The organism is Halorubellus litoreus (assembly GCF_037081675.1).
GTDB classification, from domain to species: Archaea; Halobacteriota; Halobacteria; order Halobacteriales; family Natrialbaceae; genus Halorubellus; species Halorubellus litoreus.
Window position 1 is genome coordinate 286,785 of the sequence record NZ_JAZAQL010000002.1, and the last position, 54,539, is coordinate 341,323.

Annotated in this window: 54 protein-coding genes and 1 pseudogene (2 of these 55 cut by a window edge); 19 read left to right on the forward strand and 36 right to left on the reverse strand. The window is 66.1% G+C overall.

From position 1 onward, the window contains the following. Positions 1-814, reverse strand: the 5' portion of a protein-coding gene (locus VYJ16_RS08675) for an eIF2B alpha/beta/delta subunit family protein (protein ID WP_336349915.1). It extends 38 nt beyond the left edge of the window; only the first 814 of its 852 coding nucleotides appear in the window; its start codon is at positions 812-814; the stop codon falls past the left edge of the window. A 113-nt stretch (positions 815-927) separates the two neighbouring features. Then, positions 928-2,262: an MFS transporter gene (locus tag VYJ16_RS08680; RefSeq protein ID WP_336349916.1), complete on the reverse strand. Its 1,335-nt coding sequence runs from the start codon at positions 2,260-2,262 to the stop codon at positions 928-930. 40 nt (positions 2,263-2,302) lie between these two features. On the opposite strand from VYJ16_RS08680, the gene VYJ16_RS08685 reads away from it, so the two are divergent. After that, positions 2,303-2,680 carry a DUF7969 family protein gene (locus VYJ16_RS08685; RefSeq protein ID WP_336349917.1) on the forward strand — a complete coding sequence of 126 codons (378 nt, stop codon included), beginning with the start codon at positions 2,303-2,305 and terminating at the stop codon, positions 2,678-2,680. A gap of 33 nt (positions 2,681-2,713) precedes the next feature. Here VYJ16_RS08685 and VYJ16_RS08690 read toward each other — a convergent pair whose 3' ends face one another. Beyond that, the gene (locus VYJ16_RS08690) at positions 2,714-3,220 is read right to left on the reverse strand and encodes a hypothetical protein (RefSeq protein WP_336349918.1); all 507 of its coding nucleotides are present in this window, start codon (positions 3,218-3,220) and stop codon (positions 2,714-2,716) included. A 151-nt stretch (positions 3,221-3,371) separates the two neighbouring features. Between VYJ16_RS08690 and VYJ16_RS08695 the strand changes: the two genes are divergently transcribed. Together VYJ16_RS08695 and VYJ16_RS08700 are read left to right on the forward strand one after the other, a co-directional pair. After that, complete coding sequence (locus VYJ16_RS08695; RefSeq protein ID WP_336349919.1) at positions 3,372-3,590, forward strand: hypothetical protein; 219 nt, start codon at positions 3,372-3,374, stop codon at positions 3,588-3,590. A gap of 134 nt (positions 3,591-3,724) precedes the next feature. Next, a complete protein-coding gene (locus VYJ16_RS08700) occupies positions 3,725-4,393 on the forward strand; it encodes a hypothetical protein (RefSeq protein WP_336349920.1) in 669 nt (222 codons plus the stop codon). Positions 4,394-4,418: 25 nt separating this feature from the next. On the opposite strand, the gene VYJ16_RS08705 is transcribed toward VYJ16_RS08700, so the two are convergent. After that, a complete protein-coding gene (locus VYJ16_RS08705; protein WP_336349921.1) occupies positions 4,419-5,246 on the reverse strand; it encodes an undecaprenyl-diphosphate phosphatase in 828 nt (275 codons plus the stop codon). Positions 5,247-5,336: 90 nt separating this feature from the next. Between VYJ16_RS08705 and VYJ16_RS08710 the strand changes: the two genes are divergently transcribed. Further along, entirely contained in the window at positions 5,337-5,756 is a 420-nt protein-coding gene (locus VYJ16_RS08710) for a JAB/MPN domain protein-containing protein (protein WP_336349922.1), read from the forward strand. Here VYJ16_RS08710 and VYJ16_RS08715 read toward each other — a convergent pair. Next, complete coding sequence (locus tag VYJ16_RS08715) at positions 5,753-7,600, reverse strand: carbamoyltransferase family protein (protein WP_336349923.1); 1,848 nt, start codon at positions 7,598-7,600, stop codon at positions 5,753-5,755. The two genes, VYJ16_RS08710 and VYJ16_RS08715, sit on opposite strands and share 4 nt — an antisense overlap. Positions 7,601-7,605: 5 nt before the next feature. After that, complete coding sequence (locus VYJ16_RS08720) at positions 7,606-8,712, reverse strand: hypothetical protein (RefSeq protein ID WP_336349924.1); 1,107 nt, start codon at positions 8,710-8,712, stop codon at positions 7,606-7,608. Positions 8,713-8,892: 180 nt separating this feature from the next. Here VYJ16_RS08720 and VYJ16_RS08725 point away from each other — a divergent pair, with 180 nt between their 5' ends. Then, positions 8,893-9,252, forward strand: coding sequence for an ArsR/SmtB family transcription factor (locus VYJ16_RS08725; RefSeq protein ID WP_336349925.1), 360 nt, complete (start codon positions 8,893-8,895; stop codon positions 9,250-9,252). Further along, positions 9,252-9,572, forward strand: coding sequence for a DUF7521 family protein (locus VYJ16_RS08730; protein ID WP_336349926.1), 321 nt, complete (start codon positions 9,252-9,254; stop codon positions 9,570-9,572). Before VYJ16_RS08725 ends, VYJ16_RS08730 begins: the two co-directional genes overlap by 1 nt. Before the next feature lie 56 nt (positions 9,573-9,628). Here VYJ16_RS08730 and glmS read toward each other — a convergent pair whose 3' ends face one another. The 4 genes from glmS to aglF all read right to left on the reverse strand — a co-directional run bounded on the left by glmS (position 9,629) and on the right by aglF (position 15,019). Next, complete coding sequence (glmS, locus tag VYJ16_RS08735) at positions 9,629-11,665, reverse strand: glutamine--fructose-6-phosphate transaminase (isomerizing) (RefSeq protein ID WP_336349927.1); 2,037 nt, start codon at positions 11,663-11,665, stop codon at positions 9,629-9,631. Positions 11,666-11,668: 3 nt separating this feature from the next. Next, positions 11,669-12,826 (reverse strand): sugar phosphate nucleotidyltransferase, encoded by a 1,158-nt coding sequence (locus VYJ16_RS08740; protein WP_336349928.1) that lies wholly within the window; start codon positions 12,824-12,826, stop codon positions 11,669-11,671. Further along, the gene (glmU, locus tag VYJ16_RS08745) at positions 12,823-14,034 is read right to left on the reverse strand and encodes a bifunctional sugar-1-phosphate nucleotidylyltransferase/acetyltransferase (RefSeq protein ID WP_336349929.1); all 1,212 of its coding nucleotides are present in this window, start codon (positions 14,032-14,034) and stop codon (positions 12,823-12,825) included. The genes VYJ16_RS08740 and glmU overlap by 4 nt, the downstream gene beginning before the upstream one ends. 232 nt (positions 14,035-14,266) lie before the next feature. Beyond that, positions 14,267-15,019: a UTP--glucose-1-phosphate uridylyltransferase AglF gene (aglF, locus tag VYJ16_RS08750; RefSeq protein WP_336349930.1), complete on the reverse strand. Its 753-nt coding sequence runs from the start codon at positions 15,017-15,019 to the stop codon at positions 14,267-14,269. Positions 15,020-15,134: 115 nt separating this feature from the next. Between aglF and aglM the strand changes: the two genes are divergently transcribed. Continuing rightward, on the forward strand, positions 15,135-16,460 hold the full coding sequence (aglM, locus tag VYJ16_RS08755; RefSeq protein ID WP_336349931.1) for a UDP-glucose 6-dehydrogenase AglM: 1,326 nt from the start codon (positions 15,135-15,137) through the stop codon (positions 16,458-16,460). A 43-nt stretch (positions 16,461-16,503) separates the two neighbouring features. Here the strand turns inward: aglM and VYJ16_RS08760 are convergent, their stop codons facing one another. Beyond that, positions 16,504-18,555: a glycoside hydrolase family 97 protein gene (locus VYJ16_RS08760; RefSeq protein WP_336349932.1), complete on the reverse strand. Its 2,052-nt coding sequence runs from the start codon at positions 18,553-18,555 to the stop codon at positions 16,504-16,506. A 6-nt stretch (positions 18,556-18,561) separates the two neighbouring features. Between VYJ16_RS08760 and VYJ16_RS08765 the strand changes: the two genes are divergently transcribed. Beyond that, on the forward strand, positions 18,562-20,295 hold the full coding sequence (locus VYJ16_RS08765) for a hypothetical protein (RefSeq protein WP_336349933.1): 1,734 nt from the start codon (positions 18,562-18,564) through the stop codon (positions 20,293-20,295). 12 nt (positions 20,296-20,307) lie between these two features. Here the strand turns inward: VYJ16_RS08765 and VYJ16_RS08770 are convergent, their stop codons facing one another. Beyond that, positions 20,308-21,384: a glycosyltransferase family 4 protein gene (locus VYJ16_RS08770; RefSeq protein ID WP_336349934.1), complete on the reverse strand. Its 1,077-nt coding sequence runs from the start codon at positions 21,382-21,384 to the stop codon at positions 20,308-20,310. Positions 21,385-21,544: 160 nt separating this feature from the next. Here VYJ16_RS08770 and VYJ16_RS08775 point away from each other — a divergent pair, with 160 nt between their 5' ends. Then, a complete protein-coding gene (locus VYJ16_RS08775) occupies positions 21,545-22,741 on the forward strand; it encodes a sulfatase-like hydrolase/transferase (protein ID WP_336349935.1) in 1,197 nt (398 codons plus the stop codon). A gap of 51 nt (positions 22,742-22,792) precedes the next feature. On the opposite strand, the gene VYJ16_RS08780 is transcribed toward VYJ16_RS08775, so the two are convergent. The 3 genes from VYJ16_RS08780 to VYJ16_RS08790 all read right to left on the reverse strand — a co-directional run bounded on the left by VYJ16_RS08780 (position 22,793) and on the right by VYJ16_RS08790 (position 26,367). Beyond that, on the reverse strand, positions 22,793-24,214 hold the full coding sequence (locus tag VYJ16_RS08780; RefSeq protein ID WP_336349936.1) for a lipopolysaccharide biosynthesis protein: 1,422 nt from the start codon (positions 24,212-24,214) through the stop codon (positions 22,793-22,795). Between the two features lie 129 nt (positions 24,215-24,343). Beyond that, positions 24,344-25,360 carry an NAD-dependent epimerase/dehydratase family protein gene (locus tag VYJ16_RS08785; protein ID WP_336349937.1) on the reverse strand — a complete coding sequence of 339 codons (1,017 nt, stop codon included), beginning with the start codon at positions 25,358-25,360 and terminating at the stop codon, positions 24,344-24,346. Beyond that, entirely contained in the window at positions 25,357-26,367 is a 1,011-nt protein-coding gene (locus VYJ16_RS08790) for an NAD-dependent epimerase/dehydratase family protein (RefSeq protein ID WP_336349938.1), read from the reverse strand. Before VYJ16_RS08790 ends, VYJ16_RS08785 begins: the two co-directional genes overlap by 4 nt. A gap of 186 nt (positions 26,368-26,553) precedes the next feature. Between VYJ16_RS08790 and VYJ16_RS08795 the strand changes: the two genes are divergently transcribed. Next, complete coding sequence (locus tag VYJ16_RS08795; RefSeq protein WP_336349939.1) at positions 26,554-27,738, forward strand: glycosyltransferase family 4 protein; 1,185 nt, start codon at positions 26,554-26,556, stop codon at positions 27,736-27,738. A 1-nt stretch (position 27,739) separates the two neighbouring features. Here VYJ16_RS08795 and VYJ16_RS08800 read toward each other — a convergent pair whose 3' ends face one another. Together VYJ16_RS08800 and VYJ16_RS08805 are read right to left on the reverse strand one after the other, a co-directional pair. Continuing rightward, complete coding sequence (locus VYJ16_RS08800) at positions 27,740-28,570, reverse strand: XrtA system polysaccharide deacetylase (protein WP_336349940.1); 831 nt, start codon at positions 28,568-28,570, stop codon at positions 27,740-27,742. After that, a complete protein-coding gene (locus tag VYJ16_RS08805) occupies positions 28,567-29,337 on the reverse strand; it encodes a formyltransferase family protein (RefSeq protein WP_336349941.1) in 771 nt (256 codons plus the stop codon). Before VYJ16_RS08805 ends, VYJ16_RS08800 begins: the two co-directional genes overlap by 4 nt. 187 nt (positions 29,338-29,524) lie before the next feature. Here VYJ16_RS08805 and VYJ16_RS08810 point away from each other — a divergent pair, with 187 nt between their 5' ends. Then, positions 29,525-30,499 (forward strand): NAD-dependent epimerase/dehydratase family protein, encoded by a 975-nt coding sequence (locus tag VYJ16_RS08810; RefSeq protein WP_336349942.1) that lies wholly within the window; start codon positions 29,525-29,527, stop codon positions 30,497-30,499. Positions 30,500-30,519: 20 nt separating this feature from the next. Beyond that, complete coding sequence (locus tag VYJ16_RS08815) at positions 30,520-31,866, forward strand: nucleotide sugar dehydrogenase (protein ID WP_336349943.1); 1,347 nt, start codon at positions 30,520-30,522, stop codon at positions 31,864-31,866. Here the strand turns inward: VYJ16_RS08815 and VYJ16_RS08820 are convergent. From VYJ16_RS08820 to VYJ16_RS08835, 4 genes are all read right to left on the reverse strand, one after another. Continuing rightward, complete coding sequence (locus VYJ16_RS08820; protein ID WP_336349944.1) at positions 31,824-33,284, reverse strand: sugar transferase; 1,461 nt, start codon at positions 33,282-33,284, stop codon at positions 31,824-31,826. The genes VYJ16_RS08815 and VYJ16_RS08820 overlap by 43 nt on opposite strands. Positions 33,285-33,290: 6 nt before the next feature. Next, the gene (locus VYJ16_RS08825; RefSeq protein WP_336349945.1) at positions 33,291-36,362 is read right to left on the reverse strand and encodes an STT3 domain-containing protein; all 3,072 of its coding nucleotides are present in this window, start codon (positions 36,360-36,362) and stop codon (positions 33,291-33,293) included. Between the two features lie 89 nt (positions 36,363-36,451). After that, positions 36,452-37,375 (reverse strand): NAD-dependent epimerase/dehydratase family protein, encoded by a 924-nt coding sequence (locus VYJ16_RS08830; RefSeq protein WP_336349946.1) that lies wholly within the window; start codon positions 37,373-37,375, stop codon positions 36,452-36,454. Positions 37,376-37,489: 114 nt separating this feature from the next. Further along, complete coding sequence (locus tag VYJ16_RS08835) at positions 37,490-37,699, reverse strand: ribbon-helix-helix domain-containing protein (protein WP_336349947.1); 210 nt, start codon at positions 37,697-37,699, stop codon at positions 37,490-37,492. A gap of 120 nt (positions 37,700-37,819) precedes the next feature. Here VYJ16_RS08835 and VYJ16_RS08840 point away from each other — a divergent pair, with 120 nt between their 5' ends. Then, positions 37,820-38,146 (forward strand): DUF5789 family protein, encoded by a 327-nt coding sequence (locus VYJ16_RS08840; protein ID WP_336349948.1) that lies wholly within the window; start codon positions 37,820-37,822, stop codon positions 38,144-38,146. 26 nt (positions 38,147-38,172) lie between these two features. On the opposite strand, the gene aglJ is transcribed toward VYJ16_RS08840, so the two are convergent. Beyond that, positions 38,173-39,261 (reverse strand): S-layer glycoprotein N-glycosyltransferase AglJ, encoded by a 1,089-nt coding sequence (aglJ, locus tag VYJ16_RS08845; RefSeq protein WP_336349949.1) that lies wholly within the window; start codon positions 39,259-39,261, stop codon positions 38,173-38,175. A 245-nt stretch (positions 39,262-39,506) separates the two neighbouring features. On the opposite strand from aglJ, the gene VYJ16_RS08850 reads away from it, so the two are divergent. The 3 genes from VYJ16_RS08850 to VYJ16_RS08860 all read left to right on the forward strand — a co-directional run bounded on the left by VYJ16_RS08850 (position 39,507) and on the right by VYJ16_RS08860 (position 41,906). After that, entirely contained in the window at positions 39,507-40,661 is a 1,155-nt protein-coding gene (locus VYJ16_RS08850; protein ID WP_336349950.1) for a glycosyltransferase, read from the forward strand. A 168-nt stretch (positions 40,662-40,829) separates the two neighbouring features. Further along, on the forward strand, positions 40,830-41,078 hold the full coding sequence (locus VYJ16_RS08855; RefSeq protein ID WP_336349951.1) for a HalOD1 output domain-containing protein: 249 nt from the start codon (positions 40,830-40,832) through the stop codon (positions 41,076-41,078). An 87-nt stretch (positions 41,079-41,165) separates the two neighbouring features. Continuing rightward, positions 41,166-41,906 carry a VOC family protein gene (locus tag VYJ16_RS08860; protein WP_336349952.1) on the forward strand — a complete coding sequence of 247 codons (741 nt, stop codon included), beginning with the start codon at positions 41,166-41,168 and terminating at the stop codon, positions 41,904-41,906. 39 nt (positions 41,907-41,945) lie between these two features. Here VYJ16_RS08860 and VYJ16_RS08865 read toward each other — a convergent pair whose 3' ends face one another. The 3 genes from VYJ16_RS08865 to VYJ16_RS08875 all read right to left on the reverse strand — a co-directional run bounded on the left by VYJ16_RS08865 (position 41,946) and on the right by VYJ16_RS08875 (position 44,487). Further along, positions 41,946-43,160 (reverse strand): MFS transporter, encoded by a 1,215-nt coding sequence (locus VYJ16_RS08865; protein ID WP_336349953.1) that lies wholly within the window; start codon positions 43,158-43,160, stop codon positions 41,946-41,948. Positions 43,161-43,247: 87 nt separating this feature from the next. After that, positions 43,248-44,024 carry a hypothetical protein gene (locus VYJ16_RS08870; protein WP_336349954.1) on the reverse strand — a complete coding sequence of 259 codons (777 nt, stop codon included), beginning with the start codon at positions 44,022-44,024 and terminating at the stop codon, positions 43,248-43,250. Positions 44,025-44,187: 163 nt separating this feature from the next. Next, complete coding sequence (locus VYJ16_RS08875; protein WP_336349955.1) at positions 44,188-44,487, reverse strand: DUF5779 family protein; 300 nt, start codon at positions 44,485-44,487, stop codon at positions 44,188-44,190. Between the two features lie 152 nt (positions 44,488-44,639). Here VYJ16_RS08875 and VYJ16_RS08880 point away from each other — a divergent pair, with 152 nt between their 5' ends. Continuing rightward, on the forward strand, positions 44,640-45,095 hold the full coding sequence (locus VYJ16_RS08880) for a DUF7992 family protein (RefSeq protein ID WP_336349956.1): 456 nt from the start codon (positions 44,640-44,642) through the stop codon (positions 45,093-45,095). A gap of 7 nt (positions 45,096-45,102) precedes the next feature. Here VYJ16_RS08880 and VYJ16_RS08885 read toward each other — a convergent pair whose 3' ends face one another. The 6 genes from VYJ16_RS08885 to VYJ16_RS08910 all read right to left on the reverse strand — a co-directional run bounded on the left by VYJ16_RS08885 (position 45,103) and on the right by VYJ16_RS08910 (position 49,644). Next, entirely contained in the window at positions 45,103-45,249 is a 147-nt protein-coding gene (locus VYJ16_RS08885; protein WP_336349957.1) for a DUF7129 domain-containing putative zinc-binding protein, read from the reverse strand. A gap of 207 nt (positions 45,250-45,456) precedes the next feature. After that, the gene (locus VYJ16_RS08890) at positions 45,457-45,600 is read right to left on the reverse strand and encodes a DUF7129 domain-containing putative zinc-binding protein (RefSeq protein WP_336349958.1); all 144 of its coding nucleotides are present in this window, start codon (positions 45,598-45,600) and stop codon (positions 45,457-45,459) included. A gap of 173 nt (positions 45,601-45,773) precedes the next feature. Continuing rightward, positions 45,774-46,328, reverse strand: a complete 555-nt coding sequence (locus VYJ16_RS08895; protein WP_336349959.1) for a class I SAM-dependent methyltransferase — start codon at positions 46,326-46,328, stop codon at positions 45,774-45,776. Positions 46,329-46,464: 136 nt separating this feature from the next. Then, positions 46,465-47,472, reverse strand: a complete 1,008-nt coding sequence (locus tag VYJ16_RS08900; protein WP_336349960.1) for an LLM class flavin-dependent oxidoreductase — start codon at positions 47,470-47,472, stop codon at positions 46,465-46,467. A gap of 78 nt (positions 47,473-47,550) precedes the next feature. Further along, a complete protein-coding gene (locus VYJ16_RS08905) occupies positions 47,551-48,603 on the reverse strand; it encodes a DMT family transporter (RefSeq protein ID WP_336349961.1) in 1,053 nt (350 codons plus the stop codon). A 141-nt stretch (positions 48,604-48,744) separates the two neighbouring features. After that, positions 48,745-49,644, reverse strand: a complete 900-nt coding sequence (locus VYJ16_RS08910) for a DNA-3-methyladenine glycosylase family protein (protein ID WP_336349962.1) — start codon at positions 49,642-49,644, stop codon at positions 48,745-48,747. A 170-nt stretch (positions 49,645-49,814) separates the two neighbouring features. Here VYJ16_RS08910 and VYJ16_RS08915 point away from each other — a divergent pair, with 170 nt between their 5' ends. Beyond that, on the forward strand, positions 49,815-50,351 hold the full coding sequence (locus tag VYJ16_RS08915; protein ID WP_336349963.1) for a DUF555 domain-containing protein: 537 nt from the start codon (positions 49,815-49,817) through the stop codon (positions 50,349-50,351). Between the two features lie 173 nt (positions 50,352-50,524). On the opposite strand, the gene VYJ16_RS08920 is transcribed toward VYJ16_RS08915, so the two are convergent. Next, a complete protein-coding gene (locus tag VYJ16_RS08920; RefSeq protein WP_227134316.1) occupies positions 50,525-50,764 on the reverse strand; it encodes a UPF0058 family protein in 240 nt (79 codons plus the stop codon). A 370-nt stretch (positions 50,765-51,134) separates the two neighbouring features. Here VYJ16_RS08920 and VYJ16_RS08925 point away from each other — a divergent pair, with 370 nt between their 5' ends. Beyond that, the gene (locus VYJ16_RS08925; protein WP_336349964.1) at positions 51,135-51,539 is read left to right on the forward strand and encodes a translation initiation factor IF-2 subunit beta; all 405 of its coding nucleotides are present in this window, start codon (positions 51,135-51,137) and stop codon (positions 51,537-51,539) included. 59 nt (positions 51,540-51,598) lie between these two features. Here VYJ16_RS08925 and VYJ16_RS08930 read toward each other — a convergent pair whose 3' ends face one another. From VYJ16_RS08930 to VYJ16_RS08940, 4 genes and pseudogenes are all read right to left on the reverse strand, one after another. Beyond that, positions 51,599-51,778 (reverse strand): DUF7836 family putative zinc-binding protein, encoded by a 180-nt coding sequence (locus VYJ16_RS08930; RefSeq protein ID WP_227134314.1) that lies wholly within the window; start codon positions 51,776-51,778, stop codon positions 51,599-51,601. 124 nt (positions 51,779-51,902) lie between these two features. Continuing rightward, positions 51,903-52,910, reverse strand: coding sequence for a transcription initiation factor IIB (locus tag VYJ16_RS08935; RefSeq protein ID WP_336349965.1), 1,008 nt, complete (start codon positions 52,908-52,910; stop codon positions 51,903-51,905). A 200-nt stretch (positions 52,911-53,110) separates the two neighbouring features. Then, positions 53,111-53,311, reverse strand: coding sequence for a PGF-CTERM sorting domain-containing protein (locus VYJ16_RS22180; protein WP_418934295.1), 201 nt, complete (start codon positions 53,309-53,311; stop codon positions 53,111-53,113). A gap of 39 nt (positions 53,312-53,350) precedes the next feature. Then, positions 53,351-54,539 (reverse strand): annotated as a pseudogene (locus VYJ16_RS08940) (DUF7282 domain-containing protein) (its annotated part continues 1,013 nt past the right edge of the window); the annotation flags it as partial.

The following is a 54,539-nucleotide window of genomic DNA, read 5'->3' on the forward strand; positions in this document are numbered from 1 at the left end:
CGACGAGGTCGACGGGCGTGGCGTCGTACGCGGGATTCTCGACGCTGAACCCCTCCGCGGGTTCGCGCATCACCTCGCTCGGCGACCGGAACTCGTTCTCGAACACGAACCCGTCCTCGATGATCTTCGCGTCCGAGCCGACGACGACCACCGGGACGTCCAGGCGCGCGGCGGTCGCAGCGATGGGGAACGTCCCGACGCGATTGTAGAGCGTGTCCCCGACGATGCAGTCCATCCCGACGACGACGAGGTCGCACTCCTCCAGGTAGTACCCGGCCGCCGCGTCCGTGACGAGGTGGGTGTCGATGCGGTCGTACGCGGCGAGCTGGCGCGCGGACTTCCGGCCGAGGTACCGCGGTCGCGCTTCGGTGACGTACGCCTCCAGGTACTTGCCGTCCCGCGTCGCGCTCTCGACCGCCTCCAGCACCGTCGACGAGTAGTCGTGCGTGAGTATCGTCTGGCCGTCCTCGAGGTACGCGGCGGCGTTCTCCGCGGCCGCGTGCTTCCCGGCCTCGATGGTGTCGACGACGCGGTCGATGGCGTCGGCCGTCGCCGCCTTCGCCGCCGCGACGTCACCGGGCTCGGCGTCCTCGACGCCGGCGACGACGTCCGCCATCGCGTTGTGGAGGCTCGCGTGACTCGGGTTCGCGCGCCGCAACGCCTGCGCGTTCCGCTGGAGCGACCGCTCGTACTCCTCGACCGTCGCGAACTCCCTGCCCGTGAGGTCCGCGAGCGCTCGCGCGGCCTTCACCGCGACGACCGACGACGAGTGCGTCTGCATCTCCGCGATCTCTTCGACGGTCTCGTCTATCATGCCAGCACCGTCGCCCACCGACGGCATAGGCCTTTCCACCTCGTCGACACGTGCCCGAGTTTCGCCGGTACCGGCGCGGGCGTCGATTCACCCGAATCCATCGGGGGGTCGATTCACCCGCCGTCGGGGCTTGCGCCCGAACGCGTCGAGGGCTTCGCGATGCGCGCGATGGCGGTGCTCGCGACGACGGCGATCGTTATCTCGAGGCCGCCGGCGACGAGGAACGCGGCGAGGAACCCGTACTCGGCGGTGACGAGGCCGCCGACGAGGAACCCGCTGAGCATCCCGAGGCTCCCGAAGACGTTGAAGCCGCCCATCGCGGACGCGTTTTCGCTGGCGGGGACGACGTCGGTGACGAGCGCCATCGTCGCCGGGGCGACGAACGCGCCGCAGACGCCGACGGCGACGAGGAGCGCGGCGGCGAGCGCGTACGTCGGTGCGAGGCCGACGGCGACGATGGCGACGCCGTACAGGATGGACCCACCGACGACGGGGACGTAGCGGCCGATGCGGTCCGAGAGCGAGCCGACGGGGTACTGGAGTGCGGCGAACGGCAGGAAGAACAGCGCGAGCGTGAGGCCGGCGGTGGCGGCGTCGACGTCGAACGCCTCGCGGACGTACGCGACCCCCGCGAGGGCGAAGAACCCCGCAGTGAGGCGGTCGACGTACCCGAACGCGTACGGCACGAGGAGCGCTGGCCGCGAGCGGACGCGGGTGAGAACGGTGCCGACGGGGAGGCCGCCACCGCCGCCGCGGTCGGGGACGGTCGCCGCGAGCGCGCCCGCGGCGACGAGGACGGCCGCGCCGCCGTAGAGCGGAAGGAGTGGGTCGCGGGCGGCGAGCTGGCCGCCGACGATCGCGCCGAGCGCCGCGCCGAGCCCGATGGCGGTCCCGGCGGCACCCATGTTCCGGCCGTTCCCCCCGGAGAGGTCCATGAGCATCGTGATGGCGAGCGAGAACGCGCCGATGGTGAACGCGCCGCCGACGACGCGGAGCGCGAGCACCACCCCGAACCCGAGGCCGAGCGACGGTGCGAGCGCGACCGCGACGTAGCTCGCGGCACCACCGACGGCGCCGACGACGACGAACGGCACGCGACGTCCGAGCGAGTCGCTGAGGACGCCCCATGCGACCGCGAACGCGACGAACGCCGCGAACTCGGCGACGAGGAACCACGTCGGTGCGAGGATGCCGTCGCCGCCACCGACCGCGGCGACGGTCTCCTCCAGGCCCGGGTAGAGGAACACTTGCGAGACGAGGACGCCCCACACCACGAGCCCGAGTCGGACGCGGTCCAGGCGCGTGCCGCGAGCGCCGCGAGCGCTCTGGACGCCCTCGGATTCCGCGCCGGCGGCCGTTTCGGTCACGAGCGTGCGTACGCGCCGCCGTCCTACGAGGTTGTCGGTCTCCAGTCCCTGCCAGGACCGCCGCGACCGGGACGCGACCATGGCGGTGCATAAATCCGTTCGGCGCCTACGTCGAGTCGAGATGGTCTGGGTCACCTATCGCTGTCCGTACTGCGGGGCCGTCACGGGCGTCGAGCGCGACGCGTACATGAACGACAAGTGCGTGACGCGCGAACCGCTCGACGGCTGGACGTACGCGGACGCGACGGACGACGTCGAGGCCGCCGACGGCATCCGGTTCGTCTGCCTCGGCGACGGCGCCCGCGACCGGGACGCGGAGGACGCCACGCCGGCAGCGGGCGCGACGCCCTCGGGCGAGGGCGGCGCGAACGACCCGCGCCCCGACGAGGACGGCTGCGGGCGGACGTTCTACCTCAACTACGTGAAGTACGCCGACGGGACCGAGGTCGACCACCGGACGCCCGACATCGACCGGCCGCGGTTCGACTTCTCGCCCTGAACGGTCGGCGTCTCCGACGTCCGGCCAGCACACCTACTCGAGGAACAGTCGGACGTCGTCCGCGAGCTCGCCGTCCTGGTCCGGTGGGACGGCGTCGACCCACCTGAGCGTGGCGTCGCCGTCCACGTCGATGGCCGCGGTCGGCGACGCGTCCTCGGCGTCGACGCGCGCCGGGAAGACGACGTCGAACGTGTCCACGCGACGGGCGTCCTCGGGGTCGTCGACCGTGAACCCGACGTGCCGGATGCGTGCCGGATGGCCGAGCGCGAGCGGCACGCCGAGCAGGTCCCCGAGGTCGCGGCGCGCGGTCGCCGCCCAGTCCCCGCCGGACGGGACCGTCGTCGCCGGGAGCGTCCACCCGTGCACGCCGTCGTCGTGACAGCACACGCGCCCGTCGCCGTCAGTGACCCCGACGACGGCGTGACTGTTCACCTGGTCGCGAATCCCGTCGAAGCGCTCCGCGTCGACCGCGTGACTCCGGTCGCGCCAGTCGACCGCGTCGTCGTTCAAGAGGCGCCCCGGGTCCGAAAGCGAATCCATACCTGCCTCTCGGAGCGCGCCACTGAAGAATCCGCCGTGACGACGCCCGGACGACTCCCGGCACTGCCGCCAACGATGCCCGGGACGGGACCCACCGACGCCCAGCGCGTCACCCGACGAACCCAAGTCCCCGCCAGCCCTGGAGTGGGGTATGCGCGACGACGTGCTCGACGAGCAGCGAGAACTGGTGGCACTCCTCGAAGACCGCGGGTGGGACGTCACGGAAGCGGAGGTGTCCGTGTACGAGTCGCCGTGGGAGGACGGTGACGCCCCGGAGGCGACGGTCACGCTCACCGCACGCAAACCGTTCGGCGACCACGGCGACGGCGACGACGACGGCGACGACGAGAACCCGTTCCGCGTGAAGTGACCGCGATACCGCCGGCGTCGCCGGCGGTCCAGCGACCGGCCGCGACCGCGAGCGCGTGAACGCTCGGCGCGTTCAGGGGCGTTCCCGGTGCCGCGAGGCGGCGGTTTATGCAGGTCGCCACCCTATGGGCGGGTATGCCTATGAAACAGTCGGGGCCAGCCGACGCCTACGAGGTCGTTCGCGAGGACGACGACGGGTTCGGCTGGATCGCGTACCCCGGGGAGGAGATGCAGCGAGCGAGTCACGCGTTCCGGACGGCCGACGGCGTGTACGTCATCGACCCGGTCGACATCGACGACCTCGACGACCACCTCGCGGCGCTCGGCGACGTCGCCGGCGTCGTCCTCACGCTCGACCGCCACGAACGCGACTGTGCGGCGGTCGCGCGCCGCCACGACGTCCCCGTGTACGTCCCCGAGTTCTTCGGGAAGACGAGTCTGGACGCGGAGACGAAACCGCTCCGGGGCGTCCTCGACCGGTTCGACGTCATCCCGGTCGTGAACTGGCCGTTCTGGAACGAGATCGCGCTCTGGGACGACGAATCCGGCGAGCTCTGGGTGAGCGAAGCCGTCGGTACCGTCGACTACTACACGACCGGCGACGAGGAACTCGGCGTCCACCCGATGCTGCGAGCGGTCCCACCCCGGAAGAAGCTCGGTGACCTCTCCCCTGGCGAACTCTACTGCGCGCACGGCGCCGGCATCACGAGCGGTGCGACGCGCGCCCTCCAGGACGCCCTCTCGGGCTCCCGGAAACGCATGTTCGGACTGTACGCGAAGACCCTGAAGAGCGCACTCTCCTGACGACCGCGACGCGCTCCGTGCCGTCTCAGGCGGGGAACGCGACGTAGAGCACGCCGCCGCCGACGATGGCGAGCGAGCCGAGCGCGACGCAGACGAGCCAGAACGAGACGCGTTCGACGACGCGCATGAGGGCGTCGATGGTGAGGTACCCGACGACGCCCGCGACGACGAGCGCGAGCAGCGTCGGCGCGAGCGCGACGCCCGGCAGCCCGCCCTGCTGGACGACCTCCAGCGCCCCAGCGGAGAGGCCCGCGGGCACCGAGAGGAGGAACGAGAGCCGGAACGCGTTCTCGCCGTCGTGCCCGCGGAACAGGAGCGCGCTCGCGGTCGTCCCCGACCGCGACACGCCCGGGAGGATCGCCAGGCCCTGCATCGCGCCGACGAACACCGCGTCGACCGCGTCCGGGTCGCGCTCCCCGGCGTCCAACTCGGGGCTCGCGTACCGCTGGAGGACGCCCGTGAGGACGAGGAGGACGCCGACGAGCGCGACGAACGCCCCGCCCGCGAGCTCGCTCACGACCGCCTCCAGGGTCGCGTACGCCGCGATACCGACCACGCCCGATACCGCCATCGCACCGACGAGGTACGTGAGGACGGCGTGCTCGTCGAACGCGGACGCCGGCCGCCACTCGAGCGCGTTCCCGAGCACATCGCGGAACTCCTCGTGGTAGTACGCCGTCGCCGCTATCGCCGTCGGCACGTGCAAGAACAGCGCGTACCCGACCGCGTCCTCCGGCGACCGGCCGAGCGCCCGGAGCGCGATCGCGACGTTCCCCTCGCTCGATATCGGTAGCCACTCGAAGACACCCTGCACGAGCCCGACGAGGAACGCCACCACGAACTCTCCGGCCATACCACGGCGTCGCCGCGGCGACTACATAGCCCCCACGGTTCCAGGCGGACACCCGACGGCCTTAGGGGCCGTCGCCTCGTACGACGACGCGTGATATACGCGACCCGCGGGCTCCTCGAGGTGCTTTGCGAGTTCGCCGAAGACGCAGAACCGAACTCCGTCACCGCCGCCCTGGCGACGACAGCAGCCGGCGACCTCGACGGCGACGTCGGCGACGCGGACCCCGAGACGCCAGTCTTCACCGACTTCTACCTGCCCCAGACCGGTGACAGCATCACGGCGGTCTTCGGCATGGACCTCTCGACGCCCTCCGCGCAGACACAGGGCCGATTCGTCTCCCACCCCGGCGGGAACCCCGAGATATCCATCGAGGACGACCTGCACGCGACCGTCTTCGTCGCCGTGCCACCGTGGACGCCCGAGAACGTCGCCGTCTACGACCGGTGGAGCAACCAAGAGGAACTCGTCGTCGTCGACGCCGAACCACCAGCCGCTGACCTCTCTCGCTAGTCGTCGGCGCGGCTGGCGTCTCGAGTCCCGTCGGTCGTTGCGTCGCCCGTAGTCGCGGCGCCGCGTTCCTGTCGCGCTTCGACCGTCGTGGTCTCGGCGTCGGTCTTCCTCACGACCACGTCGCCGAGGACGAGCACGTCCAGGCCCATCCCGAAGAAGTCCTTGAGGGCGTCCGTTGGTGTCGTCACGATCGGTTCCGCGTGATCGTTGAACGACGTATTCAGGAGGACCGGCACGCCCGTGATGTCAGCGAACTCCGCGATGAGGCGGTGATATCGCGGATTCTGGTCTTCGTTCACGGTCTGCGGGCGCGTCGAGTCGTCGGCGGGATGCAGGACGGCTTCGAGTTCGTCGCGCTTGCGCGGCTCGACGTCGAACGCCTGGATCATGAACGGCGCGGGCTCGCCGTCGACGAGGTACTCGGCGGCGGCAGCCTCGAGCATCGACGGCGCGAACGGCCGCCACTCCTCGCGATGCTTCACGAACCGGTTGACGCGGTCGCGCGACTCGGCGGTCCGCGGGTCAGCGAGGATGCTCCGGTTCCCGAGCGCGCGCGGCCCGAGTTCGAGGCGACCATTGAACCACCCGACGAGGTCGCCGTCGGCGAGGCGTTCGGCGACGACGCGCTCGACGTCGTCCGGTTCGCTGTACGCGATCTTGTTCGACTCCAGGAGGTCGCGGACCGTCCCCGTGTCGTACTCGGGGCCGAAGTAGACGGATTCGAGCTCGGGCACCGACTGCGGGGACTGGTCGAGGAGGCCGGCGCCGACGGCGAGGCCGGCGTCGTGCGCGACCGGCTGGACGAAGACGTCGTCGACCGCGTCGGATTCGCGGACGCGCTTGTTGAGCTTGCAGTTCAACGCGACGCCGCCCGCGAGTGCGACGTTCCCGGTGTCGAGCGCGCCGAGGGACGACTCGGTGATGTCGAGGACGGTCTCCTCGAGGAGCTTCTGGGCGGTGTATGCGAGGTCCTTCTCCCACTGCGTGAACTCGCCCGGCTCCTGGTTTCGCTCGCGACCGAACGCCTCCTCGAGCCGGCGGACGCCGTAACCAGTCCCCCAGCGGCGCGTCAGTTCCGTCACGTCGTAGTCGACGCCGACGTCGACGAGCGACCGGAGCGTCCGCTCGATCTCCTCGTTCTCGCGTCCGTACGGCGCCAACCCCATCACTTTCCCTTCGCCGTTGAACATCCGATAGCCGAGGTACTCGGTGACGACCGCGAAGAACAACCCGAGGCTGTTCGGGTGCTCGTACGTGCGAACGCGCTCCAGGGCGTTCGCGCCTGCCGTCTCGACCCCGGTTCCGGTAGCGGTGCCGCGCCAGACGACCGTCGAGTCGTACTCGCCCTTCGCGTCGACCGTGAGGACGAGCGCGTCCTCGAACCCCGACGGGTGGAACGCGCTCGCCGCGTGACACGCGTGATGCGAACGCGTCTCGATCGGGGGGACCGCGTCACCCAACTCCTCGAGCCTGGCTTCGACGCGATGCGTCGGGAAGAACCGGCTCTCCACCTGCGTCTTCGCGACCTCCTCGAGCGCCCTGGCGGTCCGGAGGGCGCCGTCCGCGCGGACGGCGTCGCGCACGTAGTGTTCGAGGATCTCCGACCGGAGGCTCGGATCGTACGGGAGGAGCACGCGGTCGACGTCCGAGAGCGCGAGGTTCCGATGATCGAGACACGACTCGATCGCGCGCTCGGGGAACGTCCCGACCGCGTGCTTCTGGCGCGTGAGACGCTCCTCCTCGACGGCGTACTCGAGGCGGCCGTCTTCGAAGAGCGCGGCGCTCGGGTCGTGCTGTCCGTACAGGCCGATCGCGGGCTTGAACGCGAGGTCGTAGCGTGCCATCGTGATCAGTGCTCGTTGTCCGGAGCGTTCGTCGTGTGCACGTACACCCAGACGGCGTCGCCGTCCTGGAGCTGGTACGACGCCGGGTCGACCGGGTTCGTCCGCTGCCTGACGAGGACCTGGGTCTCCGACGCTGTCTCGCGATACGTGCCGTCGAACGAGTCGTTCGCGTCGTACGTGACGACGTGCTTCCCGCCGCTCGCTTGCTCGTACTCGATGTCCGGGAGTGCGTCGAGCGCGTCCGCGAGCGTCGTCGCCTCGCCGGTATCGTACCACGTGGACGGCTGGTCGTCGTCGCGGAACTCGAACCCTGATGCGTTCCCGTCGGTCGCGCCGGCCTCGTACTCGAGACGCCGATTGTTGACGTCCACGAACAACTTCCCGGTGCGTGCGTCACCGCTCCCTTCTGACTCGGTCGACGTTGCAGTGGTCGTTCCACCGGAACCACCACTACCGCCGTCGGTCCGGACGCTAACCCAGAAATTGTCGTCGTGCTGGACCTCGTACGTCGTCGGGTCGACGGAATCAGTCCCCCGGTGGATGGAGATGCTGGTGCCAGCTCTGGACGCATCGTACGTCGTCCCGTCGTACGTGATGACGTGCGACCCGCCCGCGGTGTCGTACCCGATCCCGGGGAGGAGGTTCAGCGCCCGCTCGAACGTGACGACCTGCTTCTCGTTGCTCCACTCGTTCGGCCCGTGCGCCGCCGTCCCATGGAAGTGGAAGTACACCGTCTCCGGGCGTTCGTCCTCGATCGAATCGAGGTAGTACTTCGACTGGTCGAAGTTCACGAAGTCGCCGTCGACCTCGAAGAACAGGCGACCGTGCCAGTGGTCCTGCTTGTACCCCGGGCCTTCCTCCTCGGTCTCGGTAGCCTCGGACTCGGTACTCGTCTCCGCGTCAGTCGTCGTCTCCGCGCCGGTCGTCGTGCTCGCGGGCGTGGTCGTCGCGGCATCGGTTCGCGACCCGGTCCCTGTCGTCGTGTTCTCGGCGTCGTCGCCGAACCCGAGACAGCCAGCGAGCCCAACGATCGCACCGGTCCCGAGCAGCACGCGCCGACGCGACGTCGCATCGTCTCGGAGGTCAGTCACTTCGTCCTGGTGGTCAGTCACTGTACGTCGACGTCGGGACGCCGGAGTGGTAAACCGTCCAACGCGTTCGCACGCGCTGCGAACGCCCCGGATACTGCGGGGCGCCTTACTACCACCACCTCAGCGGACGTCATTCCATCCACGAACTCGACCTTAGTCTGCTCGTAAACAAGGGCCTCCCACTGGTAGCCGACAGTAGCAGTGGCCGAAATCGAGAGCATCGACGACCGCATCCTCGACGCACTCAGCGACGACGTCGGGAAGCGCATCCTCACCATGACCGATCGACGCGCGATGTCCGCGCACTCCCTCGAAGAGCACTGCGAGGCGTCGCTCGCCACCATCTACCGCCGCATCGAGGAACTCCTCGACCTCGGGTTACTCCGCGAGCAGACGTGCGTGCAATCCGACGGCAACCACTATCGGCAGTTCGAGTCGAACCTCGAACACCTCGCCGTCACGCTCGACGACGGCGACCTCCACGTCGACGTCGACCGACGCGACGACGCACCCGACCACTTCCGGACCATCTGGGACGCGATGCAACGGGGGCTGGACTGATGTTCGTCGGCCTTCTCGCCGCGAAAGTCGTCATCGTCGCCCTCGGCATCTTCGTCGCATTCCAGGGCTACCGCGCCGCCAGGCGAGAGCGAAGCCAACGGATGCTCGTCGTCGCAGGCGGATTCGCATTCCTCAGCATCGGCTCCGTCCTCGAAGGCATCTGTTACGAACTCCTGCAGATGTCCACGCTCCTCGCCGGCATCGTCCAGACGTGCACCGTCGGTCTCGGCATGACGCTCATCGTCGCCTCCCTGTTCGTCCCCGCCGCCGCGAGCACCTCGAGCACCGACCCGATCGACGATCCACAGCGCGGCGAGTGACGACCGCCGCGGTCGCCCAGCCGTCGAGTTCGCGGCCGGAGGCTCGACCGTCGAGACTACTCGACGGTAACGCTCTTCGCGAGGTTCCGTGGTTTGTCGATGGCGCGCCCGAGTTCGTTCGCGACGTGGTACGCGAACAGCTGGAGGCCGACGTTCGCGACGAGCGGTTCGAGGGCGCCGAGGTCCGGGATCGGGATCTCGACGTCGAGGTAGTTCGCGGCGGCGTCGTACGACGAGAACCCGATCACTGGCGCGCCCCGGGATTCGACCTCCTTGACGTTGTTCAGGGTTTCCTTCGGGCGCGCGCCCTCGGTGAGGACGGTGAGGACGGGCGTGTCCTCGGTGACGAGCGCGAGCGTTCCGTGCTTCAGTTCGCCCGACGGGAAGCCTTCGGCGTGCACGTACGCGATCTCCTTGAGCTTCAGCGCGCCCTCGAGTGCGACGGCAGCGCCGAGCTTGCGGCCGACGAAGAAGTACGCGTCCTCGTCGACGTACTCGCTCGCAACCGCCTCCAAGCGCTCTGACGCGTCCAAGAGCTGTTGGACGGCGCCCGGGAGCCCGCGGAGGTTCTCGAGGAGGTTGCTCGCGCGTTCCGAGGAGAGCGCACCCCGCCGCCGCCCGATATGGACCGTCAGGAGACTGAGCGCGGTGACCTGCGCGGCGAACGTCTTCGTCGCCGCGACACCTATCTCGGGGCCAGCGCGGATGTAGAGCGCGTCGTCGGCCTCCCTCGCTGCGGTGGACCCAACGGTGTTCGTCACCGCGAGCGTCCGCGCCCCCGCCTTCGCCGCCTTCCGCATCGCCGACAGCGTGTCCGCGGTCTCCCCGGACTGCGTGACGGCGACGACGAGCGTCTCCCACGGGTCGCGCCCGCCCGTGAACTCGTACTCGCTCGCGACCTCCACGGTCACGCGGACGTCCGCGAACTCCTCGAGGAGTCGACGCGCGTACAGGCCGGCGTGATAACTCGTCCCGCACGCGACGAGCTGGATCTCCTCGACGTCCGCGAGAACCTCCGACGAGAGGTCGACGTCGAGGTCGACGTCGCCCGCGACCTCGTCCACGCGCCCGGAGAGCGTCTGCCTGAGCGCCCCCGGCTGCTCGTGGATCTCCTTGAGCATGTAGTGGTCGTACCCGCCTTTCTCCGCGGCTTCGGCCTCCCAGTCGACGGTCTTCGTCTCCCGGTCGACCCACGCGCCGTCGTGCCGGACGTCGACCGCGTCGCCGGTGACCCGGGCCACGTCGCCGTCCGCGAGGTACGCGACCTCGCGCGTGTGCTCGACGAACGCCGTCACGTCGCTCGCGACGAAGTTCGCGCCCTCGCCGAGCCCGAGCACGAGCGGGCTGTCCTGACGCGCGACCACCAGCTCCTCGCGGCCCGCGACCGTCACCGCGACCGCGTAACTCCCCTCGAGTCGCGAGACGACCGCCTCGACCGCCGCGACGAGGTCGACGTCACCGAACCCGCCCGCGGCGCCCGCGGTCCGATACGCGGCAGCGTCCTCGGCCGTCGACCCGTCGCCGTCGGCCGAAGTCTCCGCGCCCGCGGACTCGCCGTCCTCGTCGACGCGGCCGCCGTCGGTCGCGGTCTCGCGTCGTGCCGCGAGCTCGGCCTCCAGGAGGTGCGGGACGACCTCGGTGTCGGTCTCGCTCGAGAACGCGTGCCCGGCCGCCTCCAGTTCGGCGCGGAGTGCGTCGTAGTTCTCGACGATACCGTTGTGGACGACCGCCACGTCCCCCGTGCAGTCCGTGTGCGGGTGGGCGTTCGCGTCCGTCGGTTTCCCGTGCGTACTCCAGCGCGTGTGCCCGACCCCACACGTCGCCGGATGCGCGTTCGGGAGGTCGAGGTCGTCGATGACGCCCTGCTGCTTGTGGACCGCGACCGCGTCGTCCTCGACGAGCGCGACGCCCGCCGAATCGTACCCGCGGTACTCGAGGTTCCGGAGGCCGTCCACGAGCACCGGGAGCGCCCGGCCGCCCCCGGTCGGCGTGCCAGCGTCGCACCCGCCGTCTGCGCGTTCCCCGTCGCCGCGTTCGTCGTCGCGGCCATTCTCTCCGCCTTCGTTCGAGACGTACCCGATGATGCCACACATGCGTTATCCCCTCCTGACCTCGGTGTCGCTCGGAACGCGTCCGGATACTGTACACCCTGCTTGGACGGTCGAACCGTCCCCGAGGACGACCCCTGCTTCGACGGTCGTCCCACCGCCAACGGTGGCGTTGTCGCCGACGACCGCCCCGAACTGCACGCCCTCGTAGAGCTCGCCGTCGACGAGTACGTCCGACTTCCCGCCGACGATCGTCGCGTTCGCGCCGACGTGCGCGTTCTCCGCGACGACCGCGTCCCGGACGACCGCGCCGTCCTCGACGACCGCGTCCGCGAGCACGACCGCGTTCGACAGCACCGCGTTCGCACCTATCGTGACGTTCTCGCCGAGCGAACACCCGCGGCGGAGCGTCGCGTTCGCGTCGACGGACGTCCCCGCGCCGACGTGCACGGGGTCCGCGACCGACGCGGTCTTCGCGACGTCGCCGTCGCGCGTGCTCCCGTCGCGGTCGAGGACGTGCCCCGTGACGCGCGTGACGTCCCAGAGGTGCGAGACGTCCTCCCAGAGTCCGCCGTAGCGCACCGCAGGCACCCCGCCGTCGTCGACGAACCCCGCGAGCGTGTCCGTGATCCCTCGCTCGCCCGTCTCGCCGGCAGGGGTCTCCCGTATCGCGTCGAAGATCGACCGTTCGAAGCCGTAGACGCCCGCGTTGATGAGTTCCGACGCTGCCTCGCGCGGCTTCTCTTCGATGTCGACGACGCGGTCCCCGTCGAGGTCCACGACGCCGTACGCCCCGGGGTCAACCGAGCGCGTCACCGTCATCACCGGCCCGCCGTCGCGCTCCAAGCGGTCTCGGACGCTCGTGACCGCCGACGGCTCGATGATGCGGTCGCCGTTCAGCACGACGAACGCGTCGTCGACCGCGCCCTCGGCCTGTGCGATGGCGTGCGCGGTCCCGAGTTGCTTCTCCTGGACGACGTACTCGAGGTCGATATCCCAGTCGTCGCCGTCCTCGAAGTGCGTCTGGATGCGGTCGCGGGCGTACCCGACGACGAGCACGACCTCGTCGATACCCGCGTCCGCGACCGACTCCAAGACGTACTCCAGGAGCGGCTTCCCCGCGATCGGGAGCATCGGCTTCGGGCGGCGGTTCGTCAACGGCTTCAACCGGCGGCCCTCGCCCGCGGCGAGCACGACCGCCTTCACAGTTTCTCACCTCGGTCGCGCGTCACGCTCTCGCCGGGTTTCGTCGTCGCGCCGACGCCGAGTTTCACGCCCGCGTTCACGCTCGCGTTGATGCCGGTCTTCACGCCGTCCGCGGCGACGACGCCGAGTTTCCGCCGGCCGGTGTCGACGCGTTCGCCTTTGACGCCCATGCGGACGTTCGCGTCGTCGTGCCGGAGGTTCGCGACCTGCGTCCCAGCACCGAAGTTCACGTCCCGGCCGAGGACCGAATCGCCGACGTACGACAGGTGCGGGACCGTCGCCCCGTCCATGAGTATCGAGTTCTTCACCTCGACGGACGTCCCGGCCGTCGCGCCCGGCATGAGGACCGTCGACCCGCGGACGTACGCGTTCGGGCCGACGGACGCCCCGGCCTTCACGACGACCGGGCCCTCGACCACGCTCCCCGTCCGTATCGTCGCGCCCTCCTCCACCACGACGGGACCCTCGACGGTCGCGCCGTCCTCGACGGTCCCGCGAACGTCGCGTTCGAGGTCCGCGAGCAGGACCTCCTGGGCGTCCAGGAGCTCCCAGGGACGACCGACGTCGAGCCAGTCGCCGTCGTGCTCGACCACGCGGAAGTCCTTCCCCGCGTCGAGCATCCGCTCTATCGTCTCCGTGATCTCGTACTCGCCGCGCTCGGACAGCCCGGTCTCCTCGATGAACGCGAACACGCTCGGGTCGAACGCGTACAGGCCGAGGTTCGCGAGCGTCGACGGCGGGTCCGCCGGCTTCTCGACGATACCCGTCGCATACCCATCGGTGACGTCCACGACGCCGTAGTTCCGCGGGTCCGCGACGTGCATCGTCGCGATCGCGTTCTCGCCGTCGGCAGCCGCCCCGGCGAGCGCCGCAACGAGGTTCTCGTCCACGACGACGTCGCCGTTCAGCGCGACGAACGGCTCGTCCACCACGCCCGCAGCACGCCCGATGGCGTGCGCCGTCCCCAACTGCTCGCCCTGCTCGACGTACTCCACCGGGAGTCCGGCGTACTCGTCGCCGAAGTGCTCGCGTATCGCCTCGGCCTCGTACCCGACGACGACCACGAACCCGTCCACGTACGGCGCACACGCATCCAGCACGCGCTCCACCATCGGCACGCCCGCCACCGGCAGCATCGGCTTCGGGCGACTGTGCGTCAACGGCCGCATCCGCGTGCCCTCGCCCGCCGCAACGACGACCGCCTTCACGCGGAACGCACCTCCAGCATGGATTGCGACCGAACTAGCAGTAGGGACCAACCGGCTTCGTTCATACGTCCACATCCGACCGCCGGCACAAAAGTCACACCCTTGCTTGTGGCCGCAGCGCCACGCTCGCCTGTGAATTCGAATCCACTCGCACCCGTGAGCAGCGGACCGGACTCAGTCGGACCAAGGCGTTCGCTCAGCGGACGCGAACCAGCTCCGATCGCACGCACGACTAGTCCGCCGTCTCCACGAGCTCTTCGCTCGCCGGGTCGAGTTCGCCGCGAAGCAACGCTTCGGCGCGGTCGCGGTCCTCGGGGTACCCGACGTCCACGCGCCAGCCGTTCAATCGAAGTGCGTCGATGGTGCGGCCGCTCCGGATGAGGAGGTCGATCGCGTCACTGATCTCGTACTCCCCACGATCGGAGGGCATCACGAGCCGGCACGCGTCGAAGATAGCGGGCGTGAACGTGTAGAACCCCGTCATGACGAGGTTGCTCGGCGGGTCAGCGGGTTTCTCGATGACGTCCGTGATCTCGCCGTACTTGTTCGTGTCGCAGACGCCGTACCGCGACGCCTCCTCCCAGGGGACCTCCTCGACGAGGAACGCCGCGTCCGCACGCGACTCCTGATGGCGGTTCACGACGTCCGCGAGGTTCGCCTGGAAGATGTTGTCACCGAGCATCAGCATGAAGTCCCCGTCGACGTACGGTTCCGCACAGAGCAACGCGTGCGCGATGCCCTTCGGCTCCGATTGCTCGGTGTACGTAATCGGGACGCCCTCGTACGCGTCGCCGTAGAACTCGCGTATCTGGTCGCCGCGATGCCCGATGACCGTCACGAACTCCTCGGCGCCGAGCTCCCCGAGCTTGTCGAAGCAATGCGACAGGATCGGTCGGTCGTTCACCTCCACGAGCGCCTTCGGTTTCGTCGCGGTCAACGGACGCAATCTGGTACCCTTCCCCGCCGCAAGCACGACAGCCTTCATACCTCACGCAAGCCCGCGTCGGGTCATTACTACACGCAGGCTACCGGTCGCCGAACCGTCGGCGCGCGGTGGTAGGACCGCCATAACTACCCGACTACTCCGGGTCAACACGCGTATGCAAGTAAGCGTCGTCGGGAGCGGGTACGTCGGCACGACCATCGCGGCCTGCCTCGCCGACCTCGGCCACGACGTCGTCGCCGTCGACATCGACCAGGCCGTCGTCGACGCCATCAACGCCGGCGACTCGCCCATCCACGAACCCGGGCTCGACGAACGCATCGCGGAACACGCCGGCGGCCGCCTCCGCGCGACCACCGACTACGGCGTGCTCCCCGACACCGACCTGACGTTCCTCGCCATCCAGACGCCCTCCAACGCCGACGGCAGCATCGACACCAGCGCGCTCGAAGCCGCCAGCGAGATGACCGGCGAGGCACTCGCCGGACGGCCCGAAGACGGTGGCAGTCAGGTCGTCGACGAGCACGTCGTCGTCGTCAAGAGCACCGTCCTCCCCGACGTCGTCGACGCTCGGCTGGCACCACGCATCAAAGCGCACGCCGGCGACCGCGTCTCCGTCGCCGCCAACCCCGAGTTCCAGCGCGAAGGCAGCGCCGTCGCCGACTTCCTCGCCCCCGACAAACTCGTGTTCGGGACCGCCCCCGGCGACGAACGCGCACTCGACGCCCTCCACGAGTGCTACGCCCCGCTCCTCGAAGCGCGCGCCGCCGACGGCCACGACGTCCCCATCGTCGAGACCGACGTCCCCACCGCGATGATGGTCAAGTACGCGAACAACGCCTTCCTCGCCGCCAAAGTCAGCCTCATCAACGACCTCGGGAACGTCTGCAAGACCTACGGCATCGACACCTACGAGGTCGCCGACGCCATCGGGCTCGACGACCGCATCGGCGCGAAGTTCCTCCGCAGCGGCCTCGGCTGGGGCGGCAGCTGCTTCCCCAAAGACGTCGCTGCCATCGTCCACGCCGCCAGAGAACACGGGTACGAGCCCAGGATGCTCCAGGCCGCCATCGACGTCAACGACCACCAACCCGAACGCATGCTCGAACTGTTGGAGAAACACGTCGACGTCGACGGCGCGCGCGTCGCAGTGCTCGGATTAGCGTTCAAACCCGGGACCGACGACGTCCGGAACTCCCGCGCCATCCCCGTCATCGACGGCCTCCAAGAACGCGGCGCCGACGTCGTCGCCTACGACCCCGTCGCGACCGAGAACATGCGCGAACACTTCCCCGACCTCGAATACGCCGACTCGGCTGCCAGCGCGCTCCACGGCGCCGACGCCGCCCTCGTCACCACCGACTGGGACGAGTTCCAAGCCCTCGACGACGAATTCGACGCGATGCATTCGAAGGTCATCGTCGACGGCCGACGCGTCATCGAGCCACAGGACGACCTCACGTACGACGGACTGACCTGGTAACCCTCACCCACCGTCGTCTCATGTGAAACGACCAACGGTGAGGTTACGCGGGGTCGAAAGTCGTGACGAACCCTCCACCGGGCGCCATTTCGACGGTAAAGGTATCACCTGCCTCGACAGTCGATTCGGAGACGACGTAGGATTCCCGATTCGAGCGATAGGTCGAACCCACGGCATCCGACAGCGTCCTCGCGGTGTACTGCGAGTCCCCGAGAAATCCGAGAGCCAATTCCAGAGTCACTCCGCCATCGCTCGCGAGCCCACCGACGTACCAGCTCTGCCCACAGCGTCGGGCAACGACGACATGTGAACCGAAGGCTGCGTCTAGCACACGCCGTTCGTCCCAGTGTAACGGCGAGATCCGCTGCAGGAACGCCTCGATTGCCGGTTCAGATCGATACACTTCCGGGATGTCTGGGAGATGTAACAAACCGGTATCGATGGTCAAACAGCGAGCTAGCTGCGCACAGACAGTAGACAAGACCGGTCCACCTATCGCGTCCCGCTCGGTCGCATCCGAGAGGTCTACGAGCCCAGGGGTCGCATCGAGCGGCCCGCCGAGCATGTTCACGAATGGAAGTGCAACGTGGTAACTCGGCTTTGCGTATGTCTCAGGTTGCCCGTCCGCGAGCGACTGCACGAACTCCCGGGTCATGAGGTGCGGATACGTCCGTCGGAGACCAGTTGGCTTGAACGCTTCGTGGACGTTGTAGAGCAGTTCGTGGTCTGCGGCGACCTCCAAAAACCCCCGGAGGCGGCGAACGTTCCCGTTACCGCTTCCTCCGAGGAATCCGTGCTTCACGCCCGCCACTCCCCATCGCGAGTAGGTCTCGAAGATCGCTTCGACGTCATTCTCACGGAGCGCGAGATCGTTCACATACAGGAGCAACCCCACACCCTGCTTGTCGGCGTACGTCGAGAGGGATGAGATATCGATAGACTGCACAGGGACGGTCGGGTCGGCGGTAGGATCCGACTCATCCCCATACCAGCCTGCGTCGACGAGGGTATACGAGAACCCATTCGAAGCGGCGTGGTCCACGAGGCGACGAAGTGACGGCATGTCCAATCCATAGGTGAAGCCGTCGACAGTCGCTCCTCTAGCGCGCCAATCCCAGGTCGCTATCCCCGGTTCAATCCACGAACTATCCGTGATTCGACACGGCTCGTTGAGATTACGAACGACTTCGTTCTCGAGTAGCCCATCCAGCGAGTTCGCAGTGAGGAATACGCGCCATGGCGACGTATAGATGCCCGACACCTCAGAGGGTTCCCCCAGTGAGGCTCGTAATCTTCCGTCGCTCGCCCCCTCGAAACGCAGTTCCGAATGCGATAGCGCTGCCTCGTGTACAGTCACGAACCGTTGAGACGTCTCGGTATCACCGATGCGCGCTGTCAGGGGCGTCGCCGCACCTCCGACAGACGGAACCCGGACTGACTCCTCGAGCCGTGTCCCGAGCGGTGACGGATACCAGATTCGAACCTCCTCATCGGGGAATCCCACAGTCGTCTCGTCGCTCACTACCGTCCGCCGTTCAGGTCCAGTCGATACTGGCACCTCGTATCGAACACCGACGCCATCGTCGAACACACGGAACCGAGCCTTCGGCGTCGTCGACGTGGGCGACGAAAACGCGAGGCTTACTTCCTCGAAGTCATCACGGACGACGGATTGAGCGCCTCTCACTGGACTCCAAGAACGTCGTACCGACCGACGTGTCACCTCGAACGCGGACGCACAATCATCGAACGGCTGCTGCGTCTCGAACGTAACTCCCAAGGTTCCACCATCGATGGTCTGCTTACCTTGGATTGACACAGCGAACGTTGGCGTCCCATCGGCAACGCGAACGTCCACACGAACATCCTTCTCGGGGGAGTCGCATTGGACGGACTTCACGTAGCCCTCTGTCTCCGACCTTTTGGTGGTCTCTCTCGTCCGACTGCTCGAATCGCCGCGCGTGACCGATTGGCGCTTGGTCGAACTATCCGTCGTGTTGCAACCCGCGGTGAACGACGCTACTGCAGTCGTCGCCGTAGCGGCCGACAGCAACCGCCTCCTCGACCATCGCCTTTCGTTTGTACCTCCGTCCACTCTTTCATGGGTGACGGTGGCGACATACAAGAACTCTTCTCACCGAACCACTGCGGGCCACACGATATAGACACGCCACAGCAGGAAGGGACGGGTGCGGGCACGCATCACTGGACTCACGTGAGGCAGTCTGGAGACACTGTATCGGCTCTCATCGTAGCTCGAAAACAGCACGCTTATGCTCCAGTATTAGAAGCACTCATCCGGATATCTATGCTCGACGGACGTCTTCGGCGCGTCGCGCTCGGATTCTCATTGCTGGCTGTTCTGGGGCTCCTTGCAGGAGTATTCCCGTATCCACACTACATCTTCGGGACGGTTGCACTACTCGCGGTCAACGCGTACATAATGTCCCGGTTCAGTATCGTTAGCATCCCTTCGTTCGTGAGTGTCTTCCTGACGTATCCTGCACTCGTCCCGTTCATTACGCGGTACGTGTACCGTGCCGAGCACATCTCGCTTTATTATCCGTCAGTCGAGAGCACAGCGCTCGCTAGTAAAATCGTCTGGCTCGTCGTGGGCCTCCTCTCCTTCTACGCGCTCACCTTGGTGTACGTGAACGAGCGAACGGACCTTGGAATCGGATATCTCAACCGTTTCGATTACACCGTCGAGTTCGACTGGGTGTCGTTCGTCGTCATGGCAAGTACCTTCCTGGGCTCTGCTTACCTGCTCGCACCGGGGCCAACCGTGTTCACGATACAGTACAGCGAACAGGCGTCACACATGCCATCCTGGGCCACGTTCGCACCGAATCTATTCAAAGGGGCGTGGGTCGTCATGTTCCTGTTGACACTCCGTGAGAAATGGACCCAGAAGTACTGGGCCTTCCTCGTAGTCAGTCTCCTCGGCACCGGGTGGTTGATGCTTCACGGCCGGCGGGTCGAAAGCATTGGAATCGTCGCACTCGTCTTCCTGGATCTCACCCGGAACTACTACAATCTCGAGGACTTCGATCTCATCAAGTCTGCAAAAGGGGTACTACTTTCGGCCACGTTTGGACTCTACGTCTTCCTGCTGTTCCTGATTGGACGGATACGGAACTGGATTGCGCCGCTTCTCGAGCAGCGCAACCGGGCAGAACCTCGCGGAACGACCGAACAGACCACCACCCAGGAGGCCACGACGACGACTGAACCAACCACTACGATGACGACAACTGCTGAAACAACGGAACCAGTGACGACGGTTTCACCGGACATCGTCTCCACGCTCCAGTACGGCGATGGCTACGTCGGAGTTCCTGGCGGCGCACACAGTTTCTACGGGACGATCCGCGCGACCGTCCATCTCTTTGATAACGAACACGACCCCTTGTACGGTCAGACGTTCCTCAATTACGTCCTTCAGGCGATTCCGACGCCACTTCAGCGACTCGTCGGCTACACTCCACCGCGGACGTACTCCGAGTTCCTCGCCACACAGTACAACTACAACGGTGGGAACTACTTCATGAACGTCTATTATGCGAACTTCAAGTTCCTCGGCGTGGTTCTGTGTGCTATCGTTCTCGCGTTCCTCTCCCTTTATATGATGCGGGTACTCACTGGTGAGGAGCATGGACCGACGCTCAGCACTGGAATCGGGGCCATCCTGTTTATTCCACTTGTCAGGGTCCTCTGGTACACGCAATTGAACTGGGTGGACTCCATCCAGGGATTCGTTCTCGCCGGATTCATCTATCTGGGCGCAAGAGCAATCACAGAGCGACTCGGCCTGCAGTCAGTTGCGTCGGAGTGACCACCGACCGATTCAAACTCGGCGGTATAACGCGTCAAGTTCCTCGTAGTACCTCTCCGGGTCCAGCGTCTCTTCGACGTGGTCCTTCGCGCGCGCGCCGATGCGATTCCGCTTCGAGGGGTCCTCGTGGAGGTGCTCTACGGCCGTCGCAATGTCGTCACCCTCCCCGGTAGCGGGCACGAGGATTCCAGTCTCTCCGTCGATGACTTGCTCCGGAATCCCGCCGATAGAGGCACCGATCACTGGCTTTCCGCACATCATCCCTTCGAGCACGACGTTCGGGAACGGGTCCTCATACGTGGGGACGTGTACGAGGACGTCGCAGGCGACGATTGCAGCCATCGCGTCCTCGTAGAACCCCGTCATAACGACGTTCTCCATATCCCGAGTGTCTCTACGGAGGGTTCGTTCGTACTCCTCATGTCCAGCGACGCTTCCGCCAACGAGAGCGAACGTGACGTCTCCAGCGGGAGGGTTGACGGCCTGCGCTGCGTCGACGACACGCTCTTGCCCTTTGATCTCGACGAGCTTCGAGAGACAGAGGACGAGCGTCGTCTCCTGATCGATGCCATATTCCTCTCGAAACGACGACTCTTGCGGGATGGGTTTATGATCGTCGTCGACCGGCAATCCGTCCCAAAGTACTTGTACGTGATCGCTATCGATACCGACGTCGTCGAACATAATCTCCTTCGTACGCTCTGACACACAGAGGACTCGGTGAGAGAGGATGGCTGTCGCGGTGGAGAGGACTCGACGGAGGGTACGTGATTCGTAATTTGCGCGAACGTGACAGACGACGCGGGCGCCACCGAGTCGTGCACCGAACAACGCGTATGGATACCTGACCTCGTTGACGTGGACGACGTCGACGTCCTCTGATCGCACGAGCGCAGCGATACGTAACGATGCGAGAACCGCCAACAGGAGGAACCACAACTGGCCGAGGACGTTTCGTTTTCGCCGTAGCGGTTCGGACCACCAGTAGTACGTATCGATGTCGGCGGACTCGTACCATTCGGCGATGCCCTGTTCTGCAGGGAGGATAGCGGCCGTCTGGTGGCCGTAACTCCGGACCTGGTCTGCCATCCGGTACATCCACTGGCAGGCCCCGCTATGGACCTGAGTCGTAGAACCGATGTAGAGGACCTTCACTGAATACCCGTGCTTTCTCCCAAGTCCTCTTGTAGGCACTGAATTGGGACGGATTCCGTCACAGTAATGTATCGGACTCGCGGTTCTGTGCTGTATGCAGACGGAACTCGGGGCGGCGCTCGCTGACCTGTCGGTTTCGAACGTCTACATTTACGTTGGTGATGCCGTCCGCTGGGACTCGCTACCAGACGCCGTCTCTGCTCGCGGAACGACTGTCCACACGATCGCGTCCTCGATCCATAGCCCCACGTCGTTCGCGTCTATGGTTACCGGTCGGTATCCACCGTCGACGGGCGTATTCTCGTTCACGGACACGATTGGCGATACGTTCAGTCTGTTCGATCTCGACGGATACGAGACGGGATTTCGGAACTCGATCCAGGAGGACGACTCGAACGCCGATCCGATATTCGACGTACTGAACGTCGGCCGGGAGCTCGACGACGGTCCGCTTTCGTCGGTCTCCGAACCGTTCGTTGTTATGGAGCGTGGACCGGGCGGTCACGCCCCCTACGGATACCCGGAGTTGACTGCCGAAGCGTATTTTGACCGGTACGGGAGCCAGTCCAAGGTGACGATTCGAGCGGACTACGAGCGAGCAGTCAGTCGGGACGCAGCACTGTTCCAGGAGCGCCTGGATACCCTCGCTGAACGTGACCTCCGAGCGGATACGCTCGTCATCTATACGTCGGACCACGGCGAACTACTTGGCGAGGGTGGGCAACTCGGTCACAACGGGCCAGTTCGACAGGAACTCGTCTCGGTGCCAACCGTGTTCGCTCACCCAGAACTCGACGACGACACAGCTGAGGAACTGTTCCGTCACGTAGACGTCCTTCCGACGGTCCTCGACGTTCTCGGCGTCGAGCTGTCCGAGCAGAGAATCGACGGTCAGAGCCGACTTGCTGGGACATCGCCACGATTTGGTCTATCGTTCTACACGAATGATTCGCTGCCGTCGAGCGTTCCAGGCATCTCCGGAACGGTGAGTTACGAGAGCGCGTTCGACGCGGACGGCGGGTACGTCTTCACCGAGTCGAAGTTGCGCGACCGACTTGCTCTGCTCGCTGGAAAGTGTCTTAGAAGCCCGAAACGTGAGTTCCTACGGCGTCACCTGCCTGCGGCAGTCTGTGCGTACGCTCGCGGCGATGTGACATATGGAACGCCAGGGTTCGCTGTCGATGAAGCCGAAGATGGACTGTCGGCTGCTCGCGAATCTGCGAGGACGTCGGATTCGATAGATCTCGACGAGGACGCCGAAGAACACCTCCGTGACCTCGGCTATCTGTAGATCCCGGAAGAATTCCAGTGTCGCCGTGTCGCTGTTGCGTTTCCCAACGCGCTACAGGCGTTCGACGGCGTCTCGGACGCGCGCACGGACCGACGAGTCGAGTGTGACTGTTAGCGTCGCGTAGAGGACTCCGCCGACTCCGACGAGAGCGAACAGGGTGAGCGGTCGATTCGGCGAAATCACCGTCGTCGCACCCCACAGCCCGAGCGCCATGGCACCACCGGCGGATAGTTGCTTCAGTAGTGGGCGCTGTAGGAGTGTGAGAGATGCGTGGGAACGTTTCATGAACCGGGCGAGCCAGAGGTATCTGACGAACTCGATAGCGATAGTCGCGATGACCACGCCGACAGCTCCGAGGATAACGGTGAGTCCAACCCCGACCGAGACGTTGAGAACGACGGAAAGGATGGTCACGCGAGTCACGACGTCCGGTCGCCCCAGTCCGTAGGTCGCCTGAAGGAGGGGTGCGACCTGCGTCCGAATCGCCTGAAACGCGGATAGTCCGACGAGCAAGACACTCGCTGGCCGATACGCGTCGCCGAATATCACTACCACGAGTTCGGCACCCAAGACTGCCGCTCCGAAGAAGATTGGAATCGCAATGACAGAGGTGTACGCGATCGTCTCTTCGATTATCGAGGCGACGTTCTCCGACCGTTCGGCCAGATCGCTCACCTTCACGATCAACCCGCTCGCTGCTGCCGCGGCGACGAAAACCCCAGGCATCGTCAACGTCCAGGCTGCCTCGTAGTGTCCGGCCGCAGCGGTCGACAGCACTGCAGACAGGATAACCATATCAAGTATATGGTACGTCGCGCCGATCGTTGCGTTCGGGATTGCGTACCGAGCGAACGCCCATCCCTCGCGGAACTGATCTATCGTTGGCCACTCCGGCCGGACGCTCATGAGTCCGAACGGTACCGGTACTGCGAGCACGGTCGCAACCAGAAAGCCCGCAACGAACCCTCCCACTCCGTGCCCGAGTACGAGCAACCCAATCTGGAGCGGGAGCGCGAGCAGATACCGGAGCGACTTCGTACCAGAGGCGACGCCGAGGCGGCCGTGCGCTTCGAAGAACTTCACGACAGCGATGCTCGTCGATTCCGCGATTACGACCACGAGAACGAACACCCACGCGCCTTCCAATCCAGTCAGCGCTGCCAGCGGCCCACTCGCCATCGCACCGAGGACGACGGCGACCACGCACCACGCACCCGCGAGTACGAACAGTTCACCGAGGGCTTCCCCGGGCTCAACGGACCGTTCCGCGAACCGCTTCTTCAGACCGTCTGCCCACCCCGTCACGACCGTACTCGCCGTGATGCCAACTCTGAGGACCACAAACGCCGCTCCGAAGAGGTTCGGTACCAGCAACTGCGCTGCAAGAATCGAGGTCCCGAACTGGGAGCCGGCCTGAACGACCTTGAAGAGGGTCGATTTCAGCGTCTCGAGGGACAGGTCGAAATCTGACATATGTTCGAACGAAACCTCTTGCGAATCACCTCGCTGTCCAGCAGCGAAATGCCCATTCGTTGCTCGAGTTGGCGACGCGGACCTGACGTTACGGTGGACGAACGCGAAATCGTCTGCTACGCGGAGGACCTACCGTTCGTGGAGTAGCGTTTCCAGATTCTCGCGCACGTGTGCCTCGTCGTGATTGTCGACGTACCAGTCGATCGTCTTCTTCATGCCCTCAGCGAGGGTATACTGTGGTTCCCACCCGAGAAGTTCCTCCGCTCGAGTGGTGTCCGCGGCACGATGCCGAACGCCGACCGGCTTCTCGGTCATGTGATTGATTTCGTCCGGATGCCAATCCAACGAATCGAAGATTGCGTCCGCTACCTCGTTGATAGAGATGTAGTCCGGAATACCAGCGTTCACGGGAGTCCCGTCGGTTATCTTTTCATTCGCGAGGACGAGCGCGTTGACGATGTCCTCCACGTAGGTGAAGTTCCGTGTTTGCTCACCGTCACCCCAGATTTGGTAGGGGTCCTGCTTGGCAAATGCTTTCGCGATGAGTGCGACGATGGCGTGAGTCTCGTTTTCGCGTGGTCCGTAGGCCGTGAAGATGCGGACCGAACTTGCATCAACGCCGTACTGTTCATGGAACGCCTGCAGCGAGCGCTCGCCCATGAGCTTAGCCCACCCATACGCTTCGTCGGCGTAGGCGCCGCCGCGCTCGTCGAAGCTTACCATGTCCTCGCGGAGTCGACGTCGCTCCTGTTGGATGTCCGTAGGATACGTACACGCACTGGAGGCGAACGTAATCTTCTCAACGTCGTTCTTGACCGCGGTCTCGAACACGATGTTGTCGAGTGCCATGTTCGTCGCGCAATTCGCCGGATAATTCGAGATGTACCCCCGACCACCGTGATCTGCGGCGAGGTGGAACACCCTGTCGATGTCCTCCGTGGCCTTAGAGGCAAAGTCATAATGCTTGAGGTTCCCGTCGAAAACCTGAATCTCGTCCTCCACGGCCGCGAGGTTATCGAGCTCTCCGCTCGAGAAGTCATCTGCTACGCGGACGTCCGCACCCCGGTCGACGAGTTCTTCGACGAGATGGCTACCGATGAACGATGCACCACCAGTGACGAGGACGCTATCACCGGAAACGCTCATTGCGAATCACCCGGCACCGCCGTGGCACTCTCGACGTCCAGCTCTTCCGAAGCGTATCGATAGACCTCCCTAACCCCTTCCTCGAGCGACACGCTTGGACGCCAGTCAAGCGCATCGTGCATCTTCGAATCGTCCGCTGCGTACTTGTCGGTCCCCGTGGGTTTGGAGAGGTCGTGTGCGATCTCGAGGTCCTTCCCCGAGATGTCGATGATAGTTTCAGCGAGCTCGTTCATCGAGACAACTTCGACTGCGTTCCCGAGGTTGATCGGCTCTCCGTCGACCTTCCGGTCCATCGCGCGGAGCATCCCCTCGACGAGGTCGGTAACGTAGATGAAGCCCCGCTCCTGGGTTCCGTCGCCGAACAGTTCAATCTCTCCACCCTCATCTGCTTCGAGGACCTTCCGACAGAGAGAGGGGATGACGTGGCTACTGTCCGGGTCAAGACTCTCACGTGGTCCGTAACAGTTGAAGATGCGGACCATTCCTGTGCTCAGGTCGCAGTCCTCGTGATACGCCTGACACGCGACTTCGCCCAGTATCTTTGCCCACCCGTACGTGCTGTGGGGATTGGCAGGAATAGCTTGCTCCTCAGAGAACCGGTTGAGTTCGTCGTGCTGTTGGCGGTAGATGCACGCACTCGACGCGAAGAGGAAGTTCTCGACGTTCTGGATGCGTGCTGCTTCGAGCATGTGCTGGTTCATCAACACGCTGGGCGTGAGTCCCCCGATGTTTTCGCGCTGGATGTAGTGGATACCCCCGACGCTTGCAGCGAGGTGAAAGACGTGGTCCACGTCCTCGGTCGCCTTCATGCACCCCTCCTGGGTGGTCAAATCTGCTGGCACGAGCTCGATGTCCGCTTCGAGATGAGATATGTTGTCTAGGCTTCCGCGAGAGAAATCGTCGGCGACAACTACGTCCGCTCCTTCGGCAACGAGCCGTTCTGTCAGATGACTTCCGATGAACCCTGCACCGCCGGTCACTAGCGTCTTGGAGTCCTCCCAATCCATACGTGCAATCGCTGTTAGCAACTGTATATACCTTCTGTTTGGACGCCTGCAACGGCTCAAGATTCCGAAACTGATAGGTCGGGGGCAGGATGAGGTGGCTATATGTCGAGTAAGTCGCCGCAGGGGGGAAACATCCGGATATTGACGGAATATTTCAGTCCGGAGGAGACCTCGACTGCGCAGTTGATGACGGACCTTGCGACCGGTCTCACGGATAGATTCGACGTGGAGGTCGTGACCGGACTTCCTAACTATCACGAATCAGACATAGATGCAGACGTTCCGCGACGGGAGACGTACGAAGGCGTCTCGGTTCGCCGACTCCGTGGAACCCGGTTCCATAAGGATAGACTACTTCTCCGAGTTGTGAACTGGTTCACATTTGGGATCCTGGTGCTCGTATACCTGTTGCGCCACGGAGACCGGAATGAAACGAACCTCGTACTCTCAAACCCACCCATCCTCCCCTTCGCGACGTACCTCGCGAAGCGTGTCCGCGGCACCCAGTACGCGTACCTCATCTACGACATGTACCCTGACATGCCCGTCGAGCTCGGATATCTCTCCGAGAACGGTATGGTCGCGCGAGCCTGGGAATACGCCATCCGACACGTATACCGTGATGCGGACCGCATCGTGGTCCTCGGCGAATCGATGGAAAGACGTCTCGTCGAGAAGATGGCTGACGATCCAGGGTTCGACCCTGAGAAGGTCGTGCAGATCGCGAACTGGGAAGACGACTCGTTCATCGAACCCATGGAGAAGTCCGAGAACGAATTCTCGCGGGAGCACGACCTGCGAGACAAGTTCACGCTGCTGTACTCGGGTAACATCGGTCGATACCACGACGTCGGGACGGCGATCGATGCCATCGACGAACTGGAGGACCGCGGACGCGACGACATCCAGTTACTCGTGATTGGTGAGGGCGGCCGCAAGGAGATGTATCAGGAACGCGTTCGAGAGAAGAACATCGAGAACGTCCGCTTCCTCCCGTTCCAACCCTACGAACGTCTCCCCGAAAGTCTAACGAGTGGTGACGCTTCCCTCGTCACGACTGACCCTGGAATGGAAGGAATCTGTGTCTCCTCGAAACTTTACTCGTCGTTAGCTGCTGGTGACCCCATACTTGCTTTGGTCAGTCAGACTGACGAGGTTGCACGCGTCGTAGAACGGTCCGACTCTGGGGCCCAAATCGACCAAGGGAAAGCGAATGAGGTGGCAGACGTGCTAGAATCGTGGGCCGATAACACAAGTCGTGTCGAAGAAATGGGCCGCAACGCGAGAGAGTGCTTCGAGTCGAATTACACGAAGGAACACTCGGTAGATGCGTATGCAAACCTGTTCGACGAAATGAAATCTAGGGGATGAATCAGTAGCCGTTCTCTCCGAATCTCGCCGCAAGTGGTTTCCAGTCGAACCGCGACAGGAGGTCGTCAAGACGCGATTGCGATCGAGAGATATTCGTGCGGTGCCTGATTCGAGCAGAAAGGGGTACGCCATCAACTGAAGGTTGCTCTGTGTCGAGCTCCCACGGGTGGATATAAAAAATGTACGGCTGACGTTTGCTGATTCGTTCCACCCCACGTCGGAATATCTTGTACGGGATGAAGCGGAACCACCCGCCACCTGCCCATGGAATGTTCCGCCCGAGAAGTTCGATTGTTGATAATTGTGCCTCGGTCATTGTCGTTTCCTCCGGGGTTACGAAGACTTCGTCCGATGTGAAATCCAGACTACGATACCGATCGTGTACGACCGCGTCGTGTGAACTTGAGTCGTACGTATACCCTAGGCGCTCCAACTCCTGAATCGCCCTCTCCGTGATGGAGAACGCGGGTGCACGGTACCCACGAATGGGTTGGTCGACGAGGTCACTCAGCACGTCGTGGGCATGTTCGAGATCGGCGCGAAGTTCCTCGCGGGAGAGTTCATAGAGCAACTCGTGGCCGTACCCGTGGCTGGCGACTTCGTGGCCTGCAGCCTCGATATCTCTTATGAGGTCGGGTGCTCGTTCCGCGACCCAGCCGAGCACGAAGAAGGTTGCAGTTACGTCATGTTTCTCGAACATCTCGAGAATCGATCTCGTGTTCTTTTCTGCACGAAACTCCCTGTCGTCCCAGGTTTCCCGAGAGATACCGGGTTCAAGATTATGCGTGTGGAACCAGTCTTCGACGTCGACTGTCATGTAGAAATCGTTCATAATAGATTCCTCCCTCGATCCTGGAGTTCCCGTCTTTCTGCTCGCGTCGGGAACGAGAAGTAAGAGCTTTCGCCGGTGAGGGCGCGCTCTGTGACCTCGTCTCGGGCAACGTCGCCGAGTGCGTAGGCGGCGGCGCGGCCGCCGCGACGCTTGCCTTCGAGGATGACGTCGTCGAGCGTGTCGTCGGCGGTGACGGGGAACGAGTCCGAACGGACGGCGTTGCCGCGGTCGAGTTCTTCCTCCATCGTGTGGACGGTGACGCCGATCTCGTCGTCGCCGTGGTAGAGCGCCCAGAACGTCGGCATCATGCCGCGGTACTTCGGGAGGTCGGCCGTGTGGACGTTCAGACAACCCCAGTTCGGGGCGTCGAGGACGTCGACCTCGAAGATCTCTGGTGCCGACACCGACAGGACGACGTCGACGTCGCGTTCCCGAAGTCCGTCGACGAACCCGTCGTCGTTGACGGTGTTGCGTTCCTCGACGGGGACGTCGTTCGCGGCGGCGACCGTCGCGACCGAGAACGCGTTATCGCCGATGCCGTCCATGACCGTCCGGTAGGCGTACTGGAGACTGCGGATCGCGAAGTTCCGTGGGCCGTAGAAGCGGAACATCCGACGGGCGAGGTCGACGGTCCGCTCGTCGAACGGTCGCAGGCAGACGACGCGGTCCACGACGACGTCGTCGTCGAGTGCGTCGAAGAAGGCCTCGAAGAAGTGGGGGACGTAGAAGGGATCGTCTTGTGTGACGACCGTCGTTCGCAGCGTCATCGGTACGGAACGTACCGGGTCGAACTATAAAACGTCTGTAGTTCGTTGTGGACGGCGATGGCGCTGCCGGCTGGTCGGTCGGCGGTCGCTTCGGGTCGTGGAGCAGGTCCCTCGCCTCGGTGGCTTTCTCTGTGTCTCTCGTGTTCCGGTATCTCTTTGGCTGCGTACCGTCGAGGTGCGGACCAAGATGCGTGCGTTACTTACCGGCGGTGGCGGGTTCATCGGATCGCACTTCGCGGAGTACCTGCTCGCGGAGACGGGGTACGACGTCCACATCGTGGACGACTTCTCGACGGGCGTGCCCGGGAACGTCGCGGGGTTGCGCGAGGACGACCGCGTGGACGTGGACGAGCTGGACGTCCGCGACGAGGCGGCGATGCGGGAGGCGGTTGCTTCGGCGGACGAGGTGTATCACTTCGCGGCGGCGGTGGGCGTCGAGAAGGTCGTGAACGAGCCCTTGCTGTCGCTCAAGACGAACGTCGAGGGGACGCAGAACGTCCTGGACCCGGCTGCGGAGGACGGGACGCCCGTGTTCGTCGCGTCGTCGTCGGAGGTGTACGGGAAGTCTTTGGACGTGCCGTTCGACGAGGACGACGATCGCGTGCTGGGTCCGACGACGGTCCCGCGGTGGGGGTACGCGAACGCGAAGGCGCTCGACGAGTTCCTCGGGCTCGCGCACCACCAGGAGAACGGGCTACCGGTCGTCGTCGGACGGTTCTTCAACATCGTCGGGCCGCGCCAGGTCGGCGATTACGGGATGGTCATTCCGACGTTCGTCGAGCAGGCACTCCGAGGTGACCCAATCACGGTGTATGGCGATGGTACGCAGACCCGGAGCTTCACGCACGTCCAGGATGCGTGCGAAGTCGTCTTCGATCTCATGCAGACCGACGCTGCGACCGGTGACGTGTTCAACGTCGGGTCCTCCGAGCCGGTGACGATTAACGAACTCGCGGACCGCGTGAAGGCAGCGGCGGGCTCCGATTCCCCGGTCGAACACGTGCCGTTTGACGAGGTGTACGGCGACGACTTCGAGGAACCCCCGCGACGGTATCCGGCGACTGAGAAGCTGGAATCCGCCCTCGGGTACGCGCCGGACACGGACCTCGAGACGATTCTCGCCGACGTGGTCGAGGAGCAGAAAACCAAGCTTGAAGTATAGTTCGCGCCGAGGATAGCGTCATGGGTTCGATGCTCGACGCCATCGATGCGGGTGATGCGTCGCTTGGCGTGGTGGGTCTCGGGTACGTCGGTCTTCCGCTGAGCGTTGCGTTCCAGCAGGCGGGTCTGGACGTGGTCGGCTACGACGTCGATGCGGAGCGCGTCGACGCACTCAGGGAGGGGGAGAGCTACGTCGAGGACGTCTCCGGGGACGCCCTCGATGCCGCGCTCGCGAACGGATTCACGCCGACGACCGATGCGGACGCGCTCGGTGACTGTGCGGTTCTCGCGTTCGCCGTCCCGACGGGCGTGAATCCGGATGGTACGCCTGACGTGTCGGCGGTGGAAGCAGCCGTGGAGACCGCGACAGCGCAGCGGGCGCCTGGCGAGGAGACGTTGTTCGTGGTCGCGAGCACCGTCTATCCGGGTACTGTCGGCGACGTCGTTCGCCCTGCCATCGAGCGAGGTGGTCTCGATTCGGATGACGCGCTCGTCGCAGTCGTCCCGGAGCGCCTGAACCCCGGCAGTGCGTTCGAACTGAGCGATATCCCCGTCGTCGTCGGGTCGGACACCGAACGTGGAGTGGCTGTGGCGTCGGCGTTGTTCGACGAGGTCGCCAAGACCGTGCATCCGGTGTCCTCGACGCAGGTTGCTGCCGCGTCGAAACTCCTCGAGAACACGTACCGACTCGTGAACATCAGTCTCGTGAACGAACTCGCGGCGGTCGCCGACGACTTCGACGTCGACATCTGGGAGGCCATCGAGGCGGCGAGCACCAAACCGTTCGGATTCCAGGCGTTCTACCCCGGTGTCGGCGCTGGCGGGCACTGCATCCCCGTCGACCCGAAGTTTCTCTCGTGGCGAGCGCGCCAGGAGGACGACCGCCTCGCGATGGTCGAGACCGCGGCCGAGGTCAACGACCGGATGCCGTCGCGAGTCGCTGCTCGCACCCGCGACGCGCTCCGTGCGGACGACATCGCCCCGAACGAAGCGTCCGTGCTCGTGGTCGGATTGACGTACAAACCGAACGTCACGGACTATCGGAACTCGCCGGCCGTCGCGGCGTGCAACCGACTCGCAGACACCTGCGGGACGGTCGCCGCGTACGACCCGGTCGCCGCGGACGCGCCGGTCGACGACGGCGTGGACGTCCTCACGACGAGGCCAGCCTACGGTGACTACGACCTCGTCGCCGTGTTCGTCGCGCACGACGTGCTTGATACGGACGCTATCGTGGCCGAATCCTCGCGCGTGTTCGACTCGACGAACTCTCTCGACGCGAGCGCGAAGACGGTCCTGACGTTCGCAGACGGGACCCTCCCGAGCTATCGTCGGAGCGCACCGACCGCGTCCGACAAGACGTCGTAGAGCTCCCGGCCGACGATCTTCCCGTCCAGCCAGAACGATTGCCGGTGGATGTACTCGAGGTCGTTCTGTAACTTCTCGGCGGGCTCGTGTCCCGTCACGCCTCGAATCTGCGCGAGTCCCGTGAGCCCCGGTTTCACGAACCAGCGCTGGGGCCACCGGGGGACGCCGGATTCGAACTCGTGCTCGATATCGGTCTGCGCGGGCCGCGGGCCGACGACGCTCATGTCCCCGACGAGGACCGACCAGAGCTGGGGTATCTCGTCGAGGTGCGTCGTCCGGAGGAACCGGCCGACGCGCGTGACGCGCGGGTCGACCCCGCCTGCGTCCTCCTCGCTTATCTTCACGCCGGACTCGTCCTCCGCGTTGGCGACCATGCTCCGGAACTTGTAGAACCGGAAGGTGCCACCGAACCGGAACGTGCGGTCCTGCACGAAGAACACTGGTCCTGGGCTATCGAACTTGATCGCGACAGCGATCGCGACCGTCACTGGAAGCGTTACCAGCAGTGCGAGAGCGGCGAACGCCACGTCGAACGCTCGCTTCAGGACGCGGTCCTGCGCGTCCCACGGTTCGAGGTTCGTCTCCACGAAGTGGTCGTCGGCGTTCGACCGCTGCTCGCCGCTCGCGAGCCCGCGTTCGCGGGCTTCCGTGAGGACGAGGTTGTCGTAGGACCGCTCGACCTCTGCGACGACGCCGTTGTCGTAGCACGTCTGGAGGGCGCCGAAGAAGTCGCCGCGGTCCGGGTCCTCGAACGCGAGGAGTGCGCGGTCGACGTCGTGGTCCACGAGCACGTCGTCCAGCCGCGGGAGGCCACCGAGATGCTTCACGTCGTCACCACCGAAGCCGTCCGCGAGCACGCGGCCGTCCTGGGTCTCGCGCTCGGACTCGTTCGCGTACCGGCTCATCGGCGAGACGTACCCGAGGAGTTCCTCTGGATGGCTCTCGACGAGGTCCTCGATGCGTTCGGGGTCGTCGCCGACGACGATTCTCGTCTGTCCATCGGTCGAGTCCGACTGCCGTAGCAGGGTGACGACCAGCGGGACGGTCGCGAGTAGGACGCCACCGAGCGCGAGCAACATCAGTCGCGGCAGTGCGTACGTGTAGTCGAAGTATCCGATGGCGGCGAGCGACACGACCGCGTAGAGGACGCGCTTCCCAGCCACTCCGAACGTCTCGATACCACGCGAGGGTTTCGGCTTGAAGAGGGGGAACGACCATGCGAACACGACGATGAGCGTAGTTGCGACGACCGGAATCAGCGCGTCGCCGTCGTACGTCGTAACCGGCAGATTCGAGAAGAGCGGGATCGTGCCGACGGCGCGCTGGACGCTCGCGGTGTTCGCGACGACGCAGGCACCGACCACGAGCGCCAGGACGGCGCTGATACTCGTGAGGCGGTACCGGAACCCGGAATCCATTGTCGCCTAATCGGACACGATACCGTATAAGCTCTTATATCGCGTGGGCTGAGCCGCTTCCGGAGCTGGTGGCGAACGCTCGAAGTCGAACGCGTTCCGAAGCTCGTTCCCTGTAATGCACGCGCCACGGGCAGCGCTCGACACCGTCATGTTGCGCGAGGAGCCGTTCGTCGTGTCGACGCTGACCGCCGTCATCGTGCCGTGGAAGCCTCGTCCGATGGTGAACGCGTCGCCGTCGACGTCGAGCGAACCGCGCCACGTCGCGGTGTCGACGACGTCGCCGTCGAGGAGGAGCTCGACGGCCTCTCCGTCGCGACGAAGCGTTGCGTCGTGGAACTGCTGGTCGTCGACCCGCGGCCCCGTCAGGACGACGGCGTCCTCGCCGTCGCCGATGGCAGCCACGAGTCGGCCTTCGGCCATCGCGAGCTGGTAGCCGTCGGTCTCGCGATAACTCGTCACCGGCCCGTGGAGTGCCAGACGCGGATACTTGATGTCGTTCTCGTAGTCCGTCGACGCGTTCGTCTTGAACTCGACGGTCAGTGCGAACGACTCGGCAGTGTCGACGCCGACCGTCGCGTTCGGTGCTTGCACCGTCTGGCTCGGTCTGAGCGAGATACCGGTCCCGCTCGCGTCGGTCGTCGTCCACGTCCCGCCGCGGAGCACGCCGTGATTCCCGTTCTCCGTCTCGTACGCGACGTCTCCCGTCCCGTTCTCGAACGCCCACACTGCACCCGACCCGTCGAAGAGGTCGTATCGCTCGCTATCACGGATCGCGGTCGGGTCTATCGAGACGGTTCGATCGCCGACCTCGTACGTCGACGCGTACGGGACGGTGAGACGAACGACGCCGGCGGCGAACGGTTCGACGGTCCGCTCGTACGTCACCTCGTGCCCGGAGACGTCGACTGTCGTCGACGCAGTGACGGGTGCATCATCGGGAGCTGGTGCGATGATCGTCGCACCTGGCACGACCTCGAACAGCTTGAGGCTGGCGTCGGGCGACGCGTAGATGGCTCGGTAATGCGATAGACCGGTCGACGAGTTCGACGCACTCCCCCAGTGACCGTGTAATCGTGCGTGCAAGCTGTCGTCAGACAGATTGGCGTTCTGCAGGTCCTCCGTGACGACGAATCCCGCTCTCGAGTCTCGCCGCAACTTGTTGTACCACGCCTTCCCATCGCTCGCCGACAGGAACGCTTGGTACTCGGAGCGGGCGTACGCGTACGAGCGAGACTCGCCGTTCACGAAGTAGTTGTAGAGCCGATTGTACCCCCAGCGACTGAACACGTAGTTCTCGGGATAGCGCCGGTCGTGGCTTTCGGCGACCGAATCAGCCGCCTGTACCGCCTCGACGGTCCCGTCGTCGACGGTAACCTTCGACACCTGAAGCGGTGTCTGGACGGCTCCGAGACCACCAACGAGCACGAACAGGACTGCTATCGAGACGACCGTCGACCGAGCGGGCAACGACGGCCGCCAGGCGGCTTCCTCGGCAGCGTCGGCGTCGAGGACGGCTGGCCGCGTTGGCGTGATGTCGACGACCGAGGCGAGATGGACGAACCCGACGCCGGTGAAGATAGCGAGGAACGCGGCGAGCTCACCCGCGAATCGCACCTGGATGATCGCCAGGGCCAGGAACCACCAGGCGTAGACGACTGGCGCAGTCCACGTCGCGTTCGAACCTCGGGCGACGGTCGCGGTGACCCAGGTGAGGTACGGGAGGCCGACGAAGAACGCGAGGCCGAACGCGAGCACCGGCCCGAAGAGGGAGCCGGCGGCGGGACTGAAAAGCGACTTCGATTCCGCGATGTCCGGCGACGAAAGGAGGAACGCGAGCCGTGGGGCGAGCGCCGCTTCGAGGCCGGGAATCGTCACGACGGCGACTGCTGTGACGACGACGCCAGCGACGACCTCGACGGCGAGGACCTCTCGCGGGCTTCGGTCGTATCGCTGGCAGACGGCAGCGACGCCGGCGACGGCGACGACGCCCGCGAACAGGAGGGCCGGCGTCGCGGCGACGACGGTCGAATGCCAGCCGAACGTGGCGTGTGCGGCGAACGTCATCGCCCCGGCTCCAGCGGTCCCAGCGATGACTGGCATCAGGGACTGAACTGGGTCGTTCTCTGTCCGTACGGACCGAACGGCCCGAACGACGGCGTACAGTCCGACCGGCACGGCGAGCAACGGCCCCGCCTCCCACGCCAACACCTGTCCGGTCACACCCACTGCGATCAGTCCAGCAGCGACGATGTCTTCGGCCGTACGGCCACCGCTGGCGCGTTCGGCGAGGAGGACGCCCACCAGCGTCGTCCCCAGCCAGACGTAGTCGAACGCGTGATGGTCAGCGAATCCGACCGCAGTACGGAGTGCGTGTTCGGGCGTCACTGCGAGTATCACGATCGCTGCCAGGGCGACGCGTCGGTCGGACGTCAGGAGGCGCACGGCAACGTACAGCAGGCTGGCGACGACGACGGCCGCAACGACCGGGTACCACGCCAGCACGCCGCCTGCAGCACTCGCTCCACCGAGGACGCTCGTCCACCACGAGAGCATCGCGACCAGTAACGGCTCACCGTCCGCCATCGCTCCCATCGACGTCCCGAACGCCGCGTCGAACGGTCCCGATGCGTTCGCCGTCACGCGCTCCGTCCAGTAGCGATACAGATACGGGTCGTTCCCGAGCAACACGACCAGGCCCTCCCGGAAGACGGACTGGAACGCGACCAACCGCATGAGCACGACCGAGGTAACGGCGAGGACGACCGAGACGGCCTCCTCTCGGCCCACACGCCCCGTAATCGAAGGGAGCTCGAACGCCCCGTCCGTTGCGTCCACCCCGTCCACGTCCCCGTCGAGTACGCCACGAACGGCATCCGGATCCGAGAGGCAGTATCCGTCCCCGGCGTCCTCGACGATGCCACGGGAGACGAGTTCGCCGAAGCGTCCCGAGTCCACGGGGACGTCGTCGAACGCCCACGTCTCGGTCTCCGCGTCGACCGCCAGCACTGCGCGCAGGTCGCCCTCCGCGTCGTCGCGGTCCTCGAGGAACGCCTCGGTCCGCTCCCGCACCTCGTTCATGTTCCACGACGTGACCCGTTTGGGCATAAGCCCTGTGTAATCCACGCCCCCGGGTCGACGAACGAGCGCGCCGACGAGACTCGCGACCGTTACCGGGTGGAGAGATCCCGGATACCGTCTTCCAGCTCGACGGTCGTCTCGAACTCGAGCTGGTGCCGGGCTTTGGTGTCGTCGCCGTAACTTCGAGCGATGTCGCCGGCGCGCTCCTCGACGTTGACGATATCGGCGTTCGAGTCGACGTGCTCGACGACGTGCTCGGCGAGCTCGAGGACCGACGTCTCTGTCCCCGTGCAGACGTTGAACGCCTCGCCGACTGCGTCGGTCGTCGCTGCGGCGAGGTTCGCTCGGACGACGTCGGAGACGTGAACGAAGTCCCGAGTCTGGGAGCCGTCGCCCTCCACGGTGACGTCCTCGCCGTTACGTGCTTGTTCGAGGAAGATGGAGATGACGCCGCTGTACCCACCGCCGTCGCCCTGACGCGGCCCGTAGACGTTGAAGTAACGGAGGGCGACGGTCTCCAACCCGTAGAGTTCGTTGTAGAGGCGCGCGTATTCGTCCACGGTGGCCTTCTGGACACCGTACGGCGATTCGGGGCGTAACCGGTCGGTTTCAGCGAGTGGTAACGAAAGTGGGTCTCCGTACACTGCACAGCTGGATGCGACGACGACGCGGGCGTCCTCCTCGCGGGCGGCTTCGAGCACCGCGAGCGTGCCGTCGACGTTCACCGCGTCAGTCGTCATCGGGTTCTCGACGCTCGCGGGCACGCTCACGTTCGCCGCCTGATGGAACACGACGTCGACGTCCTTCGTCGCGTGTGCGACGAGCTCTTCGTTGCGGACGTCCCCGTGCACGAGTTCCACGTCGTCCGGAAGGCGCGCCACCTGTCCCGTCGAGAGGTCGTCGAGTACCCTGACCTCGTTCTCCTCGACGAGCGCGTCCACGAGGTGACTCCCGATGAAACCCGCACCGCCCGTAACCAGAACTGTCCGATCCACGAGATTCTGTTCACTCATTCTCCTTGACGTTCGCTACCCGCTCGAAAAAGCATCACGTTCACGTCACCAGTCGCGGCGTCGCGTAGTCTCAGGGACCCTCCGGTCCCAGCCGGTCTCGTCGAAGCGCCGTCGTCACTCGAGGTACCCGAGGTCTTGGAGTTGTTCGGCGATCTCCTCGAATTCGGCTTCGGTGAGGCCGTCTGATTGTTCGTGTTGGATGACGATGCTGCGGAGGAGGAAGCGGACGAGGTCTGAGGTGCTGGAGAAGCTGGTGCCTTCGATGGTTTCGTCGACGCGGTCGGCGAGGTCTTTGGGGATGGAGACGGTGGTGTAGTCGGTCATGGTGGTGGTGTGGGGGTGGAGGGTGAAGGGGTTTGCGTCCGCGGACGGTCGGGTGATGGGGCGTCGGAGTGGGTGCTGAGTCGGAACAGTTTCTTTGGGGTTCGGGTGATACGGGCGGGTATGGGGATGCGGCCGCCTGCTGACGACGACGACGAGGAACCGGCGACTGTGGCGTTCGGTATCGCTGCGGTCGACGACTGGCTCGAGTCGTTCGACGTGTCCTATCCGGCGTCGAAGCGCGAGCTCCGGGAGTCGGTTGGGCACGTCGAGGTACCGTACGATACGCGCGGGCATTCGGTCCGACTTGCGGAGGTGCTCGCGGAGGTGGAGGTCGAGGAGTTCGGTGACGAGCAGGAGTTGTTGAACGCGCTGCATCCGGTGTTCGAGCGGCGTCGGGAGCGTGGGGTGTCGGTCATAGAGCGCGTGCGGCGCGTGCTCCCGTTCTGAGGCGTTCGTGGGTGTGTTCTGGCGCGCTAGTTGTCGACTGCGTCGGCCGTGGCGCTGTGGTCTCGGTCGCTGGTTTCGGTGTCGTCTTCGGTGCTCTCGGTGCCGTCGGCGTCGTGGGCGTGCGGGGCGTGGTCGTCGAACGTCGTCTGGATGGGCGTTTTCGCGTCGCCGTCGGTCGTCCCAATCTCTTCGCGAGCGATGCGTTCGAGGCGCTGGCGTTGTTCCTCGTGGAGGGAGACGAGGAGGTCGGCGAGGACGCCGAAGATGAGGAACTGCGCGCCGAGGACGAAGATGAAGCCGCCGGCGGGCGCGAGCACCTCGTGGGGGACTCTGTTGACGAACCAGTCGTAGAGGACGAAGGCGCCGATGATGGTCCCGACGAGGGTGAGGACGCCGCCGATGCTCCCGAAGTAGAACAGGGGGTTGTGGGTTTTCGCGCGGAGGTAGAGCGTGAGGAGGATGACGCCGCCGTCTCTGAACGGTCGGAGGTTCGATTCGCTGGCGTCGGGTCGGGACACGTACGTGATGTCGGTGACGTGGATGCGGTGGTCGTTCCGGCGGGCTTCGACGGCCATCTCGGTCTCGATTCCGAAGCCGTCGGCGTTGAGGTTCATCTCGAAGAACGAGTCGCGGGTGAACGCGCGGTAGCCCGAGAGGATGTCGCCGAGGTGCTGGCCGTGGATGGCGTTGAAGCCGTGGTTGATCATGCTGTTCCCGAACTGGTTGAGGCGCGGCATCGCGCCGCGTTCCATGTCCGCGAAGCGGTCGCCGACGACGTGGTCGGCGCGTCCTTCGAGTATCGGTTCGAGCATGCGGTGGGCGTCCTCGGGGAGGTACGTGCCGTCGCCGTCGAGCATGAGGACGACGGGTTTGTTCGTGTAGGCGACGCCGTCGCGGACGGCTTGGCCTTTCCCGGAGCCGCGGCCGCCTTCGGTCTGGGTGATGACGGTGGCGCCGGCGTCGCTGGCGAGTTCGCGCGTGCCGTCGGTGGAGTGGCCGTCGACGACGAGGACGTCGTCGAACCCTTCGGCGTGCATGCCGGTGACGACCTCGTCGATGGTTTCGGCTTCGTTGTAGGTCGGCACCAGCACGCAGACGTCGTCGTACTCGCCCATTCTCTCTCGGGGATGCTCGCCACAGCGGGAAAAACCCTCGCGTTCGCTCGGCGGTCGATAAGTGGCTGGCTGAGGGTTGGCGGTCGATAAGTGGCTGGCTGAGGGTTGGCGGTCGATAAGTGGCTGGCTGAGGGGTGGCGGTCGATGGTTGGCTGTCCGACGATTGGTGGTTGATAGTGGCTGTCCGATGGTTCCGTGGGCGGGATGCCGTCATCGTTTTGCGTGCTGGCGGGGAACGCGGGGGTATGAACTGGCTGGTCGTGGTCGCGGGCGTGGCTGTGGCGGTGACGTTCGCGCCGTATCTCGCGTTCGGGGTGGTCTATGCGCTCAAGCGACCGTCGGGGTCGCCGGCGGCGAAGGAGCCTGCGGAGCCGAACGTGAGTATCGTGCTGCCGACGTACAACGAGTCGGGTATCGTCGAGAAGAAGCTCGACGACGTGATGGCGCTCGACTATCCGATGGAGAAGGTCGAGCTCGTGGTGGTGGATTCGTCGGACGACGAGACGCGCGAGATCGTCCGCGAGTACTTCGCTGACCGCGAGCACCCCGAGTTGAACCTCATCGAGGAGGACGAGCGTCGGGGGCTCGCACCTGCACTCAACGACGCGTACGCGGCTGCGAAGTACGAGATGGTGGTGAAGACGGACTGCGATTCGTTGCTCCCCGAGGACGTGCTGCGGGAGGCTGCGGCGAACCTCGCTGACCCGGAAGTGGCAGCCGTCACGGGCACGAACGTCGAGGTCCTCGGTGGGAGTGACGTCGAGACGGGGTATCGGGGCGTGCAGTCGCACATCCAGACGCTGGAGAGCCATCTGGATTCGACGTTCATCTTCCACGGGCCGTTCTCGGCGTTCGAGAACGACGCCATCACGCCCATCGACCCGAACTCGCTCGCGGACGACACCGAACTCGCGCTGCGCATCCGTCGGCGGGGCGCGGATCACCGCGTGGTGTTCGACCCGGCGGTCCAGTACATGGAGGCGAGTCATTCGGCGTTCCGGAAGCGCCGCACGCAGAAGGACCGCCGCGGGATGGGCCTCATCCGGTTGCTCGCACAGCACCGGGACGCGCTCGGGGGGTACGGGAACTACGGGCGGGTGGTGCTGCCGTTCAACTGGTGGTTCATGGTGGTGTCGCCGTGGCTCGTGATGCTCGACGTCGTCCTCGTCGCGGCCGCGGTCGGCGTCGCGGTACAGCCGCTCGCTGGCGTCGGCGTGCTCGCGGCGCTCGGCGCGTTCGTCCTCCTCGGGTCCAGAGAGCTGCTCGGCCCGCTCTCGCCGCTGTACTCGCTGTTCGACACGCAGGTGTCGCTGTTCCGTGCGAGCATCGAGCTCCTCCGCGGGAAGGGCGACGGGACGTGGGAGGTCGACGAGGAACTCCGCGAAGCGTTCGACAACTGACGGGCTCGCCGCACCCCACGTCCCTGCACGCGCTCTTTCCCTCTCACCCAAGACACGAGAAATCGGGCGTTAGGGGCTGCCTACGGTGTCGTATGGGCGTCTTCTGGCCGTGGCACTTATGCCGGGTCGTGCCAAGGCGTAGACATGGAGTCTTCGACTGGAGAGATCATGGAAACGGTCGTACTGGCTGTCGCGGACGCGACCGAGCGCGACGCCCTGTCGCTCCCGCCGCTCGCCACGTCCATCGACCCGGACGTCCTGGACGCGGTCGTCGACGGTCCGGGGAACGGCTCGGTGACGTTCACGTACGCCAGTCAGGAGGTGACGGTCGCGCACGATGGGGACGTGAGCGTGTCGACCGTGCTCCCGGCGCGACGGGCGGGAACGCGGGCCGCGAGCGGTCCGGCAGGGGACTGACGGGACGGCCGCGAGCGTCGCGTCGCGGACTCCGCGGCGCTCGTCGCCCGGCGAAGGTTCTTGGGTGTGTCGGGCGAACGAGCAGGTATGCTCTCGGGGCTCTCGTGGTTGGCACTGGAGGTGAAGGACCTGGCTGCGGCGCGCGCGTTCTACGGTGAGACTCTCGCGATGGACGCGATAGCGGACGGGTCGCTTCCGGCGGCGCTCGCGGACGTTGGCGAGCAGGTGGCGTTCGCCGCGGGCGACACCGCGCTCGTGCTGCGGCGTCCGGACGCGGTCCCGCGCGGTGGCCTCCACACGCACTACGCGATGAGCATCCCGAGCGACGAGTACGACGACTGGTGGGATGCACTGGAGGACGCCGGGTTCGCGCTCGACGAGCACGTCTTCGGTGACGCGCGCTCGCTGTACTGTTACGACGACGACGGGAACTGCGTGGAACTCGGCCAGACGGACGTCGACGGGCCCGGTATCGACGGCGTGTTCGAGGTCGTCCTCGAAGTGACGGATCTCGACGCGGCGGAGGCGTTCTACGCGGCCCTCGGGTTCGAGACGGTCGACCGCGGCGCGGACCGCGTTCGCGTCCGGATGCACGGCCCGATGGCGCTCGAGCTCTGGGAGCCCCATCTCGGGCTCGCGGACGCTCGCGGCGGCGTGCACGTCGACCTCGGGTTCGCGACCGACGACCCGGCGGCGGCCGCGGCGGCGATCGCGGACCGCGTCGACGCCCGCGAACCGCTCACGGACGGCGAGGCGGGCGACGCGGACGCGACCGCAGTCCGCGTGCGGGACCCCGACGGTCACTACCTCACGTTCCACGAACGCTGACGAGACGACGCTCACGATTGATTCGCTGCTCGACGCATGTCACGCGCCGGGTTCTGGGGCGCGGACGGCGAGCGCGAGGCCGGCGAGTGCGACGACGAGCGCCGCGAGGAACGCGACCTGGTAGCCGTAGCGGGCGATGAGTTCGCCGGCGACGATCGGGGCGAGGAACGCGCCGAAGAGCCCGACGCTCGTCATCGTCGAGATGGCGGTGGTCGTCACCTCGGCGGGGACGACCTCGGTGACGTACGAGAACAGGAGGCCGAGCGCGAGCTGTATCGTGAACCCGGAGACGACGGTGAACGCGACGACCGCGGGGACGTCCGCGATGGCGACGAACCCGACGAGCGCGGGCGCGGTGCCGGCGAACGAGAGGACGACGACGGGACGGCGGCGGCCGTCGAACAGGCGGTCGGAGAGCACGCCGCCGCCGGTGCGGGCGACGACGCCGACCGCGGGGAAGAGGGCGGTGAGGGCGCCGGCGAGCGCGAGCGAGACGTCGAGTTCGCCCTCGAGGTAGCTCGGCAGCCACGTGTTGAGGAAGAGGTAGAGCGAGAACGCGAGGAACGAGAGCGCGGAGAGCGTCCAGACGGCGCGGTTCGCGAACACGTTCCGGAACTCGGCGCGCGTCGGCGCGGGCGTCTCCATGGCGCCGCGGAAGGACTCGCCGGTGGTCGCGGCGAGGAACGCGGTGACGCCGATGACGGCGACGGTAGCGAAGAACGGGAAGATGGCGGGCCATCCGAACGCGTCGGCGACGAGCGGGGCGCCGAACTGGCCGAACGCGAACCCGACGGGTGCGCTCGCGGTGAACGCGCTCACGGCGGTCGCGCGGACGTCCGCGTCGACGGCCTGCCCGACGAGGTCCGCGCCCGCGTTCCAGAACAGGACGTAGGCGACGCCACCGAGGACGCGGGAGGCGACGAGCGACCAGTACGCGCCCTCGGTCGCGGCCCGCCACCCCCAGACGCCGGCGACGAGCAGGCCGACGGCGGCCGCGGCGACGGCGTTCCGGACGTCGAACCGGTCGAGCGCGACGCCGACTGGGACGGAGAGGACGACCGCGGTCAGGTACATCACGCTCACGAGCCAGCCAGCCGCGGTCGGGCCGATGCCGAGGCCGTCGCGGACGAGCGGCACGACGCTCGCGGGCGCTATCTCGTACGCGCCAGCGGCCGCGGAGAGCACGAATAGCCCGCCGACGAGCCCGATGGTTCGCGGGTCTACCGCGCCGTTGGTTCGAGAGCCGTCGCTCACTGGGTTGACGTTCGCGCCCGGCGATATAATTCGACTGAAAGCGGTGGACGCGACCGCGGACGACCCGTCGTGGTCGTGGATGACGTCCTACCGTTCGTCGTCGTGGCTGTCGGCGTCGTCGGGTTCGTCCTCCCGTTCGTCGTCGTGGCTGTCGGCGTCGTCGGGCTCGTCCTCGCCCTGCGCGTCGTCGTCTCCGTTCGCTTCGCGTTCGGGGCCTTCGCTGTCGGTCTCGGCGAACTCGTAGTCGCCGTCGGTCGCTTGCTTCGCGCCCTTGGCCGCTTCCTTCGCGGCGTTCGTCTTGTCCTTGATCTCCTTCGAGCGCTCCTTGACCTCGTTGGATTGCTCGCGGACGCGCTCGGTCGTCTCGTCGACGTCGTCCGCGACGGACTTGACCTCGTCCGGGTCGACCGGCGGGTCGACGTCGGCCTCGGACGCGACCTCGTCGATGCTCTCGGCGGCCGTCCCGACCTTCGACCCGACCGCTTCGACCTCGTCGGCCGCGGACTGGACGGTCTCGGCGGTCTCCTCGAGTTCGTCAGCGGTCCGTTCGACGTCCGCAGCCGTGGTCTCGAGTTCGTCCGCGGCCTCCTGGACGCGGGCGCGACCGCGGTCGTAGCTCCGGGCGAGCGCGATGGTCTGCAGGAGGCCCGTGACGAGGAACAGCGCGAACGCGAGCATCCCGGCGTCCCACAGGACGTCCGCGAGTCCAGGGTCGAGTGCGACGACGTCGAACGCGACGACCGCGTTCGCGGCGAGGAGCACGACCGTCGCGACCAGCACCGCTCGCTGGAACCGCAGGTAGTTCCGGTCGACGACCACTCGCTCGACCGCGTTCCCGAACCGGCGAAGGAGACTGTCGCTCATACCGACACGTCGACGGCCGCACGTAAATAGCCGGTCGTGGCGCCTCCTCGAACGACGGTGGGGGACTGCCGACTGTGCTGGTGGGCGCTGCTGTCGTTGGAACGTCGCGATAGCAGGGCTCGAATCAGGATACGCCGGCCCGGTCGGCGTTCGGGGCTGGCAGTCAGAGGTCGCTCGTGTCGATGTCGATACCGGGCGGGGAGACGATGAGGAACCCGCGGAAGTGCACGAGCGAGCCGTCGTCCTCGCGGACGTCGCGCGCGAACCCGGCGGCGAGTTCGTTCACGTCGCCTTTGACGTCGAGGACGAGGACGTTCCCGTCCATGACGGTGTCGTACCACTCGCTGCCGGGTGTGGTGCCGTCGAGGACGCCAAGGCGGACGCTCCCGGTGAGGTCCGCGTCCTCGTCCTCGTCGTCGAGGTGGTCTTCGACGGCGCGGAGGTCGAGGTCGAAGTCGCTCATACACCACTCCTGGGGTGGCCTCGACTAAACAGTTCCGTCCGTTCGCCGCGCGAAAACAGCGTCCCTGGGCTCGCGATTCCGCGTGTTCGCGACGGTCGCTCCGGGGGCCGCGTCCGGGAATCCTTATCCGCGCTGCAGGCGTCGGGTCGGGTATGGGACTCGACGTTGACACGCCGCCGGTACCGGAGCTCGAGGAGGTCGACCCGAACGAGTACGAGGACGCCGAGATCGTCGGTGACACGGACTACAAGCGCGAGGAACTGGAGGTGTTCCTCCGCGAGGGTGCGTGGGAGCGTGCGTTCGACGAGTGGGCCGAGGACACGGACCTCGACGAGCGCGAGTTCGGTATCGCGACGGACCTGGCGATGTTCGCGGAGTTCGACTTCTTCTGGGACGGGTTTGCGGACCGCGTCGGCTATCACGCGCCGGGGATCCCGGAGGACTGGAAGGAGCGCGACTACCATCCAGAACTCGACGAGTGGAGTACGGTGTCGTCGCTGAACGCGTCGCTGACGGAGTTCGGGCAGGTGGTGTGTGACGTGCTCAAAGAGGAGTACGTGGACTGGGAGTCGGAGTACGAGCCGCCGGAGGACCTCCCGGACTTCTAGCGCCGCGTCACTCCCTGGCGACGCCGATGCTCCGCGGTTCGCCGTCGCACAGCGGGTCCGAGCACGAGTCCGAGGCGCTGTCGAGGCGGTCGCCGCAGCGAGTGCATTCGAACGTCTGTACCGTTCGTTCTGGTTTCGTGGTTCGTCCGTCCATCTCTGTACGTTAGATATTGACATGCACGGTAATAAGTCTGCTCCCGCGTGACGAACCAGTAATGATGCTGATCTACTGGCGGTGCGTGGCCAGAACGACGTGAGAAGGACGACCGCTCTCGCGGTCGGGTCGCGGCCCGGCCAGCCCGTGCGTGGCCGGGTCGCGGGACGGAATAGAGGTCTGCCAGGTCCTCGCTGCAGCGTGCCGTTACTCTCGTGCGACCCCGATGTTGCGCGGCGCGCCGTCACAGAACGGGTCGTCGCAGGTGTCCGCCTGACTCTCGAGGCGTGCACCGCATCGCACGCACTCGTACTCGGCCTCGCCCGGTGTGAACGCGTCAGTCCGTACCATCGTAGGAGGATGTGACCAATTCACAGGGTTAAGGCTTCCCCTGATACCACCCCATACCATCCCGGGGTGCCCATATTGTTTAATCACATACAAGGCGGTGTACGTTCGGTCAGTTCTGCGCCATCGCGCCGGCCGGGCACTGCGTCACGCGCCCCGGCGGCGTCGAGCGGGACTCAGGCGGTGGCGACGACGAGGAACGTCTCGGGGCGTTCGCTCGCGCGCTCGACGGTGAACCCGGCAGCTTCGAGGTCCTCGACGGCGTCCGCCGGTGAGAACCGCTCGTCGGTCGGCGGCCCGTCCTCGCCCGCACCGGTCGCGCTCCAGTCGACGGTCACCAGGCGGCCGCCGGGCGCGAGCACGCGCCGCAGTTCCGCGAGTCCGGCCGCGTCCGCGTACTCGTGGTGCGTCATCGTCGAGTACGCCGCGTCCAGCTCGTCGTCGTCGAACGGCAGGTCCGCGACCGCCGCCGTGACGAACGAGACGTTCTCGGGCGCACCCTTCTCGCGGTAGATGTCGTGCATCTCGCTCTGGACGTCGACCGCGTACGTCTCGCCGGCGAACGGCGCGACGTCGTCCGTGTAGAACCCCGTCCCGGACCCGAGGTCCGCGACGGTCTCGTCGCCGTCGAGCGCGAGCGCCGCGACGAGTTCCTCGGGCGAACAGTACCGATACCGCGACTCGTCCTCCAGCGCCTCCGCGCGGTCGACGGGGAACGTGTGGAATCCCATGCCTCGCCAGAGGACCCGGAGCCTCGTATCGGTACGGGTTCCGGACGGCCCGACGGCGGGGGCGTCGCCGACACCGCCCGAGAGGTTTACGTCTAATGTAAACCCCGTGAGGCTGGTGACGCGACCCTGGCCGCGTCTACCGGAGGTCGGGCGCGACCTCGTCGCCGAGCCGCTCGATGCACTCGACCATCTCGTCGGTGCCGACGCCGGGGTGGTACGTCCGGAAGATGAAGTGCGTGTCGTCGCCTAACGCCTCCCGGTACGTCTCGAGTTCCTCGACGACCTGCTCGGGCGTCCCGAATATCGCCTGCTCCTTGAGCTCCTGCTTGCGTTCGTCGTCCAGCTCCTCGACCGTCTCGCCGCTGAAGATCTCCGCGTACCGCCGCTGGATGTAGAAGTAGCCGTCCTTCATCGTCTCCCACGCCTCCTCCTCGGAGTCGCCGACCCAGCCGTGCTGGAGGACGTAGTTCGTGAACTCGCCGTCGACGTCCTCCTCCTCGCGGACGTTCGCGATGTCCTCGACGCGCTTCTTGAGGCCACCGACCGAGAGCTTCGACGGCGCACACCACGCGTCCGCCTCCCGGGCCGCACGCCGGACCGCGGGCTTCGCGCCGCCGCCGAGCATGATGGGGACGTCGTTCTCGACGGGCTTCGGCGTCACGTTCACGCTCGGGTCGACGTCGTGGAACTCCGCGTCGTAGTCGAGCGGCCCCTCGCTCCACGCCGCCTTCAGGAGGTTCACCTGGTCGGCGAGGCGCTCCACGCGCTCCTCCTGTGGGACGCCGAACGCGTCGAACTCCGCGGGGTTCGACCCGATGGCGAGCCCGAGCGTCACGCGGTCGCCAGCGATGTTGTCCGCGGTCGCGACGTCTTCCGCGAGCCGCACGCCGTCGTACAGCGGCGCGAGCGCGATGCACGTCCCGATCTCGATATCGTCGGTCGCGGCGGCGAGCGCGCCGAGACTCGGCATCGTCCCCGACAGGTAACCGTCCGCCATGAAGTGATGCTCGCTCACCCACACCGAGTCCAGGCCCGCGTCGTCCGCGGTGCTCGCCACGGTGAGCATCTCGTCGTAGAGCTCGTCCATCGAGCGGTCGTCGTCCGGCCGCGACTGACAGGTGAACAGACCCGTGCCGAGTTCCATACGACGACGTTCCAACGCCCGTATGAAAACTATTCGTGAAGCGGTCGCGTCGACGGTCGACCCGTCGCCGACGGCGGGTCAGTCGTCGCAGGGGGCCTCGCACGGCTCGCCGCGTTCGTCGCCGGACCGGGCCGCTGGCTCGCGGCTGTCGTCGCCCCCGCCGCGGAGCCGCCGGGTGGCGCGCCGGAGTTCCGCGGTGACGACCTGGCGTTCGACGAGCGCGACGCCCGCGACGACGACGAGGAACCCGGCGACGGTCACCGCGTCGACGGTCGCGTCGAGGAACAGCCAGCCGGTCGCCGCGGCGAACACGGGGACGAGGTACGCGACGAGGTTCGTCCGGACCGGGCCGACGCGCTCGATGAGGCCGAAGTAGAGCGCGTACGCGACCGCGGTCGACGGGATGGCGACGGCGACGATGCTCCACGCGGTCGCGGGCCCGACGTCGAGGACGGCCGCCTGCGGTTCGCCGACGCCGAGGCTGAGTGCGTGCAGGAGGAGTGCGCCGACGCCCATCGCCCACGCGGTCATCGAGACGCTCTCCATGTCGACGCCGACCCGCTGGAGGAGGACGCTCCCGAGCGCGACCGCGGCGGCCGCACCGAGGACGAGCACCTGCCCTATCGCGCTCGCGTCCCCGAACGTCGACGGCGACGGCTGGACGATGAGGACGACCCCGCCGAGGGCGACGCCGATACCGAGCGCGCCCAGCCACGACATGCGGTCGCCGAGCAACCACCACGCGAACACCGGCGCGAGTATCGGGTTCAGGCCGTACATCACGGACGCGGCCGCCGGCGTCGTCGTCCCCTGCCCGACGAACAGCAGGCCGTTGTTGAGGACGACGAGGAAGACCGCGGCGACGCCGATGCCGACCGCATCGGCGCGCGTTCGCGGGAGCCACGTCGACCGCGGCCTGGCGACCGCGACGTACCCCAGGAGGACGACGGCGGCGAGGTCGAAGCGGAGGCCCGCGAACAGCACCGGCGGGAGTTCCTGGAGCCCGGTCTTGATGGCAGCGAACGACCCGCCGAACAGGACCGCGAGGAAGACGAACAGGACGCCGTCGCGGTACCGCGACGGGACCGCCGCGCGCAGCGAGCCGAGCGCGCTCCCCGTCAGCGGAACCACCGACGAGCGAGTGTCCGAATCATGTCCCGTGCTATGGCTCGAACCCGGATAGGGGCTTCGTGAGAGACGCTGGCACGTTGCTCGAAGGGTTCGTGGACGAGCGCGACCGGGTCTCGCGGCGGCGACCCGGGTCGACCCCGGTCACTCCGCGGTCCGGAGGTGGTGGAAGACGTACGTCTGCACGTAGCCCGCGTACTCGCCGCCGAAGCGCTCGCGGAGCGCGCGACTCGTCTCCGTGTAGTTCCCGCGCTCGCAGTCGGGGTAGTGGTCGGCGACGACGGTCTGCATCCACGTGTCCAGCGGGATGGCTTCGAGGTACCCCAGCGAGAACAGGAGGATGCAGTCCGCGACCTTGTCGCCGACGCCGACGAACCGCGTCAGGTACTCGCGGGCGGCCTCGTACTCGCGCCCGAGGGCGTCCTCGGGGTGGGCGTCGCCGGCCGCGACCATCTCCGCGGTCCGCTGGACGTACGGCGCACGGTATCCGAGTCCGAGGTCGCGGAGGTCGCCCTCGGTGGTCGCGGCGAGCTGGTCGGGCGTCGGGAACGCGTGATACGTCTCCCCCTGGAAGGAGACGGCGTCGCCGTACGCGCGAGCGAGACTACTCACCATCTCGTGGATGCGTTCGACGCGCATCTGCGTCGAGCAGATGAACGAGATGAGGCACCCGAACGCCGGGTCGCGGACGAGCCGGAGCCCGGGGAACGCGCCGCGAGCGTCGTCGACGAGGTCGAGCGCGGGCGCGTCAGCGAAGATCGCGTCCAGGTCGTCGTCGAGCCGCAGCAAGCGGACGAGGCGGTCGTGGGCGTCCTCGGTCGACTCCCAGACGAGCGCGTCCTCGGTCTTCCTGACGCGAACGACCTCGCCGTCGGGGACCGCGTAGTACCACGGCGCGTCGTCGAGGTCGCGGTCGGTCGTCACGTCGCCAGCGTACGCGTCGCCGTCCTCGCGCCGCCAGAGGTACGACTGCCCGCTCTCGAGTGTCGCCGCGAGGTCGAGCCCACCAGCGAGGTCCGCGAGCGGGAAACGCCCGGAGTGCATACGAGACCGTCGGGGACCGCCCGGGTATCGGGCTTTCGGTCCCCGCCCATTCACGCGCGTTCCGCCACCCCGTCACCGGCCCGTCACCGAACGCTCCCCGCTGCCGTCCTGCGATACCCAGGGGGTAACGCCAACCTTGATACCGATGGCAGCGAAACCCACGGGCACGTATGGATTGCAGAGTCGTCGTCGAAGCGGCGGTGCCCGTGTACGACGTGTCGACGGAGGACGAGGCCATCCGTATCGCCATCTCGAAGACCGGCGCGATGCTGAACCCCGACCTCAACTACGTCGAGATAAACATGGGCGAGCGGGCGTGCCCGCACTGCCACGAGTCCATCGACCCCGCGTTCATCGCCGCCGACGAGAGCCTCGTCGCCCTGGAACTGGAGATGAAGGTGTTCAACGTCGAACGCGAGGAGCACGCCTCCCGGATCGCTCGCAAGGAGATCGGGAAGCAACTGGAGAACATCCCCCTCGAAGTGCTCTCCGTCGACGTCATCGACGACGAGGACGACGCCGAAGCCGACGGCGACGCCGACACTGCGAACGAAGACGAGGCCGAACCGGCTGACGAGAGCGATACCGCCGACGAGAGTGACCTCGCGGACGAGCGCAAGGCGGGAGACGAGCACGATGCCGACACTGCGAGCGGCGACGACGATGACGACGACGTCCTCCCGGAGTTCGAGGACCTCATCGACTGACGACGACCACGGAACGGTACCGGACCCCGCGACTGCAGCGTGATTCCTGCTCGAACCGTCTGGTGACGTATCATCAGGAGCGTGGCGCGCGCCTCGAGGAACGACCGAGTCGGTGTGCGTCGACGCAGCTGGGGCTGTTCGACGAGTAACTACGGTAGAACGCGGCTGAAGTCTCAGTCGGCGGTCGGAGCGACGGTCTCCGTCTCCGCCTCGTCGTCCATGTCAGAAGTGATGCCACCTGCGAGTGCAAACACCGCTGCCTTGTGATCGGTTTTGGATTTGTGGATCGACGTTGGTCGAATACCGAGGGACTCGTATTCCTCGAGGTCGAGGTCGCCGTCGCTCCATGTGTCGTACTGTCCGGATACCTCCGCGAGAAGGCCGTGAAGGTGGATGAGCTCCTGCTTCTTCATAACCAAAACCATCTATCGGCCCCAGGGTTATATTATTATCCCGTGTCGCGTTAACACACCACCCTTAGATACCCGTGGTTATCGGGGGTAGCGACCATGTGACGTTCTCGGAACCATTGAATTTAGCGAACGGGGTCGTGGATTCGAGGCGCGCGCGCCGGACCTCACAGCTCCCCGAACATCGACCACGTGCGTACCAGATGCCGATTCGACGCGAACGGAACCGGCAGCGAACAGGTCTCGACGTGGACTATTTGCGGTCGCTTTCGCCGAATCAGCCGACCGAACGCTCGACGAGGGCGCCAGCGGTGATGGGGGATGGAGGCGTCGAGTATGAAGATTTTTGGCCCGCTCGGTCCGTATTCGGCGTATGGATTACGACGACCAGCTCGAGCGCGCGCTGGAGGAGACGCCGGACATCGACGCCGGCGGCGACCGGTTCGACGTGCCGGACCCGGACATCCGACAGGAGGGCAAGCTGACGGTGTACGAGAACTTCCAGGCGACGGTCGACCGCCTGAACCGCGAGGAGGACCACGTGATGCAGTTCCTCCAGAACGAGCTCGGGACGAGCGGCCACATCGACGAGAGCGGTCGCGCTCGCCTCAAGGGCGACTTCCGCGAGGTCCGCATCCAGGACGCACTGGAGGACTACGTCGAGGGCTACGTGACGTGCTCGGAGTGCGGCCTCCCGGACACGGTGTTCGAGCGCGAGGACGGCGTGCTCCGCATCCGCTGCGAGGCCTGTGGCGCGCGCTCGTCGACGGGCGTCTAACGCCGAATCGAGCGAGCGACCCGCTACGCGTCGTCTTCTGCTGTCTGAACGACGAACGGTCAGCCGAGTTGCTTGAGCGTGGAGAGGTCGTGGTCGGTCCGCATGAACTCGGACGTGCGTCGACTGGCGTGACAGTTCGGACAGTGGAACGTGTCACCGGGTGCAGGGAGGTCCGCGGGCGCGGTCTCCCAGTCCTTGCCGCATTCGGGACAGAGAAGTCTCACGTACGTCTCGACCATGTGACTCTCTAACACCACCGGGGGTGAAAAAGATTGCCGCTATCTGGCCCGAACGCACGCGAAGCCGTCTGCTGGTTCCGGCTGGCGGGCGGCCGATACTCGTCGAACGAGAGCCGATTCCCGGTCAGGCGAGTGCGACGCCGGCGTCCGACGCCTCCAGGAGTTCCTTGTAGCGGTTCCGGATGGTGACCTCGCTGACGTTCGCGACGTCACCGACCTGGCTCTGCGTGACCTTCTCGTTCGTCAGGAGCGCGGCCGCGTAGACGGCGGCAGCGGCGAGCCCGACGGGCGACTTCCCGGAGTGCAGGCCGGCGTTGCGCGCGTTGTCCAGGAGCATCCGGGCGCGGCGTTCGCCCTCGTCGCTGAGGCCGAGTTCGCTCGCGAACCGCGGCACGTACTGGACGGGGTCGGCGGGCTGGATCTCGAGGTTGAGCTCGCGGACGACGTACCGGTACGTCCGGGTGAGCTCCATCTTGTCGACGCGCGAGACGAGCGCGATCTCGTCGAGGCTACGGGGCGTGCCGGCCTGGCGGGCGGCGGCGTAGAGCGCGGCGGTGGCGACGCCCTCGATGCTGCGGCCCGGGAGGAGGTCCTCGTTCAGCGCGCGGCGGTAGATCACGCTCGCGGTCTCCCGAACGTTCTTCGGGAGGCCGAGCGAGGACGCCATGCGGTCGATCTCGCCGAGGGCCTGCTTGAGGTTGCGTTCCTTGCTGTCGCGGGTGCGGAAGCGCTCGTTCCAGGTGCGGAGACGCTGCATCTTCTGGCGCTGGCTGGAGCTGAGCTGGCGGCCGTATGCGTCCTTGTTCTGCCAGCCGATGTTCGTCGACAGCCCGTCGTCGTGCATCATCTTCGTGGTGGGGGCGCCGACGCGGGACTTCTCGTCGCGCTCGCCGGCGTCGAACGCGCGCCATTCGGGGCCGCGGTCGACGGCGTCCTCTTCGACGACGAGCCCGCAGTCCTCGCAGACGCGTTCGCCGCGTGCTTCGACGCTGGCGACGGGGCCGCCACACTCGGGGCAGACGCGCTCGTCGACCTGTTCGCTGGTGGTCTCCGTCGTCGTTTTCTGGTCTGTTCGCTCGTCTCGGGTGGTCGTGGGCTGTTCGACGTCGGTGGTGGTGGTTGTGTCGCTCATGTGTTGGGGTCCTCTTCGGGTGCGGTCGGCTGCGGGGCGAGAAGAAAGACGAGCCCAGCAGGACTGTTCCTCACCCATAGTAAGTGCGACAAGCATATAAACCTTTGCACTGCTTTATATAGGGTTGGTAGTTACGTACTTGAATCCGTCGGAGAAACGCGAAACGTTCAAATCCGCTTCGGTCGCGGTGACCGATCGCGTTACCGGCGGCGCGCCAGGAACGCGGCGCCCAGCAGCGCGAGGACGGCCACGGCGATGCCGAAGCCGGGCGACCCGCCCGACGCGCCGTCGTTCTCGTCACCGTCCTCGTCGTCCATCATCGTCGTCTCCTCGTCCATCATCGTCGTCTCCTCGTCCATCATCGTCGTCTCCTCGTCCATCATCGTCGTCTCCTCGTCCATCGACGTCGTCGTCGTCTCGCCGGTGAACGTCACGTCCCCGGCGGCGACGACCGCACCGCCATCAGCGACGTAGGGCGCGTCGTCCGCACCCTCGCTGTCGACGAAGTCGTAGGACTCGTCACCGTCGGTGTCCTGGTGGGGCATCGCGATGAGCGTCGTGTCCTCCTCGACCGGCGAGTCGAGCGTGATCTCGACGTCCTCGTGCGTGCCCGCTTCGAGGTACGCGCTCGTGCCGCGGACGCTCTCGAAGACCGCGCCGTCCTGCAGGCTGGCGTCGTGGATGGTCACGAACCCGCCCTTGTTCATCGTCACGGAGTCGACGACCACCGTCTGGCCGTCGGTCTCCTGCGCGCTGAAGGAGACGGTCGCCGTCGGCGTCACCGTCACTTGCGCGGTCGTCACGACCGCACCACCGGCTGCGACGTAGGGACCGTCAGCGCCGCCCTCGCTCGTGAGGAAGTCGTACGTCTCGTCGCCGTCGGTCTCCTTGTGCGCCATCGGGACGACCGTCGCGTTCTCGCTCAGGGGCGAGTCGAGCATCACGGTCACGTTCTCGTGCGTGCCCGGGCCGAGGTACTCGCTCGTGCCGCGGACGCTCTCGAACACCGCACCGTCCAGCAGCGTGCCGTCGTGAATCGTCACGTAGCCGCCGTCGTGGAGCGTCACCGAGTCGATGGTGACCATCGACCCGTCGTTCGTCTGGTTCGTCGCGGTCACGACCGCCTGCACGCTGACGCGAGCCGTGTCGACGACAGCGCCGCCGTTCGCGACGTAGGGACCGTCGTCGCTCCCGTCGCTCGTGAGGAAGTCGTACGTCTGGTCACCGTCGGTGTCCTCGTGCGCCATCGGGACGAGCGTCGCCGTGTCCCGGATGGGTTCCTCGAGCGTCACCGTCACTTCTTCGTGGTGACCGGCTTCGAGGTACGCGCTCGTGCCGACGACGCTCCCGAACGTCTCGCCCGCGAACAGCGAGCTGTCGTGGATCGTCACGAACCCGCCCTCGCTGAGGTCGACGTCGGTGACCGTCACGGTCGTGCCGTCACTCGTCTGGTCGGCCATCGACACGCTCGCGCTCACCGACACCGTGCCGACGTCCACGACAGCACTCCCACCATCCGTGTAGGGGCCGTCCTGGCTGCCTTCGGTCGACGGGAAGTCGTACGTGTCGTCGCGGTCCGTGTCCTTGTGCGGCATCGCGATGAGCGTCGACTCGTTCTCGATGCCGTCG

What these genes read in the sequence shown, in the direction of transcription:
- aglM (WP_336349931.1), top strand. Translation starts at nt 15,135, where the DNA reads ATGCAAGTAAGCGTCGTCGGGAGCGGGTACGTCGGCACGACCATCGCG.
- VYJ16_RS08920 (WP_227134316.1), bottom strand. Translation starts at nt 50,764, where the DNA reads ATGAAGAAGCAGGAGCTCATCCACCTTCACGGCCTTCTCGCGGAGGTA.
- VYJ16_RS08715 (WP_336349923.1), bottom strand. Translation starts at nt 7,600, where the DNA reads ATGGCACGCTACGACCTCGCGTTCAAGCCCGCGATCGGCCTGTACGGA.
- VYJ16_RS08930 (WP_227134314.1), bottom strand. Translation starts at nt 51,778, where the DNA reads ATGGTCGAGACGTACGTGAGACTTCTCTGTCCCGAATGCGGCAAGGAC.
- VYJ16_RS08790 (WP_336349938.1), bottom strand. Translation starts at nt 26,367, where the DNA reads ATGGATTGGGAGGACTCCAAGACGCTAGTGACCGGCGGTGCAGGGTTC.
- VYJ16_RS08825 (WP_336349945.1), bottom strand. Translation starts at nt 36,362, where the DNA reads ATGAACGAGGTGCGGGAGCGGACCGAGGCGTTCCTCGAGGACCGCGAC.
- VYJ16_RS08690 (WP_336349918.1), bottom strand. Translation starts at nt 3,220, where the DNA reads ATGGATTCGCTTTCGGACCCGGGGCGCCTCTTGAACGACGACGCGGTC.
- VYJ16_RS08880 (WP_336349956.1), top strand. Translation starts at nt 44,640, where the DNA reads ATGGGACTCGACGTTGACACGCCGCCGGTACCGGAGCTCGAGGAGGTC.
- VYJ16_RS08850 (WP_336349950.1), top strand. Translation starts at nt 39,507, where the DNA reads ATGAACTGGCTGGTCGTGGTCGCGGGCGTGGCTGTGGCGGTGACGTTC.
- VYJ16_RS08915 (WP_336349963.1), top strand. Translation starts at nt 49,815, where the DNA reads ATGGATTGCAGAGTCGTCGTCGAAGCGGCGGTGCCCGTGTACGACGTG.
- VYJ16_RS22180 (WP_418934295.1), bottom strand. Translation starts at nt 53,311, where the DNA reads ATGGACGAGGAGACGACGATGATGGACGAGGAGACGACGATGATGGAC.
- VYJ16_RS08910 (WP_336349962.1), bottom strand. Translation starts at nt 49,644, where the DNA reads ATGCACTCCGGGCGTTTCCCGCTCGCGGACCTCGCTGGTGGGCTCGAC.
- VYJ16_RS08775 (WP_336349935.1), top strand. Translation starts at nt 21,545, where the DNA reads ATGCAGACGGAACTCGGGGCGGCGCTCGCTGACCTGTCGGTTTCGAAC.
- VYJ16_RS08870 (WP_336349954.1), bottom strand. Translation starts at nt 44,024, where the DNA reads ATGAGCGACAGTCTCCTTCGCCGGTTCGGGAACGCGGTCGAGCGAGTG.
- VYJ16_RS08820 (WP_336349944.1), bottom strand. Translation starts at nt 33,284, where the DNA reads ATGGATTCCGGGTTCCGGTACCGCCTCACGAGTATCAGCGCCGTCCTG.
- aglF (WP_336349930.1), bottom strand. Translation starts at nt 15,019, where the DNA reads ATGAAGGCTGTCGTGCTTGCGGCGGGGAAGGGTACCAGATTGCGTCCG.
- VYJ16_RS08900 (WP_336349960.1), bottom strand. Translation starts at nt 47,472, where the DNA reads ATGGAACTCGGCACGGGTCTGTTCACCTGTCAGTCGCGGCCGGACGAC.
- VYJ16_RS08785 (WP_336349937.1), bottom strand. Translation starts at nt 25,360, where the DNA reads ATGAGCGTTTCCGGTGATAGCGTCCTCGTCACTGGTGGTGCATCGTTC.
- VYJ16_RS08840 (WP_336349948.1), top strand. Translation starts at nt 37,820, where the DNA reads ATGGGGATGCGGCCGCCTGCTGACGACGACGACGAGGAACCGGCGACT.
- VYJ16_RS08895 (WP_336349959.1), bottom strand. Translation starts at nt 46,328, where the DNA reads ATGGGATTCCACACGTTCCCCGTCGACCGCGCGGAGGCGCTGGAGGAC.
- VYJ16_RS08860 (WP_336349952.1), top strand. Translation starts at nt 41,166, where the DNA reads ATGCTCTCGGGGCTCTCGTGGTTGGCACTGGAGGTGAAGGACCTGGCT.
- VYJ16_RS08855 (WP_336349951.1), top strand. Translation starts at nt 40,830, where the DNA reads ATGGAAACGGTCGTACTGGCTGTCGCGGACGCGACCGAGCGCGACGCC.
- VYJ16_RS08695 (WP_336349919.1), top strand. Translation starts at nt 3,372, where the DNA reads ATGCGCGACGACGTGCTCGACGAGCAGCGAGAACTGGTGGCACTCCTC.
- VYJ16_RS08890 (WP_336349958.1), bottom strand. Translation starts at nt 45,600, where the DNA reads ATGGTACGGACTGACGCGTTCACACCGGGCGAGGCCGAGTACGAGTGC.
- VYJ16_RS08765 (WP_336349933.1), top strand. Translation starts at nt 18,562, where the DNA reads ATGGGTGACGGTGGCGACATACAAGAACTCTTCTCACCGAACCACTGC.
- VYJ16_RS08885 (WP_336349957.1), bottom strand. Translation starts at nt 45,249, where the DNA reads ATGGACGGACGAACCACGAAACCAGAACGAACGGTACAGACGTTCGAA.
- VYJ16_RS08680 (WP_336349916.1), bottom strand. Translation starts at nt 2,262, where the DNA reads ATGGTCGCGTCCCGGTCGCGGCGGTCCTGGCAGGGACTGGAGACCGAC.
- VYJ16_RS08810 (WP_336349942.1), top strand. Translation starts at nt 29,525, where the DNA reads ATGCGTGCGTTACTTACCGGCGGTGGCGGGTTCATCGGATCGCACTTC.
- VYJ16_RS08830 (WP_336349946.1), bottom strand. Translation starts at nt 37,375, where the DNA reads ATGAGTGAACAGAATCTCGTGGATCGGACAGTTCTGGTTACGGGCGGT.
- VYJ16_RS08705 (WP_336349921.1), bottom strand. Translation starts at nt 5,246, where the DNA reads ATGGCCGGAGAGTTCGTGGTGGCGTTCCTCGTCGGGCTCGTGCAGGGT.
- VYJ16_RS08815 (WP_336349943.1), top strand. Translation starts at nt 30,520, where the DNA reads ATGGGTTCGATGCTCGACGCCATCGATGCGGGTGATGCGTCGCTTGGC.
- VYJ16_RS08730 (WP_336349926.1), top strand. Translation starts at nt 9,252, where the DNA reads ATGTTCGTCGGCCTTCTCGCCGCGAAAGTCGTCATCGTCGCCCTCGGC.
- VYJ16_RS08935 (WP_336349965.1), bottom strand. Translation starts at nt 52,910, where the DNA reads ATGAGCGACACAACCACCACCACCGACGTCGAACAGCCCACGACCACC.
- VYJ16_RS08925 (WP_336349964.1), top strand. Translation starts at nt 51,135, where the DNA reads ATGGATTACGACGACCAGCTCGAGCGCGCGCTGGAGGAGACGCCGGAC.
- VYJ16_RS08770 (WP_336349934.1), bottom strand. Translation starts at nt 21,384, where the DNA reads ATGGCAGACCAGGTCCGGAGTTACGGCCACCAGACGGCCGCTATCCTC.
- VYJ16_RS08795 (WP_336349939.1), top strand. Translation starts at nt 26,554, where the DNA reads ATGACGGACCTTGCGACCGGTCTCACGGATAGATTCGACGTGGAGGTC.
- VYJ16_RS08700 (WP_336349920.1), top strand. Translation starts at nt 3,725, where the DNA reads ATGCCTATGAAACAGTCGGGGCCAGCCGACGCCTACGAGGTCGTTCGC.
- VYJ16_RS08835 (WP_336349947.1), bottom strand. Translation starts at nt 37,699, where the DNA reads ATGACCGACTACACCACCGTCTCCATCCCCAAAGACCTCGCCGACCGC.
- glmS (WP_336349927.1), bottom strand. Translation starts at nt 11,665, where the DNA reads ATGTGTGGCATCATCGGGTACGTCTCGAACGAAGGCGGAGAGAATGGC.
- VYJ16_RS08685 (WP_336349917.1), top strand. Translation starts at nt 2,303, where the DNA reads ATGGTCTGGGTCACCTATCGCTGTCCGTACTGCGGGGCCGTCACGGGC.
- VYJ16_RS08875 (WP_336349955.1), bottom strand. Translation starts at nt 44,487, where the DNA reads ATGAGCGACTTCGACCTCGACCTCCGCGCCGTCGAAGACCACCTCGAC.
- VYJ16_RS08800 (WP_336349940.1), bottom strand. Translation starts at nt 28,570, where the DNA reads ATGAACGATTTCTACATGACAGTCGACGTCGAAGACTGGTTCCACACG.
- VYJ16_RS08780 (WP_336349936.1), bottom strand. Translation starts at nt 24,214, where the DNA reads ATGTCAGATTTCGACCTGTCCCTCGAGACGCTGAAATCGACCCTCTTC.
- VYJ16_RS08805 (WP_336349941.1), bottom strand. Translation starts at nt 29,337, where the DNA reads ATGACGCTGCGAACGACGGTCGTCACACAAGACGATCCCTTCTACGTC.
- aglJ (WP_336349949.1), bottom strand. Translation starts at nt 39,261, where the DNA reads ATGGGCGAGTACGACGACGTCTGCGTGCTGGTGCCGACCTACAACGAA.